Here is a 54,169-nt window from a genome sequence, read left to right as displayed (position 1 = left end):
AATACGCCCTTCCGGAGCCGAAAAAGCGGATTTATACTGACGAAGGGGACTCGGTGCACTTTCGATAACCCGAATTCAGCGGGGAATCGGACGAACACCGCGGAGCCTGACCGACAGGTGACACAAAGCCTATGTTGGAGTGTTGCGTGATTTTTTTGTACAGCTGTCTCTGCGGCTCGAACGCCTCCGCTGTGCCGCCTCACCCGCCCCGAAACCGAGGCGAGTTCGCCGATATCGGCCGCAGTCGACGACAGTCCCCGCTTGCGGCCCGGTCGGACCAACCGGCCGCCGATACGCAGTACGAACCCCCTCACTATGACACGAGCCACCTCCCAGATACGCGCAGTTTCGATCGCAGTACTCGTCGTGTTGTCGGTCGTCGCCGGCAGCGTGACGTTCGCCGGTAGCGTCGCTGCAGTCGACAACGTCACTGCGGAAGAACAGTTCGACCCGTTGGAGGTCGATGAAAACACTGAGACCACACACAGCTTCAACTACTCGTTCTCGGGTATCAACACAGCCGGAAACACCACGCTCACGTTCTCTGTCCCGGGCGAGTATCCGGCAATCGTCAGTCACGATATCGTCGTGAAGAACGCCACTGGAGCCGAACTTGGCGCGACCGTCACTGACGACCCTCGGACGCTCTCCTTCGAGGTTAACTCTACCACAGAGACGGTTTACCTCGATGGCACCGTAACGCTGGACAGCCCGTCGGTTGAGACAGACCAGAATTATACGATCAAGTTCAACGGAACCGACGAGGACGGCGATGTCGCTTCAGCTCAGGAGGAGATCACTGTCGAGAACATTCCAGACACGCTCTCGATCGGCGACGGCGGGTTCTCGCCGACTGAGGTCGACCAAGAAACCGAGAATCAACACGAGTTCAACTACTCGATCGACGGCCTGGACACGAACGAGGACTCCACGTTCGAGATCGACGTCCCGAGCGAGTTCGAGATCGGGTCACACGACGTCGTCGTCAAGAACGCTACCGGGACCGAAGTCGGATCGCTGGACGAGAGCGACAAGACGCTCACGTACACCGATCAGCTGTCGACGGAGTCGGCCTACCTCGCCGGGAGCCTGAATCTGACGAGTCCCGCCGTGCCCGAGGGAGAGGAAAATGCGACCTATGACGTCGCGGTTGACGTCAGTGACGACGGCGGGAGGTCCGAATCGAGGACCGAAGAGATCACCGTCGAGTACGTCGGCGGCCAGCCGGGAGATCCGGAGTTCCTGAGTGCGACGCAGTTCGAGCAGTCCGATGGAACGCCCGCTATCGAAGTCGCCTTCTCAGAAGACATCCAGAACTTCGATTCCAACTACGGCCTCTACGTCGACGAAGAAGAGGAGGTGACGAGCGACATCGTCACTAACGTCAACGAGGCGCAGGGTCGCGTGATCATCAAACTCAACGAGACGGATAGTCGGGATCTGACGCTCCGACTCGAAGACGGGATCGTCGACACCGACGGCAACTCACTCGCGAACCCGGACAATCCGGAATACAAGCCGATCACGTTCGCGCCGACGACAGTCGGGGCCGGTGACGATACGAACGTCTACAAAGGGTCGGTCGTCTCTATCGTGGCGGCGAACTCGGAGACGGACATCACCCTCGAAGGGACAGACGACGACACGGACAACTACTTCTTCCAGGGGTCGACCGGTGTCAACAGCCGTATCTTCCTCTTCGACACGGAAGACGAGGTCACCGGCGACTATGAGGCCAACATCGACGGCGAGGGACCCGCCTCTATCACCGTCCGAGATCTCGATCTCTCGGTTTCGATCGACGATCGAAACGTGACGACGCTCGAAACGATCGAGGGAACCGTCTCGGCACAGGTGAGCGGCCGCGAGATCCGCCTCGAACTCCTCGACGACAGCGACGAGGTCGTCGACGAGCGGTTCGTCGACCTCTCCGGACAGGGCGAGTACGACTTCAGCTACGATTTGGAATCACTGAACCTCGAAACCGGCGAGTACACCATCCGCGCGACCGACACGGCAGCCGGCGTCACCGTCGAGTCCGACACGATCGAGGTCACCGAGGCGGGCGACACCGAGGTGCTCCTGCCGAATAACGTCATCAGCGAGGCCCGCGGCGACGTCGTCGCCATTCCGCTCACGCTCGAAAACACCCGCGAGGCGACGCTGACTATCGGTGACGACGAGGCCGGCTACGAGGCGAGCGTGACCGTGCGCGATGGGGACGGTGACGACCGCGACGGCGAAGTGACCGTCTACTTCAACACCTACGCGGCCTCGTCGTTTGGAACCGACACGTTCAGCAGCGAGAACGACCTGGTCAGCGTGAGCGACGACGACGAGATCGTCGACGGGGAGGTCACGATCGGCGTCTCGAACCTGCTCGACGCCGAGGCGTACCCGCTGTCAGCGCAGACCGGGGGCCGCGAGACGGACGTCCAACTGCTCACGCTGGAGGAGCGATCGACGACGTCGATCCGGACGCTGACGGCCCCGCGGAACGAGTACAGTAGCCTCAACGACCCCGAAGAGATCCGCGAGGGGACCGGCGAGTACGTCACGGAGACCTCCGATGTCGCCGTCGGCGACACGGTCCTCTACGAGATCGAGGCATCGGGACTCGAAGGCGCCCTCGACGCCCGCGGCGAGGACACGGTCACCGCGGAGTTCTTCGACTTCGCGAACGGGAGCGAGGACAACCCCGCCGCGCAGTTCAGCCTCGTCCAGCAGGACCCCGGCCCGAACCGCGATCCGCTCGTGCTCGATCTGGATAGTTCGAACGCACGCGTGGTCGCGGATTCGGCCAACGACACCTACTACGTGGTCACGCGGACCGGCGACGACGGGCCCGACGGCGTCGAAGACGCCGACGGGGACGGCGCCATCGACCCCGACGAGACCGAACGCGGCGAGGTCGACGCCGACGACGACCTCCGCGCCACGTTCACCGTCTTCGGCGAGGACGAAAACGACCTCGACCTGACGGCCGACGGCGAGGACGAGAGCGTCGAGACGAGCCACTCGCTCACCGAACCGGAGATCGAGATCAACGATCCGTTCAACGTCACCGAGGTCAGCGGCCAAGAGGTCTTCGGCGAGGCGACCGTCGCGCCCGGCACGGAACTGAGTATTCGGGTCCGGAGCGGCGACGGCGTCCGGCCGGCATTCCTGAAGACCGCAGAGACGACCGTCGATTCGAACGGCGAGTTCCTGGTGACGCTCTCGTTCAACGACACGAGTCCGGGCGACACCTACACGATCACCGTCAGTGACATCGGCCCGGCGCCGGACGCCACCGCCGACGGCACCGTCCAGCCGGTGATCCAGACGGCGACGTCAGACACGCCCGCGGAGACGACCACCTCGGAGACGCCGACGACGACCACGACGGAGACGACGACGGAGACGACGCCCACGACGACGATGACTGAGATTCCGACGGTCCAGACGTCGACGACGACACCTGGGTTCGGGGTCATTGCAGCGCTTGTCGCCTTCGCCGGGGGCGCGCTCCTGGCGCTGCGGCGCGAATAGACCGGCGCCGTCGTCCGGGGTGCTATTCCTCGCTGCGGGCGGGTCGACCGAGAGTCTACTCCTCGCTGCGGGCGGGCCGACCGAGGTGGTCCTCCACCGCATCTACCTTTTCGCGTGCGCGCTCTTCGCTCGTCCGCTTGTCGTCGATCTTCAGCACCGTACTCACCCGATCAGCGTCGACGGCCCGGTGGGCCGCCTCCGCGGCCGCAAACAGCGTTCCAACGTCGTCGGCCTCGATGACCGTCCCCATCGGATTCGTCTCGTAGCTCACGTCGAAGTCCTCCAGGGCGTCGACGGCTTTCGCCACCTCGGCGGACATACTCCCCTCGATCACGGGCGCGACGCTCAAAAGCGCGACAACAGTCATACTGCGGGATTCGGCCCCGGGTCGCAAAAACGTTCGTCGGCGGCGGCGGCAGCGGACTGCGACGGGAGTGCTCCCGTCGCGGCCCTCACGTCGCATCGGGGTTGCGATCTCGACCGCGAGGCGACACTCACAGTCGAGGAGGTCATACTGAGTACGCTCACTTTTTCCCGCCGAGCGCCGTCGACGGGGGTGGCGCTCGGCAGGAGAGAGGAGAGTAAGCAGCGTCAGTACGCCGGTCGCTGGGCGCGGATGATCCCTGCGAGGTGCTGCTGTTCGTCCGCCAGCAGCTCCGTCAGGTCGTCAGCCGTGATGATCCCAACGAGATCGTCGCCGTCACAGATGGGGACACGGCGGATTCCCGCGTCGCTCATCAGGTCTGCCACTTCGTAGAATCCGGCATCCCGATCGATCGTCCGGACGTCCTCGGTCATCACGTCGGCGGCGACCAGCCCGCTCAGATCGACTCCTTCCGCCAGCACGCGGACGGTCAGGTCCCGATCGGTCACGATCCCGACCGGTGTGTCGCCCTCGGTGATCACGACGCTGCCGACCGACTCCTCGGCCATCTTGGCCGCGAGTTCAGCGACCGACATCTCGGGATCGGCCGTTACTACGTCGCTCCGGGCAAGGTCTTCGACTGGCATAGTCGTACCTCCAACCGAATTTCAGTCGCCTAACAGGAAATTGCTGCTGGTATTTCCTATGTTGTGAGAAGTGTGTCGGTGAGATTAGTGGCCGGGATTCACGAAGTTCACCAGCCGCCGGCGAACTCGCATTCCAAGCCCACCTTCGCCGGCAGTCAGAGACGTGGCTCAACTTGGCACCGGAATGCAGATCCGTGAATGAATATAAGCCACCCGTCAGCCTGTGCTCGCGTCCGGCCCCATATCTCACACTCTGCGGTGCAGTCGTTTCAGTTCTCACCCTGGAAAATAAACCACGTCTGCTCGTCGTAGTTCGGATCGACTAACGCGAAGGTGTCATCGGGTTCGAGCCGCCTGGTGTCGGTCGTCGCCTCAACGTCTCTTCCTTCGCTGCGGAGTTTCTGTCTGCCGTTCGGTGAGAGGAGTGCGGCCCAGTCGCCGTCCTCGTAGTAGTAGGTGCCGCCCGTGCTCTCGTCCTCCAGCAACCACGCGCCCGTCGCATCGCGGGTGATGCGGCAGTGGACGCGGGAGACGTACTCGCTCGGGACGGAGATCGTCGTCTGTGGCGGATCATCGCGGCCGATCGTGTCGCCGTCCTGGATCTCGTAGGTGTCGTCGCTCCCGACGTGGTACAGCGTCGCCGTCTGCGGTGGGGCCGGGTCCTTCCGTTCGAGCGCGTTTTTGAGCGCGGTCGCGTTGCTGTACCGCTCGGCCGGATCCCTCGCTGTTGCCCGCTCGATGATGTCGTCGAGATAACTCGGACTTACGAAGCCGAGCTCACTCGGCACGATCCCACCCGTCTCGAACGTCTGTCCCGTGAGCAGATAGAAGAGCATCTTCCCGAGGGAGAAGACGTCGCTCCACGGTCCCTGTTCGCTCCCAGTCTCCTGTGAGAGGGTCTCTGGCGCTTTGAACGGACCAGCATCCGAGAATTCGTGGTACGTACCGGCATCGTCCGAGTCCCATAACGAATCGGATATGTGGGCCTGCGTTCCCGCCGTGAAGTCGACGATCGTCGGCGTTCGTCGGCTATCGAGGAGGACGTTACAGGGCTTCAGATGGCGGTGGCGGATCTCGTGGTGATGGAGGAACGACATCGCATCGCAGAAGCTGATGCCCATCTCGCGCACTTCTCCGGTGTCGAACCCGGACCCGTCCTCGACGATCTCGTCGAGTTCGTCGCCGTCAACGGCGTCGACGACGGGAATCTCGTCCCCGTTGTAGGAGACGCTGTCGCTGAGGTTCAGCAGGTTCGGGTGGCCGCCGGCGGTCCCGATCTCTTCGAGCGCCTGCAGTTCCCGGTTGATGTACCGGTCCAGGATCGCCTCGCTGACCCTATCGTAGCGCGGAATCTTTAGCACGACCTCCTCGCCCGTCGTCCGATCCGCAGCCAGCCACAGGCGACCGAATCCGCCGACACCGATCTCGACTTCGAGCCGGTAGCCGCCGATGATCGCCCCCTGCGTCGGTTCCGTGCTCATCACTATACTCTCCCTTTCTCTGTGAGCTTTGTAACAGTACTCACTCATCTACGATAAATTGATACGCGTCCTGTATCCCGCACACGCCGAATCCGACGTATCGAGCGACACGCAGAGCGGTCGCTCTGGGGTGTAGCATTCGGAGAAGTGCGCTGGCTGGGATGTTGAACCGAACCGAGACGTTCCTGCTCGCTTCGCTGCGCGGGCTGCGACTCGTCGGGTTCAAATCCAAGGGGAGCACTCACTCGACTCGGGGTCGCGGCGCGACGAGATGTCCCGCTGGATGGTCGAGTTCGGGAGAAGTGCGCTGGCTGGGATGTTGAACCACGGTCGCTCTACTCGCTTCGCTCGCGACGCTCCCTGATTCAAATCCACAGGGGCGCATCCACTCGACTCGGGGTCGCGGCGCGACGAGACGCGCCGCTGGGAGGTAGAGTCGAGAGAAGTGCGCTGGCTGGGATTTGAACCGGAGCCGGACGTGCTCGCTCGTCCCTCGCTGCGCGCGACCGGCAGGGTTCAAATCCAGGTGCCGCACACACCGAATTCGACGTACCGAGCGACACGCAGAGCGGTCGCTCCGTGACGGAGAATTCGGAGAAGTGCGCTGGCTGGGATTTGAACCCAGGTTGTGACCATGGCAAGGTCACGTGATACCACTACACTACCAGCGCGCGTCTGTTGCCTGCACTCGAACGCAGACGGGATTGACAAATAAGACTTGCGACTCGGCGGGAAACCGGACGATGGCGTGGGGGACGCTGCCACGATTTACGGAGCGTGAAACCGCCGCATCCCGGCGTGTGACGGCCTCACAGCCCCGGGTGGCTTTCGCTACTCTTTTAGGTTCCCCTGCGGTATCGATGGTACAGTCTAGACGTGACGCAGAAGGGACCGGTATGACGCTGACCGTACTCGTGCCGTCCTCTCTCGTCCGGGAGGCCGAGGACAAACGCGAGGCAACTCGCAAACTCGGCTACGTCGCCCGCGCGGCGACGGTGTTCCGGGCGAATCGGCTCGTCGTCTTCCCCGACAGGGAAGGCGAACGACGCCTGGGAGGCGAGTTCGTCGAAACGGTGCTGCGATACGCCGCCACGCCACCGGACCTCCGAAAGGAGGTCTGGGGGCGACGCGACGAACTCGAGTACGTCGGCGTACTGCCGCCCCTCCGCGTCCCGTCTATGACCGGCTCCGAATCGAACGGTTCGGGGTCGTTAACACAGGGAATCGTGACCGAGGTCGGACCTGACGGCCGCGTTCGGGTCAATTGCGGACTGCAACACCCGGTCTCCCTCTTTGCGCCTCCGTCGATGGAGGTCGAGGAGGGGGAACGCGTCGCCATCAGGATCTCTTCGCGAGAACCGGTCCGTGCGCGGATCGTCGATCGGCCCGTTCCGGGCTTCGACGTGTCCCGCACGGACCTCGAGGAAGCGCTCGACCGCGCCGATTCGGGTGTCGCTATCGCGACGTCCCGTTTCGGCGAAGCGCTGACCACCACGCGACTGCCGGATCTCGCCGCCCGCATCGAGCGCGAGGGAGCCACAGTCGCGTTCGGGTCGCCCGGTCGTGGGCTTCCGGCCATCCTCGACATCGACGTCGAGGATGCGGTCGAACCCGCTGACGGTCCGGGGTTCGACCTCTGGCTGAATACGATTCCGCAGCAGGGAAGCGAGGTAGTGCGAACCGAAGAAGCGATGTTCGCCTCGCTCGCGCCCCTGACACTCACGGAGTGATCACATGCCACAACCAAGCAGACCACGAAAAGGTTCGATGGGCTTCAGCCCGCGCAAGCGTGCGACCACCGAGGTTCCGCGCATCCGGTCGTGGCCCGACGACGAGGGCGCACCCGGTATCCAGGGATTCGCCGGCTACAAGGCCGGGATGACCCAGGTGATGATGGTCAACGACGAGGCCAACTCCCCCCGCGAAGGGATGGAGGAGGCCGTCCCGGTGACCGTCGTGGAGACGCCGCCGATGCGCGCCGTCGCCCTTCGAGCCTACGAAGAGACGCCGTACGGAGCAAAGCCGCTGACAGAGGTGTGGACCGGCGAGTTCGCAGAGTCCCTCGATCGGACCCTCGATCTCCCCAACGAGAACACCTTCGAGGAGGACGCCGCAGACCTGCGCTCGGCCGTCGAGGCCGGCGACGTCGACGACGTTCGCCTCATCACCCACACCGTCCCGGCGGACATGAAGAACGTCCCGAAGAAGAAGCCCGACGTCATGGAGACGCGCGTCGGCGGCGGCTCCGTCGAGGAGCGCGTCGACTTCGCGCTCGACCTCGTCGAAGACGGCGGGGAGCACGAACTGTCCGACGTCTTCCGCGCCGGCGAGTATCTCGACGTCGCCGGCGTCACGAAGGGCAAAGGGACGCAGGGCCCCGTCAAGCGATGGGGCGTCCAGAAGCGGAAGGGCAAACACGCCCGCCAGGGCTGGCGGCGCCGGATCGGTAACCTCGGCCCGTGGAACCCCTCCCGCGTGCGCTCGACCGTCCCCCAGCAGGGGCAGACGGGCTACCACCAGCGCACCGAACTGAACAAACGCCTCATCGACTTCGGTGACGGCGACGAACCGACCGTCGACGGCGGCTTCGTCGGCTACGGCGAGGTCGACGGGCCGTACGCGCTGGTCAAGGGATCGCTCCCGGGGCCGGACAAACGGCTCCTGCGATTCCGCGGGGCCGTCCGCCCGGGCGATCAGCCGCGACTCGACCCCGAAGTGCGCTACGTATCGACGGAATCGAACCAGGGATAAATTATGCAGGCAACAATTCGTGACCTGAACGGCGACGACGCCGGCACGCTCGACCTGCCGGAGGTCTTCGAGACGACCTTCCGGCCGGACCTCATCGAGCGCGCCGTCGTCGCCGCGCAGGCCAACCGAAAACAGGCGTACGGTGCCGACCCCTACGCGGGGCTGCGAACTCCGGCCGAATCGTTCGGCAGCGGCCGCGGGATGGCGCACGTCCCCCGCGAGAACGGGCGCGCACGGCGCGTCCCCCAGGCCATCAAAGGCCGGAAGGCGCACCCGCCGAAGGCGGAGAAAGACCAGGGCAAAGACATCAACACCAAAGAGCGGAAACTCGCCGTCCGATCGGCCATCGCCGCCACGGCGGACGAAGAGGTCGTCCGCGAGCGCGGCCACCAGTTCGACGACGACGTCGAACTGCCGCTCGTCGTCTCCGACGACTTCGAGGACCTCGTGAAGACCCGCGAGGTCGTCGACCTGCTCGAATCGCTCGGCGTCCACGCCGACATCGAGCGCTCCGACGAGAACAAGACGATCAAGGCCGGGCGCGGCAAGACCCGCGGCCGGAAGTACACGCGTCCGAAATCGATCCTCTTCGTCACGAGCGAGGAGCCATCGAAGGCGGCGCGGAACCTCCCTGGTGCAGACGTCGTCACCGCGTCCGGCGTGGGCGCGGAAGACCTGGCCCCCGGCACACAGCCCGGGCGGCTGACGCTCTTCACCGAGAGCGCGATCGAGGAGGTGGCCGACCGATGAGTTCGATCATCGAGCATCCGCTGGTCACCGAGAAGGCGATGGACGAGATGGACTTCGACAACAAGCTCCAGTTCATCGTCGACTTAGACGCCACGAAGCCCGAGATCGCCGAGGCGATCGAATCGCGCTACGAGGTTGCCGTCGAGGACGTCAACACGCAGGTGACGCCGCAGGGCAAGAAGAAAGCGACCGTCCAGCTGGGCGAGGACGACGACGCGCAGGAAGTCGCCTCACGGATCGGGGTGTTCTGAACATGGGACGACGAATTCAAGGCCAGCGTCGTGGTCGCGGCACGTCCACGTTCCGGGCGCCGTCGCACCGCTACAAGGCCGAACTCTCGCACAAGAAGGACGAATCGAGCGACACCATCTCCGGTGAGATCGTCGACATCGAACACGACCCCGCGCGCAGCGCGCCGGTCGTGGCCGTCGAGTTCGAGGACGGCGACCGACGCCTCGTCCTCGCACCCGAGGGTGTCGCCATCGGCGACACGATCCAGGTCGGCGTCTCCGCGGAGATCAAGCCCGGCAACACGCTCCCGCTCGCGGAGATCCCGGAAGGGGTCCCCGTGTGTAACGTCGAGAGCCAGCCCGGCGACGGCGGGAAATTCGCCCGCGCCTCGGGGACGAGCGCACAGCTCGTCACCCACGACCGCCGCGTGGCGATCGTGAAGCTCCCCTCGGGAGCGGTCAAGCGGCTGAACCCGCAGTGTCGTGCCACCGTCGGCGTCGTCGCCGGCGGCGGCCGCACGGAGAAACCGTTCGTGAAGGCGGGCAAGAAGCACCACAAGATGAAAGCGCGCGGCATCAAGTGGCCGCGCGTCCGCGGGGTCGCGATGAACGCCGTCGACCACCCGTTCGGTGGCGGCGGCCGCCAGCACCCCGGACAGCCGAAATCCGTCTCCCGGGACGCCCCGCCGGGACGGAAGGTCGGCGACATCGCCTCGAAGCGCACCGGTCGCGGTGGCAAAGGAGGCAAAGACAACTAATGAGTTCCGAATACCGAACCGGCCGCGAGGGTGAGTTCACCTACCGCGGCCACACGCTCGACGAGCTGCAGGAGATGTCGCTCGAGGAGGTCGCGGAACTGCTACCCGCACGACAGCGGCGAACCATCGAACGGGGACTGTCGGTCCAGCAGGAGAAGCTGCTGGAGAAGGCCCGCGAGGCCGGTCCGCAGGAGACGGCCAACGATCCGATCCGGACCCACCTCCGGGACATGCCCGTGCTGCCCGAGTTCGTCGAGAAGACGTTCGCGGTCTACACCGGGCAGTCCTTCGAGCGCGTCCGCGTCGAACCCGAAATGATCGGCCACTACCTGGGCGAGTTCCAGCTGACGCGGACGTCGGTCGAACACGGCCAGGCCGGCATCGGCGCGACCCGGTCCTCGAAGTTCGTGCCGCTCAAATAAATTATGGGTATCAACTACAGCGTCGAGGCCGACCCGGAGACCACCGCCAAGGGGATGCTCCGCGATCGGCCCATCAGCCTGAAGCACAGTAAGGCGGTCGCCCGACAGATCAAGGGCAAGACCGTCGCGGACGCGGAGGCGTACCTCCAGGACGTCATCGACGAGAAGCGCTCCGTCCCGTTCAAACAGCACAACACCGGCGTCGGGCACCGTTCCGACATCGACGGCTGGGACGCGGGTCGGTACCCCGAGAAGGTCTCGAAGGCGTTCCTCGAACTCTTAGAGAACGTCTCGTCGAACGCCGACGAGCAGGGATTCGACGGCGAGTCGATGACGATCAAACACGTCGCCGCCCACAAGGTCGGCGAACGCCAGGGTCGCAAACCCCGGGCGTTCGGCAGTGCCGACCCCTGGAACACGACGGTCTGCGACGTCGAACTCATCATCGAGGACATCGAGGAGGTCGAAGCCTAATGGCCGACGAACACCAGTTCATCGAGGACGGACTGCAGCGCTCACAGATCGACGAGTTCTTCGCAGACGAACTCGGTCGCGCCGGCTACGGCGGGATGGACGTCGCGAAGACCCCGATGGGGACCCAGATCGTCCTGAAGGCCGAAAAGCCCGGGATGGTCATCGGCAAGGGCGGGAAGAACATCCGGAAGGTCACCCGCGAACTCGAAGAGCGGTTCGACCTCGAAGACCCCCAGATCGACGTGCAGGAGGTCGACGAACCCGACCTCAACGCCCGCATCGTCGCGGACCGGCTGGCCAACGCCCTAGAGCGTGGCTGGTACTTCCGCAAGGCGGGCCACACGACGATCGACCGCATTATGGAGTCCGGCGCCCTCGGCGCCGAGATCGTCCTGAGCGGGAAGGTCACGGGGGCGCGCTCGCGCGTCGAGAAGTTCAACCGTGGCTACATCAAGCACAACGGCGAACCCGCCCAGGAGATCGTCGACGAGGGCCAGGGCGTCGCGGTGATGAAGCTCGGCACGATCGGCGTGACCGTCAAGATCATCCCGCCGGGCGCGGAACTGCCCGACGACTTCGAGATCCACGAGGACGTCGACATCGAGCCCGTCGAACAGATCGCCGAAAGCGAAGGCGTCGAATCGCTCCTCGAGGAGGAGCCCGAGGAGATCCCGGACGTCGGCGAGGACGAGGACGTCGAAGTTCCCGACGAGACGCCCGAGGAGGTCATCGACGAGGAGGTCGTCGAGGAAGTCATCGACGAGACCGGCGAGGAACCCGTCGAGACCGGCGACGTCGACGAGGGCGAAGAGCCCGACCTCGACGAACTCGACGAGGACGTCGAGGCCGAAGCCGAGGAGCTGCTCGACGAGATGGAAGACGCAGACGAATCGGAAGACGCCGAGGAGTCCGACGACGAGGAGGGTGAGGAATAATGGCGATCCTCTACCCCGAAGAGATCCGCGATATGACGGCCGCAGAGCGCGACGCCGAACTCGAAGGGCTCGAGACGGAACTCCTGAATATGGAGGCCCAGCAGGCCGCCGGCGGCGCCCCGGAGAACCCGGGGCGCGTCGGCGAGCTGAAGCGGACGATCGCGCGGATCAAGACGATCCAGGCCGAAGAAGGCGATTTCGACGAGGACCAGGAGTAACACCGCAATGGCACTGACACCCGAGACGCTGACACGACACGAACTCAACGGCCTCCGCGTGGCCGTCGCCGACGCGCCCAACCCCGACCTCGTCGGGATCTGTGGCCGCGTCGTCGGCGAGACGATGCGGACGCTTCGCGTGGCTGTCAGCGACTGCGACGGATCGGCCCTGGACGGCCGATCCGACGGCACTCGGGTGAAGCAGGTGCCGAAGCGCGGCTCGACGCTGGAGTTCGAGCTCCCCGCCCGGGGGGGTACGCCCGGACCGAAAGCGACGAACACAGATGAAGCCGCCGACGCCGCGAAGGCGTCGGGGACCGCGTCCGAACTCCGATCGGATACTGCCGGCGGATTGGAAGCCGGTCAGTCGGGTCGGCCCGCTGCGACCGACGCAGCGGCGTCCCATTCCGGGACGTGCGAGGGCGCGGCCTACGTTACGGTGGATGGCACACGGCTGCTCTCACGACCCGCCTTGCGGACCGAGAAGGCAGGTGACACACTATGGCGATAGGACTGAACGTAGAAGAACCGGAGGAGGCCTGCTCCGACGAGAACTGTCCGTTCCACGGGACACTTTCCGTGCGCGGACAGACGCTCGAGGGCACGGTCGCCTCCACCGACATGGAGAAAACCGTCATCGTGGAGCGTGAATACGACGTTCACGTTCCCAAGTACGACCGCTTTATGAAGCGGCGTAGTCGCATCCCCGCCCACGCACCCCCGTGTGTGGAGATCGAGGAGGGCGACACGGTACGCATCGCGGAGACCCGACCGCTGTCGAAGACCAAGGCTCACGTCGTGGTCGAGACCCTCGGAGGTGAGGAGTGATGGAGGCCCTGAAAGCCGACGTCACGAAAGGCCTCGAACGAGGCTCGCTCATCACGTGCGCCGACAACACTGGCGCGCGCCAGTTGAAGGTCATCAGCGTGAAGGGCTCCGGTGGAACGAAGAACCGACACCCCAAGGCGGGCATCGGCGACCAGGTCACCGTCTCGGTGACCAAAGGGACGCCCGAGATGCGCCGCCAGGTGCTCGAAGCCGTCATCGTCCGGCAGCGGCAGTCGATCCGCCGCCCGGACGGCACGCGCGTGAAGTTCGAGGACAACGCCGGCGTCATCATCGACGAGATGGAGGAGCCGCGCGGGACCGAGATCAAAGGACCGATCGCGCGTGAGGTGGCCGAGCGCTTCGGGAGCATCGCATCGACAGCGACGATGATCGTGTGATCAGCACAGTATGACCAAACAACCACGCAAACAGCGACAACGCACGCAGAACGCGCCCTTACACCGGCGGCAGACGCAGGTCCGCGCGACGCTGTCCGAGGACCTCCGCGAGGAGTACGGACAGCGCAACGTTCGCGTCAACGCAGGCGACACCGTCGAGGTGCTCCGCGGCGACGACGCCGGCACGGAAGCCGAGGTCGTCGAGGTGGACCTCCGGGACACCGCCGTCCACGTCGAGGACGTGACGGTCGAGAAGGCCGACGGCGAGGAAGTGCCCCGGCCGCTCGACGCCTCGAACCTCCGCGTGACCGAACTGGACCTGGAAGACGACCGCCGCGAGGCGCGACTGCAGGCGACGGAGGACGAACAATGACGCGACACCAGAAGCGACTGTCGGCACCGAACGCCTGGCCGGTCGAACGGAAGACGGAGACGTTCACCGTCAAGGCCGGCGCAGGTCCGCACGGAGAGGCAGGGGTCCCCCTGCTCGTCCTGCTGCGGGACGTGCTCGGCTACGTCGACTCGAAGAAGGAGGCGCGCTTCGCGCTGAACGAGGGCACGGTCCTCGTCAACGGCGACGCCGTCTCCGACGAGCAGCGCCCGGTGGGGATGTTCGACATCCTCGCGTTCACCGAGCGCGAAGAGTACTACCGCGTCTTCCCCGAGGAAGGCGGCCGGCTCTCCCTGACGCCGATCGACATAGAGGCGGCGGGGAGTCGCCTCGGCAAGATCGTCGGAAAGCAGGACGTTCACGGCGGCGCGACGCAGCTGACGCTGCACGACGGCACGAACGTCCGCATCGACGAAGAGGGCGACGAGTACGGCACGAACGACTCCCTCGTCGTCGACAACGACAACAAGGAGATCGTCGCGCACTTCCCCTACGAGGAGGGTGCGCTCGTGACGGCCGTCGACGGCACCCACTCCGGTGACATCGGCGAGATCGACGAGATCACTGTCACCGCCGGCAGCGGCGACAACACCGTCACCGTCGAGACCGACGGCGGCAGCTTCGAGACGATCGAAGACTACGTCGTCGTGATCGACGAGAACTTCGTCGACGACGACGAGGATGCGGCCGCTGACGCGGACGCCGACGAGGCGGACGCAGAGGAAACGGACGAAGCGGCCGACGACGAGTCGGCCGACGGAGGTGACGACGAATGAGCGACGCGACGTTCCACGAGATGCGCGAACCGCAGATCGAGAAGGTCGTCGTCCACATGGGCGTCGGCGAGGGCGGTCGCGAACTCGCAAACGGGGAGGAGATCCTCGAAGAGATCACCGGGCAGGAAGCCGTCCGCACGACGGCGACCCGCGCCGCGACGCAGTTCGGCGCCCGCACCGGCGATCCGATCGGCGCGAAGGTCACCCTTCGCGGCGAGAACGCCGAAGCGTTCCTGGAGACGGCGCTGCCGCTGACCGAGCTCTCGGCGCGGCAGTTCGACGAGACCGGGAACTTCAGTTTCGGCGTCGAGGAACACACCGCCTTCCCGTCTCAGGAGTACGACCCGCAGATCGGGATCTACGGCCTGGACGTGACGGTCAACCTCGTCCGGCCCGGCTACCGGGTGAAAAAGCGCGACAAGGCGTCGCGCTCGATCCCCAACAGCCACCGGCTGACGCCGGACGACGCGACGGCCTTCGTCGAGGAGACCTTCGACGTCACCGTCGACGCGGAGGACACAGTATGAGCGAATCAGAGACAGAACAGACGGGCGAGCACGCGACCCGCCGCACGGGCCAGAGCCACGAGTGTCGACGCTGTGGCCGCAATCAGGGTCTCGTCGGTAAATACGAGATCTACCTGTGCCGGCAGTGCTTCCGCGAGGTCGCCCGCGAGATGGGATTCAAGAAGTATCGATAACGATGACAGGAAACGATCCACTGGCTAACGCGCTCGCCGGCGTCGACAACGCCGAGAGCGTCGGCCACCTGTCCCACGAGATACAGCCCGCCTCCAACGTCATCGGCTCCGTCCTCGAGGTCTTCTACGACCGCGGGTACATCGACGGCTTCGAGTTCGTCGACGACGGCAAGGCCGGACGGTTCGAGGTCGAACTGAGCGGCGCGATCAACGAATGTGGCGCCGTCAAGCCCCGCTACTCGGCGGGCGCAGACGAGTTCGAGAAGTGGGAGAAGCGATACCTCCCCGCCCGCGACTACGGGACGCTCATCGTCACGACGAGCCACGGCGTGATGAGCCACTACGACGCCCGAAACGCGGGTATCGGTGGCCAAGTAATCGCTTACGTGTACTGAGACTATGACCAGAGAAGAAATCGAAATTCCGGACGAGGTCTCCGCCGAAGTGTCGAACCTCGATCTGACGATCGAGGGGCCCAACGGCAGCGTCACCCGGACGCTGTGGTACCCCTCAGTCAGCGTCAGCGTCGAGGACGGCGCAGTCGTCATCACCGCCGAGGAGACGGACGCGAAGACGAACGCCACCGTCGGGACCTTCGAGAGCCACGTGACGAACATGATCCACGGGGTCACCGAAGGCTGGGAGTACGAGATGGAAGTCTACTACGCCCACTTCCCGATGCAGGTCGACGTCGACGGCGACGAGGTCGTCATCGAGAACTTCCTCGGTGAGCGGTCCGAGCGGCGGACACCGATCCGCGGAGACACGGAGGTACAGGTCGACGGCGAAGTGGTCACCCTGACGGGCCCCTCGAAAGAGGACGTCGGGCAGACCGCCGCCGACATCGAACAGCTCACTCGCGTGACGGACAAGGACACGCGCGTCTTCCAGGACGGCGTCTACATCACGCAGAAACCGCAGACGGGTGGTGCCTGATATGGCCGACGAAGACGAAATCGAAACACTCGAAGACATCAGCGGCGTCGGCCCCTCGAAGGCCGAGGCGCTCAGAGACGCCGGCTACGAGTCGGTCGACGACGTTAAGGCGGCGAGCCAGTCGGAACTGGCCGACGTCGACGGCGTCGGGAACGCTCTTGCGGCCCGGATCAAGGCCGACGTGGGTGGCCTCGAGGTCACCGACGAGACCGAAGCCGAGGTCGAAGAGGAGACCGACGAAGCGGAGACCGAGGAAGTCGAAACCGAACTTCGACCCCGCGGTCACGCCGACAAGACGCCGGAGCTAGACGAGGAAACCGCCCGCGCGCTCGGACAGAAGCACCGCGAGGGCAAGCCCGCGTTCCGCCGGCAGAAGTACCACGCCAAGAAGCGCGTGCCCGAATCCTGGCGGAAGCCCCGCGGCAACCTCTCGAAGCAGCGCCGGGGAATTAAGGGCAAAGGCGACTCCGTCGAGGCGGGCTTCCGCTCGCCGAAGGCCGCTCGCGGCCTGCACCCCTCGGGCTTCGAGGAGGTGCGCGTCCACAACGTCGACGACCTCGAAGGCGTCGACGGCGACACGCAGGCAGTGCGCATCGCCTCGAAGGTCGGCGGACGGAAGCGCGAGCGAATCGAAGAGGTCGCAGAGGACCGCGAGATCCGCGTCCTCAACCCGACCTACGTCGAAGTGGAGGTCGAAGAATGACGGATCTGAAAGCACAGAAACGGATGGCCGCCGACGTCCTCGACGTCGGTAAGAGCCGGGTCTGGTTCGACCCCGAACAGCAAGGCGAGATCGCGGAGGCAATCACCCGTGAGGACATCCGCGACCTGGTCGATCAGGGGACCATTCGCGCCACAGACGCGAAGGGCAACTCCAAGGGTCGCGCCCGGGAACGCGCAGCGAAGCGCGCCTACGGCCACCGCAAAGGCCCCGGCTCCCGCAAAGGGAAGGCCGGCGGCCGGAAGAACGAGAAGGACGAATGGGTCAGCCGCATCCGCGCTCAGCGTCGTCGCCTGAAGGAACTGCGCGACGACGGCCCGCTTACCCCGACGCAGTACCGCGAAGTGTACAACAAGGCGTCGGGCGGCGAGTTCGAGGACGTGGCGCGGCTCGAAGCGTACATTCGGAACAACTACGATGTGGAGATAGAATAATGGCAACAGGACCACGCTACACGGTGCCGATGCGACGTCGGCGCGAGGTCCGGACGGACTACCACCAGAGGTTGCGCCTGCTGAAATCAGGCAAGCCACGCCTGGTTGCTCGCGTGAGCAACCAGCACGTCAGGGCGCAGCTGATTACCCCCGGACCGGACGGAGACGAAACGCACGCGGCCGCATCCTCCGAGGACCTTGCGGAGTACGGCTGGGAGGCCCCAACCGGGAACCTTCCCAGCGCGTATCTCACGGGCTTTCTCGCAGGGACGCGCGCCGTCGAGGCCGGCCTCGACGAGGCTGTCCTCGATATCGGACTGAACACCGCGACACCCGGCAACAAGGTGTTCGCGATCCAGGAAGGAGCGATCGACGCTGGCCTCGAGATCCCGCACAACGAGTCGGTACTCGCAGACTGGTCTCGGAACCGCGGCGAGCACATCGCCGAGTACGCCGAGCAGCTGGAGGAGCCGCTCTACAGCGGCGATTTCGACGCCACGCAACTCCCTGAGCACTTCGACGATGTGCTCGAGCGACTACAGGAGGACGCATGAGCCAACGTAACGACAACGGCTGGACGCCGCGCACGCGGCTCGGCCAGATGGTACAGGACGGCGACGTGACCTCGATGGAGCAGGCCCTCGAAACCGGGCTGCCGCTCAAAGAGCCGGAACTCGTCGATCAGCTCCTGCCGGGGCTGGACGACGAGGTGCTGGACATCAACATGGTCCAGCGGATGACCGACTCCGGCCGCCGGGTGAAGTTCCGCTGTGTCGTCGCGATCGGTAACCGCGACGGGTTCCTCGGCTACGCCGAGGGGCGGGACGACCAGGTCGGCTCCGCGATCCAGAAGGCGATCGACGTCGCGAAGCTCAACATCATCTCGGTGGACCGCGGATCGGGCTCGTGGGAAGACTCCGCCGGCGGCCGCAACTCCCTCACCCGGAAGGCAGAGGGGAAGGCCGGCTCGGTGACAGTCGAGATTATGCCCGCGCCGCAGGGGCTCGGCCTGGCGGCCGCCCCGACCGTCCGCAACATCCTCGAACTGGCGGGCGTCCAGGACGCCTGGACCCGCTCGAACGGGAACACGCGGACGACGGTCAACCTCGCGAAGGCGACGTACAACGCGCTGAAGAACGCCTCGCAGTCGCGGACGCCCCGACGCGCCAGGGCCAAGCAGCGTGAGGGCGAGGTGAGCGAGTGATGCAGGCGATCGTTCAGATCCGCGGTGAGGTCAATATGAGCGGCGCCGTGCGGGACACGCTGAAGATGCTCAACATCCACCGCGTGAACCACTGCGCTCTCGTCCCCGAGACCGAAACCTACCGCGGGATGATCACCAAGGTCAACGACTACGTCGCCCACGGCGAACCCAGCGTCGAGACGGTCGAGACGCTGCTCGCGACGCGGGCCGAGCCCGAGGAGGGCGACGCCGAGGTCGACGAGGCGTGGCTGGCCGAGCACACCGACTACGACGACTTCGGTGCGCTCGCCGAAGCGCTGGTCGACGAGGAGACGACCCTGCGCGAGCAGGGGCTCTCACCGGTGCTTCGGCTGCACCCGCCGCGCGGCGGCCATCGCGGCCAGAAGCACCCGACGACCGAGGGCGGACAGCTCGGCAAACACGACACCGACGGGATCGACGAACTCCTGGAGGCAATGCGATGACCTCGAAGAAACGACGCCAGCGCGGCTCCCGAACGCACGGCGGCGGCACGCACAAGAACCGGCGCGGTGCCGGGCACCGTGGCGGCCGCGGCCGGGCGGGTCGCGACAAACACGAATTCCACAACTACGAACCGATCGGCAAACACGGCTTCAAGCGGCCGGAAGACGCGACGCGAACGGTCGCGGAGGTCAACGTCCGTCGGCTGGACGAGGACGCCGCGCTGCTCGTCGCTGACGGCTTGGCCGAAGAGGACGGCGACGGCTTCCACATCGACGCCCGCGACGTCGTCGAGGACGACGACGCCGACATCGTCAAGGTGCTGGGCGGTGGACAGGTCCGACAGGAGCTGTCGGTCGTCGCCGACGCCTTTACCGACGGCGCGGTCGAACTCATCGAGGGCGCCGGCGGGAGCGTCGAACTCACCGAACGCGGCGAGGAACTCGCCGCCGAGGACGACGCCGACGAAGCCGACGACACCGAGGAGTAAACTATGGGATGGAAGGAGGCCGCCGAACCGGTGCTGACGCGGATGCCGTCAGTCACGCGTCCGGAGGGACACGTCCCGTTCCGCCGGAAGCTCGCGTGGACCGCCGGGATCCTCGTGCTGTATTTCTTCCTCACGAACGTGACGATGTTCGGGCTGCAAACCGGCGGGCCTGGCGGGGACTTCTACGGGCAGTTCCGGAGTATCCTCGCCGGGTCGCAGGGGTCGATCCTGCAGCTGGGCATCGGCCCGATCGTCACGGCGAGCATCGTCCTCCAGTTGCTCGGCGGCGCCGACCTGCTGGGACTGGACACTGACGATCCCCGCGATCAGGTGCTGTATCAGGGCCTCCAGAAGCTTTTGGTGGTCGTGATGATCTGTCTGACGGGGCTGCCGATGGTGTTCGCCGGCAACTTCCTGCCGCCGAGTGAAGCGCTCGGGCAGTCGCTCGGGATCGGCACGGGCGGCGTGCGGGGAATCATCTTCGCGCAGATGTTCGTCGGCGGTGTCCTCATCCTGTTCATGGACGAGATCGTGAGCAAGTGGGGCGTCGGCTCCGGTGTCGGGCTGTTCATCATCGCCGGCGTGAGCCAACAGCTCGTCGCCGGGCTGTTCAGCTGGCAGAGCCTGGGCGGGCAGAGCGGGTTCTTCCCGACGTGGATCGGTATCATCACCGGTGCCGTCGAGATCGGCTCGCCGCTGACCCCCGGCGGACTCTCGGATCTCTTCCTCGGGCAGGGACAGATCCTCGCGTTGATCACGACGGTGCTGATCTTCGGGATCGTCGTCTACGCGGAGTCCGTCCGTATCGAGATTCCGCTCGCACACGCGAACGTGAAGGGCGCCCGGGGGCGCTTCCCGGTGAAGCTCATCTACGCCAGCGTCCTGCCGATGATCCTCGTTCGCGCGCTGCAGGCGAACCTCCAGTTCCTCGGCCAGATCCTCAACAACTGGTGGGCGGGGATGCCCGCCTGGATCGGCCAGTACAGCCAGGGCCAGGTCACCGGTGGCCTGTTCTGGTATCTCGCGCCGATCCAGACCCGACAGGACTGGATGTGGTTCCTCGGATTCACCTCCCAGGAACCCGCCGCGATCGCCGCTCGCGTAGCGATCGATCTGACCTTTATGATCATCGGCGGCGCCATCTTCGCCATCTTCTGGGTGGAGACGACGGGGATGGGCCCCGAGGCGACCGCAAAGCAGATCCAAAACTCCGGGATGCAGATCCCCGGCTTTCGGCGGAACCCGCAGGTCATAGAGAAGGTGATGGAGCGGTACATCCCGCAGGTGACCGTCATCGGCGGCGCCTTAGTCGGCCTGCTGGCCGTGCTCGCGAATATGCTGGGCACGATCGGCGGCGTCTCCGGAACGGGGCTGCTGCTGACGGTCTCGATCACGTACAAGCTGTACGAGGAGATCGCCGAAGAGCAGCTGATGGAGATGCATCCGATGATGCGCGAGATGTTCAACTAAACCCACGACGAGCGTTCCCTTTTATTTCGACTGTCGAAGATCGGTACTTCGACCGCCGGAGCCGAACGAACCACCGCACTCGCAGTCGAACTCTCGCCGAGAACCACCGTGTTTTTGCCCGCTGGTCCGGTAGAACCCACAGACCGAATGGCCCGATACCACATCGAGACGTACGGCTGTACCTCCAACCGCGGCGAGAGCCGGCAGATAGAGAGCGCGCTCCGCGATGCCGGCCACTACCCCGTCGACGGGCCGGAGGATGCCGACGTCGCCATTATGAACACCTGTACGGTGGTCGAGAAGACGGAGCGGAATATGCTCCGTCGGGCCAAAGAACTCGAATCTGAGACGGCGGATCTCATCATCACCGGCTGTATGGCCCTCGCACAGGGCGAGGAGTTCCAGGCGGAGGGGATCGACGCGCAGATCCTCCACTGGGACGACGTGCCCGCAGCGGTGACGAACGGCGAGTGTCCGACGCCCGGTCCAGGGACCGAACCCGTCTTAGACGGCGTCGTCGGGATCCTGCCGATCGCCCGCGGCTGTCTGTCGAACTGCTCGTACTGCATCACGAAGTTCGCGACCGGCCGCGTCGACTCCCCGCCGGTCGAGGAGAACATCGAGAAGGCCCGCGCGCTCGTCCACGCGGGCGCGAAGGAACTCCGAATCACCGGCCAGGACACCGGTGTGTACGGCTGGGATACGGGCGAGCGGAAGCTCCCCGAGCTGCTCGATCGGATCTGTACGGAGATTGACGGCGACTTCCGAGTCCGACTGGGGATGGCAAACCCCGGTGGCGTCCACGGGATCCGCGAGGAGTTGGCCGACGTCTTCGCCCGCCACGACGAACTGTACAACTTCATCCACCTGCCAGTCCAGTCTGGCTCGGACGAGGTGTTAGAGGAGATGCGCCGGCAGCACCGCGTCGAGAAATTCAGGGAGATCGTCGAAACGTTCGACGCGCGGCTGGACTACTGGACGCTCTCGACCGACTTCATCGTGGGTTTCCCGACGGAGACCGCCGAAGATCACGAACGGAGTATGGAGCTGTTCCGCGAAATCCGGCCGGAAAAGGTCAACGTCACGCGCTTCTCGAAGCGCCCCGGCACCGACGCCGCCGACCTGAAGGGCCTCGGCGGGACGGTGAAGAAGGAACGCTCGAAGGAGATGTCCGACCTGAAGATGGACGTCGTCGCCGAGGCCTACGAGTCGATGGTCGGCGAGACCCGCCGGGTGATGGCCGTTCGGGAGGGGACCGGCGACTCGATGAAGTGCCGCGACGGGGCCTACCGGCAGGTCATCGTCCGGAGCGCTACGGAACGCGGGATCGAACCCGGCGACTTCTTCGATGTCGAGGTGACGAGCCACCAGACGGTCTACGCGTTCGGCGAGCCGCTCGAGTCAGTCGCCTCGGCGTCGGCATCGGCTACCTCCTCGTCTGCGGCGGACGGAGAGACGGAGTCGGCCGCCGTCGAGCGCTCGTCGGCAGATTCCGACTGAGAGACGTCGCCGCGATCCCGCGCGATGGCCGTCCCGATGAGCCGATCGGCCTCCGTATCCTCCTTCCACTCGCCGAGTTCCTTCGGGTCTACGTGGACGAACACGTCGTCGATCTCCGGCATCCGCCGGATCGACTCGACGACCGCGGATTCGATGTCGTGGGCCTCGAAGAGGGTCATATCGCCCTCCACCTCGATGTGGAGGCTCACGTCGACCTCCGGCCCGACGTAGTGGGCCACGACGTCGTGGGCGCCGCGGACCTGCGGGTGTTCGAGCGCGCGTTCGAGGATCTGCGAGCGGAGCTCCTCCGGCGGCGCCGCGCCGACGAGGTAGTTCACGTTGTCGCGGACGATCTCGTAGCCCGTGTAGAAGATGCCGACGGAGACGACCCCGGCGGCGATCGGATCGAGGACGGGCGCGCCGAAGGAGGCGCCGACCACCCCGACGAGCGCCGCGCTGGCGGTGAGGATGTCGTTTCGGTTGTCTAACGCGGCGGCGACGACCGCCGGCGAGTGCTGTTCCTCGCCGACCCGGAGACAGTACCGGTAGAGGCCGTACTTCGCGACCGCCGTCCCGGCCAAGACGGCCACGCCCGCCACACCCGCCTCGACACCGTAGGTCCCGTTCAGCACCGAGGTGACGGCGTTCCAGAGGACGGCCGCGCCCGCGGCGAAGACGCCGACAGCGACGAAAAGCGAGACGAACGGTTCGATCCGCTCGTGGCCGTGGGGGTGCTCGAAGTCCGGCGGCTGAGTCGTCAGGTACAGCCCCGCGAGGATCACGAGGCTGTAGACGGAGTCGGCGAGGCTGTTGACCGCCTCCGACCCGACAGCGAGGCTCCCGGTGACCCACCAGACGCCGCCTTTCGCGAGGACGAGCGCCAGGTTGACTGCGAAGATGACCGCGCCCACGCGGCGGACGACGCGCCTCCGGCCCTCTGTCATCGTCCGAGCGTACCGCTCCCAAGGCTAAGGTGCTTCGGTCGCGAGACGGATACGATTTAGTGAGGATTGTAACTGTGGGCTCCTCCGGGTAGAAGGCCTCGGAAGCCCCCGCTCGCTCGACTCGGGGCGCGAAGCAAGCACCGCAGCGAACGGAGTGAGCGAGGAGCGCAGCGAGCGCCCCGAGTCGAGCGAGCGGCCCCTTCCATTCCCACCCGCGCGGTTCTTCGGCGGTCGTCGACTGCAAAATTGATTCTGCTCCGCAGGCCCCAGGTGATTTCGTGGCGAACAGTCAGCACCCGCGCCGGCGACGACGCCCCCTCGAAACGCCGTCGCCGTCTCCTCCCGCGCCGACGTGCCGAGCTATCGTCGCGTTTGCAAGTCTCCCCGTGATCGATCGCACAGCGGCGTGCGATCGGATCCGGTACCAGTTGCAAACGCGACGATACCGCCCCGACGCGGGGTTGTCGTCAGATCACGGGGCGTCTGGCCGCGGGTTCGTATATAAATCTCCGGCTGGCAGAAGCGAGTGTGCGAGCCGCCGGTCTATGGCGCGAAAAACGACTCAGCCGTCGAGATCGAGACTGACTGCCCGGTCCGGATCAGCGTCCTCGCCCTCCACAGTCGCCGCCGACAGACCGGCGAACGCCTCGTGGAGGCGTTCGTAGGTGTCTTCGAGCGCCTCGACGATCACCTGCGTCTCGCCGATCACGGGCATAAAGTTCGTGTCGCCGCTCCACCGCGGCACGAGGTGGGTGTGGACGTGATCGTCGATCGACCCGCCCGCGGCGTCGCCGCCGAGGTTCTCGCCCGTGTTGATGCCATCCGGCCCGAGTGCGGCGTCCAGCGCGTCGATCGTCGCGATCTTCAGGCGGGCGTGATCGAGCAGTTCGGCGTCCGAAAGCGTCCCCCACTCGCCGGTGTGCTGGCGGGGGATGACCATCACGTGGCCGGGACTGTACGGGTAGTTGTTCAAGATCACGAAGGAGTGCTCGCTGCGGGCGACGATCCGGCTCTGGCGGTCTTCGTCGCGTTCGGGCAGCACGCAGAACGGACAGCCTTCGACGTTCTGCTCTTCGGGGTCGCGTTCGACCCACTCGATCCGCCAGGGGGCGAATACCTGCTCCATCGGCTACGCGGTCAGGATCTCACAGCCGTCCTCGGTGACGACGACGGTGTGTTCCGCCTGGGCGACGAGTTCCCCGTCGTCCTCTTTCAGCACCGGATACCCGTGGAGGACGCCCTGCTGTGACAGGCGCTTGACTGCCATCTCTGCGCGCCCCGACTCCAGCCATCGGGCGGCGAAGGGCAGCGTCCGGTACTTCTCGGTCACCTGTTCGAGGACCTGGCGGGCGGCCCGGTTCCGGACCGAGCGGTCGTTTTCGAGGCTGTAGATCTCCTCCTTCGAGCCCTCGGTGACCTTCCCGCGGCCGGTCGTCGCAAAGGGTTCGATCGCGACGACGTCGCCGACTTCGAGTTCGACGCCGCGGTCGGTCCCGCGGTTCGGGATCGTCGGCCCGGTGTGGGCGTCCCACTGGGCGACGCCGTGGCCCGAGAGATTCAGAATCGGCGTGTAGCCGTAGCCGCGGATCACGTCCTCGATCGCGGCGCCGATCTCGCCGGTCTCGACGCCCGGGCCGACCGCATCGAGCGCCGCGTCCAGCGCCTCCTCGGCGGCCTCCACGAGTTCGGGGTTGCCGGAGAGGTCGACGGTCACCGCGGCGTCGGCGATGTAGCCGTCGATGTGGACGCCGCAGTCCAGACAGACCATCTCCTCGCCGAACTCCGTGTCGTCGTCGCGGCCGGGCGAGGCGTGAGAGGCCTCCTCGTCGACGCTGATGTTCGCCGGGAAGGCGGGCCCGTCGGCGAGTTCGTTGATCTGCTCCTCGGCGAACTCCGCGACTTCGAGGTGGGTGGTGCCCGGCTCGACCAGTTCGGCGGCCTCGTCGAGCACCTGCCGGAGAACCGACCCGGCCTCTCTGTACTTCTCCATCGTCTCCTCGTCGAGAGGTCCGTCGCTCATACATAGATAGTCGGTCGAACGGCTCAAAGAGGTTCCGAAGGAGCCGTTGCCGTGCGGTAACGCGGTCGAGGAGATCACCGCCTTACTCGGCGACGCTCGCGACGAGTTCGCGGAGGTACTCGATCTCTTCCGGAAAGATCCCGTGGCCGCGGCCGCTGTAGCGATCGAAGCGCACGTCGGCGCCCAGCCGCTCGAAGACGTCGACGGTCTCCTCGGCCCTCGACATCGGGATATGCGGGTCGTCGTCGCTGACGCCGACGAAAAAAGGCATTCCGTCGACGTCGCCGTCGTAGTCGAACTCGCGGCCTTCCTCGCCGATCAGTCCGCCCGAGAAGAGAACGACGCCGCCGTACCGGCGCGGATCGCGCGCGACGAAGTCCGAAACCAGACACGCGCCCTGCGAGAAGCCGACCAGGATCACCTTCTCGGCCGGGAGCCCGCCCGACTGCGCTTCTTCGACTGCGCGGCCGAGATGCGACAGCGCCGAGTCGAGATGCGGCTGGTTCGCGTCGGTCGGCGCGAGAAAGCGGTTGGGGTACCAGGTGCCGCGTTGTGCCTGCGGCGCGGCGTAGTGAATCCCCTCACGGTCGATCTCGCTTGCGAACTGGAGCATCCCGTCGGCGCGGGCGCCGCGGCCGTGGGCGAGCACGACTGCGAGGTCGGCCTCGTCCGGCGCGGCGCCTGCAGTCCGAATCGGCTGATCGCCGTGCGGGTCGTCGCCCCCGGGCGTCCGACGGCTCATCGGTTCGTCCCTCCGTTCGGCGCGGTCGTTTCGCTCGCAGCGACCGTCGGTTCACCGCCCGATGCATCCGTACCGGCGGTGGCATCGACGCCGGACTCGGGCGGGTCGAGCGACGGCAACGCGGCCTCGATCCCCTCGCGCTCCTCGGCCAGCCACTCGGGGAGTTTGAGTGCCGAGCCGAGCGCGTCGACGTCCTCGTCGACGGTGAAGCCCGGCCCGTCGGTCGCGATCTCGAAGAGGATCCCGCCGGGCTCCCGGAAGTAGATCGACTGGAAGTACTGCCGGTCTTTCTGCGGCGTCACGAACTGGCCGGCCTCCGAGAGGCGGTCGCGCCACTGCAGTTGCTCCGCCTCGTCTTCGGCGCGGAACGCGACGTGGTGGACAGTACCGACGCCGGGACGGCCCCGCGGCGGGTGCCGGTGGAGGACGTCGACGACGGTTGCGTGATCGCCGGCGGCGACGTAGCGGACTCGCTCTCCACCGTCGTCGTCCTCGCTTCCGACGCGGTCGAAGCCGAGGAGTTCGAGTACCTTCGCGGTCGCATCCGGCTCCGCGGAGTGCAGCGTGACACCGAAGAACCCGCGGATCGCCCGATCTTCGGGAACGGGACCGCCGGTCCAGGGCTCGATCGACGAGTCGGCGGGGTCGGTCTCGACCAGTTCCAGCGGCTGGCCGTCGGGATCCTCGAACGGCAGGACGGACGCGCCGAAACACGTCAGGCTGTCGCCGACGGTCGCCGGCGAGGCTGCGAGCCGCTCGCTCCAGTAATCGAGGCTGCCGTCGGGGACGGCGAACGCTGTCGCGACCGCCTGACCCCGGCCGGGGCGTCCCGGTCGTGCTCCCGCGAAGGGGAAAAAGGTGAGCGCGGTGCCCGGCGAGCCCGTCTCGTCGCCGTAGTAGAGGTGATACGTCGTCGTGTCGTCGAAGTTGACCGTCCGCTTGACGAACCGCAGGCCGAGCGTCCCGGTGTAGAAATCCAGGTTCGCCTGCGGGTCACCCGCGACGGCCGAAACGTGGTGAAGTCCGTTGGTTTGCATTGTGGTGAGAAAGCGCGATCGTAGTAACGCTCTGTTACCTACTATAGAGGCGAAACCATTTGTAGGTTCGCGGACGAAGAGGTCACCAGGTGACATCAGTGCCCCCAGAGACGTCCGACGTCGACGACGCGTGTTCAGTGATCGACTCGCTGGAACAGATCGGCTCGCAGTGGCGGCTGATCGTCCTCCACGACCTCCAGGAGGGCGAAAAGCGGTTCAACGAACTCAAACGCTCGACGGACGCCAGTTCCCGGACGCTCTCCCGCGTTCTCGACGACCTCCAGGACCTCGGCTTCGTCAACCGGCGGCTGGAGGAAGACGCGCCGGTCGCGACCTTCTACTCGCTGACGCCGAAGGGACGGTCGCTCTGTCCGGTGTTCGACGAGATCGAAGAGTGGGCCGACGAGTGGCTAGAGGCGACGCCGACGGGCGAGGATCCGGCCTCCGTCGCGACCGACGGCGGCGCTGAGGGCGATTCGGCGGGCGCGGGCGACGGCGAAAAGTGAGGACTCGGGCCGTCGAAGCGCTGTTTTCGGCCTGTTGTGCCAGCGCCGCTCAGACGCCGTCGACCAGCCGCTGTAGCTGCTCGGGCGGAACGGCGCCGCGGGCGGCGCGGCCGTCGTAGACGAACGTGGGCACGCCCGTAATCTTCGCCTCGCGGGCCTCGCGGAACTGCTCTCTCAACCTTGATCGGCGCTCGTCGTCCGCAAGTGCCTCACGGACGTCGGCCTCGTCGACGCCGACGTCGTCGGCGAGATCGACCAGCACGTCCGCATCGCCGATGTCGCGGCCCTCGTGCCAGAGGGCCTCGAAGACGGCCTCGTCGAAGTCGAGCCAGGTCTCGTGATCGTATTGCTCCCGGATCGCGACCGAGACGAGCTGTGCGGGCAGGGAGTCGACCTCGGTGGCGAGATCCAGTTCCATCTCGTCGGCGCCGTACTCCTCCTGCAGGCGCCGGACGTTCTGTTTCGCCTGTTCGTAGTACGACTCGTCTTTCCCGTCGTCGACGTCGTGGTTGATCGTGCCGTCCGGGTTTCGCTTGCCCGCACGGAGATCGTAGGGCTGCCAGTCGATCCGCAGTTCTTCCTCGCGTCCGTCCTGGTACTCCGCGAGCGATCGTCGCCCGAGATAGCAGAACGGACAGACGTAATCGGAGTAGATCGTAATCCGGTCCGTCGTGGACTCCGCGTCGTCAGTCATCGTCACAACGGAGGGGACGCGCGCACAAGAACCCCACTCGTGAGTGTTCCGGGCGGACACGACCGGCCGAGCGGGACAACTCACGGGACGCACCTCTGCCAGTCGTCGCGGCACTCGGAAAGGGCGGGGCGCGTTGATCCGGAGTGGTATCCGGTTCAAGCGAGATGGCAAGAATTGCGCGCGCTCGGAGCGATAACGGCAGTAATTTAGTGCCGGTGCGGAAAGAGCCGGATGTTTATGAGCTACGACCAGATCGAAGTCCCCGACACAGGGGAGAAGATCACGCTCGCCGACGAGGAGACCGGGGAACTCGACGTACCGGACACGCCGATCATCCCGATCATCCACGGCGACGGGATCGGAACCGACGTCGGGCCGGCCGCACAGAAGGTTCTCGACGCCGCCGCGGAGGCGACGGGTCGCTCCATCGCGTGGATGCGCCTCTATGCGGGCGGGTCCGCCCGGGAGAAGTACGGCGAAAATCTCCCCGAGGACACGGTGCAGGCGATCCGTGAGCACCGCGCCGCGATCAAGGGGCCGCTCACGACGCCGGTCGGCGCCGGCTTCCGCTCGCTGAACGTCGCGCTCCGCAAGGAGCTCGATCTCTACGCGAACGTCCGCCCGACCTACCACATCGAAGGCGTCCCGTCACCGGTCAAGGAACCCGGGGAGATGGATATGGTCACGTTCCGAGAGAACACCGAGGACGTCTACGCCGGCATCGAGTGGGAGGCCGGCACCGACGAGGTCGAGCAGGTCAAGCAGTTCGTCGAAGACGAGATGGGCGAAGACGACGTGATCCACGACGGTCCCGTCGGCATCGGCGTCAAGCCGATCACCGAGTTCGGCACGAAGCGGCTGGTCCGTGAGGCCATCGACTACGCGCTCGAGAACGACCGCGCCACCGTCACGCTGGTCCACAAGGGGAACATTATGAAGTTCACCGAGGGCGCGTTCCGCGATTGGGGCTACGAGGTCGCCGAGGAGGAGTACGGCGACGGCGTCATCACCGAGGACGAACTCTGGGAGGAGTACGACGGCGAGGCACCCGAGGGGACGCTCGTCGTCAACGACCGCATCGCGGACAATATGCTCCAGCAGCTCCTCACCCGGACGAGCGAGTACGACGTCATCGCGACGATGAACCTCAACGGCGACTATATGTCTGACGCCGCCGGCGCGCAGATCGGTGGTCTCGGCATCGCGCCGGGCGCGAACTACGGCGAGGGCCTCTGTCTGGCCGAGCCGGTCCACGGCTCCGCGCCCAAGTACGCGGGCGAGGACAAGGTGAACCCGACGGCGATGATCCTCTCGGGTCGGGAACTGTTCGAGTACCTCGGCTGGAAGGACGCCGGCCAGCTCATCCGCGACGCCGTCGAGGAGACCATCTCCTCGGGGAAGGTCACTTACGACCTCCACCGACAGATCGAGGGCGGCACGAAACTCGCGACCTCCGAGTTCGCCGAGGCGGTCGTCGAGAACATTCACGACCTGGCGTAAGCGGCTCCTACCCTCGCGTTGTCGGGCAGATCTCGGCTTTTTTCGCGCGAGCCGAAAGTTCAAACGGGAGTGCGTCGAACGGGGCTATATGTACGCCGTCGTCGGGTGTAGCGACTGTGAGCACCTGTGGCTCCTGAAGGACGCACGCGCCGCGGAGACCGCGACGTGTCCGCGGTGCGGGAAGACGCACCGGACGAAGAAACTCCGGCAGTTCGTCGAGGAAGACGACCGCGAGGCCGCTCGGCAGGCGCGAGCCGCGCTGCTCGCCAAACGCGGCGGCAACAGCGAGGCGTTCGCGGAGACGGCCCACGTCGCGGAGATGGAGCGTGAACTCGACGAGCGCGGCGTCGACGACCGGGAGTATCTCGACGGCTCCGGCCTCGATCCCGACGCCGTCGAAGCCGCCGGCGAGCGCGCGACGAGCGGACGGCCGAAATCGAAGAGCCGAAAAGAGATCGTCCGCGAGGCGGTGCGCACCCAGGAGTCACCGACGACCGAGTCGATCGTGGCCTACGCCGAGGAGCGCGGGGTCCCGGCCGAGAACGCACAGGACCTGCTGACGAAACTGACACGCCGCGGCGAGGTGTCGGAGTCGAACGGCACCTACCGACTCCTCTGATCGATGACTGGACAGCGACCCGTCCGCAATTCGGAACTCGTGGGTACGCTCACACGCGCCGTCGCCATCGGGTGCTTTGGAGCCGGTGCGATCGCGGCGGCAATCACCCAACAGCTCGTGCTCGCGGGCGCTGCGTTCCTCGCCGGTCACACCATTCTTGCGACCGTGGCGATGATCGCGGATCGACGGCGCCGCGGCGTGGGGCTCTCTTTGGCCGGCGTCGGCTGGCTCTCGCTGTCGATCGGGCTCGCTGCGCAGCGGGGGGCCGACGTGGCCATCCCGGAAACACCGGCCCTGCTCGTCGGGGGCGTGCTTGTCGCTCTCGGGACGATGCTCGTCGTCGGCGAATCGGGCGGAGGTACGGAGCGGGACGTCGACGAGCGTGTCGAATAGGGGCACGACGGCTGCTGAGGCAAATCAGCCGTCAGCGGCCCAGATCCGCGTGCGCACTGGAGAGGTGTCGCGACGCCAGCGCCGACAAAAGCGAGAGTTCGCCCGCGAGCGCACCGACGGCGATGTACTCCGCGAGGGCGTCGGCGTTCGATCCCGGCGGGTCGCCGCCGCCGCGGATGCCAAGCACGTCGAGCGCTTCGGACTGCGTCGGGAGCTTGGTCCCGCCGCCGACGGTGCCGACTTCCAGCGACGCGAGCGACACCGACAGGTAGAGGTCGCCGCCGGACGCCGCCGAGTCGGCGGACTCGGAGCCGCCATCGCGGACCTCCGCGGTCGTGATGGCGTTCGCGCCCTCGACGACCTGCGCCTCGTCCTGCCCGGTCGCGAGGAACATCGCCGCGACGACGTTGGCGACGTGAGCGTTGAAGCCGAGGCTGCCGGCCTTCGCCGACCCAACGAGGTTCTTGCGGGTGTTGAGTTCCACGATGTCCTCGGGGGTCGTGTGGAGCCGCTCTTCGACGAGTTCGCGGGGAATCGTCACGTCGGCCGTCACGGTCCGACCCCGCCCCTCGACGGCGTTGATCGCGGCGGGCTTCTTGTCGGTACAGAGGTTCCCAGACAGCGCGACCAGTTCCGCCTCCGTCTCGGCTTCGACCACGTCGCAGGCGGCCTCGGTCGCGATCGTGGCCATATTCATCCCCATCGCGTCCTTCGTGTCGTAGCGGAACCGGAGGTACACCGAGTTGCCGACGACGTACGGCGTCACGTCGAGGAGCTCACCGTGGCTCGTCGTCGACTCCGCGGCGTCGACGAGTTCGGCTTTGTGGTCGCGGACCCACGAGACGAGCGCCTCCGCCTCGACGACGTCGGCGACGCGGAACACCGGTGCGCGCGTCATTCCGGATTTGAGCACCCGCGCGCTCGCACCGCCGGCCGCCGAGAGCGTCGAACAGCCGCGGTTGACGCTCGCGAGCAGCGCTCCTTCCGTGGTCGCAAGCGGCAGGTACGTCTCGCCGCTCGCGGCGCCGCCATCGACCGTGACCGGCCCGGCGACGCCCAGCGGGACCTGGACGGTCCCGAGCATATTCTCGATGTTCGACTCGGCGCGGTCGGCCGGGAAGCCGTACTCCCCGACGGTTGCAAGCGACGTGTCCGCCTGCGATTCGACCACCAGCCGGCGGGCCGTGGCGGCGACGTCGGCGTCGGCGTGGTCGTCCAGTTCGTGGAGCCGTAGCTCCCCCTCCCGCACGCGCTCGGCGAGGGTCTCGGCGTCAGTCATACGCCCTCCTTCCGGGGGCCGGGCCTAACGGTTTCCGGTTCGGACGGGCCGCCGGAGCGTCGAGATTAGGAGGGGTCGGCTCACTCCAGATAGCCGAGCCGTTCGAGGCGCTGCCGGGTGTCCGAACCGACCTCGACCTCGTCGAGGGCCTGGCGACCGACATCCTCCCGTTCCTGCAGCAGGACGAGGAGCTGCCGGGCCGTCCGGAGTTTGAAGACGAGATCCGGATCCGCGACCTCGCCCTGGACGCTTTCGAGCAGCGTATCGATCGTCTCGTAGGTCGTCTCGCCCATATGGGGAGTAACATCCGAACCGGTATAACGGCATCTTATATCGCTACTGTCCGGTAACCACCGGATGATTCTTGACGGGGCAGCGGAGGGGCGCGTGTAGCGTCCCGATTCTTCGAGCTGATGCGATCGAGCGGATCGAAGGGAAACCTACTCGGTATCGGGCAGCGAGATTCGGGTATGTCCGACCCCTTCTTCGACCAGCTCGGGGACCGCATCGACCGGATCGACAGCGTCGTCTCCGTCGGCCTCGACGCCGACCGCTCGCGGCTTCCCGATCACCTCCGGGAGAAAGAGCTCCCGCAGTGGGCGTTCAACCGCCGGATCATCGACGCGACCCACGAACACGCCGCCTGTTACAAGCCGAACGCCGCGTTCTACGAGAGTCCCGAGGGCTGGCGGGCGCTCCGCGAGACCATCGCGTACGCGAAGGGCAAGGACGTCCCGGTCCTCCTGGACGCGAAGCGCGCTGATATCGGGAATACAACGCGCCAGTACGCGCAGTTGCTCGACGACGTCGACGCGATCACGGTCAACCCGTATATGGGCCGTGACTCGTTGCAGCCGTTTCTGGATCGGGAGGAGAAAGGCGTGTTCGTGCTCTGTCGGACCTCGAACCCCGGCGGTGCCGACCTCCAGGATCTGGAACTCGCCTCGGGCGAGGCGGTCTACGAGCGGGTCGCGGCGCTCGCAGATCTGTGGAACCAACACGGCAACGTCGGCCTCGTCGTTGGCGCGACCGCGCCGGAGGAACTGGAATCGATCCGCGAGCAGGTGCCCGACCTGCCGTTCCTCGTCCCGGGGATCGGCGCGCAGGGCGGCGACGCGGAGGCGGCGGTCGAACACGGACTCGCCGACGGTGTCGGCCTCGTCAACTCCTCCCGCGGCATCATCTTCGCCGGCGAGAACCGGGGAGAGGAGTTCGCGAAGGCCGCCGGCGCCGCCGCCCGGAAACTGCAGAAGCGACTGAACGGGTACCGGACCGAGTCGTAGTCACAACACACAGCGGTGCGTCGGCACAGCTGCCTCCCAAGTTCTCCGGCTGTCGGCGGATCCGACTCGACACGCCGGCGACGGAAGCCGACCCAGTCACCTGAACTCGGGGACATCTTCCTCGCCCTCGGCGAAGACGTCGTTCTTCCCGTCCGGATCGGCACAGTGGACGCAGAGCCCCTTGTCCTGATCGAAGTGAATCGAACAGACGGCGGCGCCGCACCGGTGACAGACGTACTCGGCTTCGCGCCGTTCGCACACCTGACAGACACCGGTCACGCTCATAGATGAGTGTACGCGACGCGCCCACTTGATTCGGTGGGGTAGATCGGCCGCGACGGGGACCAGCAGGTGCCCCCACCCCGCGGAACCCTCTTTGCTCCGGCGAGCCACCGGGGTGTATGCGCATCACGCTGTACGCGCTCGACGGCTGTCCGTACTGTGAGACCGTCCACGACGCCCTGACCGCCCACGGGATCGAATACGAGACCGTGTGGGTCGAGGCGCTGCACTCCGAGCGCGACGAGGTCAAGCGCGTGAGCGGCCAGCGGTCCGTTCCCGTGCTGATCGACGAGGGGCGCGGCGTCACGATGACGGAGAGCGAGAACATCGTCGAGTACGTCGAACGGACGCTCGCGGCGGACCAATGAAGATCTACACCGGCCGCGGCGACGAGGGGATGACGGACCTGCGCGATATGTCGCGCGTCTCGAAGACCAGTCCCCGCATCGAGGCCTACGGCACCGTCGACGAGGCGAACGCGCTGATCGGCACTGCCTGCCCGACCGGCTACGACGACGTCGACGAGACGCTGGAAACGGTCCAGAACCACCTCCACATCGTCCAGGCCGACTTCGCCAACCCCGATCCGGACGAAGACGATCCAGTCATCACCGAGTCCCACGTCGTAGAGATAGAAGCGGCGATCGACGACGCGGAGGCGGAACTCGACCCGCTGACGTCGTTCATCCTGCCCGGCGGCAGCGAGGCGGGCGCGACACTGCACCACGCGCGTGCGGTGGTCCGGCGAGCGGAGCGGCGCGCGGTCGAACTCGCCGCCGACGAGCCGGTGAACGCGGAGGCGATTCGGTATCTCAACCGACTCTCGGATGCGCTGTTCGTGTTCGGCCGGCTGGTCAACGCCCGCGACGGGGTCCCCGAGGAGTCGCCGTCGTACTGACAGCGCGGGAAGTGGATGCCGGCAGGTGGCGAAGAAGAACGCTTAAGTCCGGCGACGGGGAATCTCGCCTTGCGGGTCGGTGGTCTAGTCCGGTTATGACGGCTCCTTCACACGGAGCAGGCCGGCGGTTCGAATCCGCCCCGACCCATACGCGGTACGTATGGACTGTATTTTCGCTGTTTCTTCACTCGTTAGGGACTCTACTGGCAAATTTCTGTTTTTCGCCGGGTGATCAGAAGTCCTCAATTCTCGTGAAGGCATACGGTTAACTCACGCGGGTCGTCCCCGTCTTGGAATCCGTCTGATTGATTGCTATTTGTACATAAAAAGATGGTGCCGATATTCAATCACAGCCATACGAATCTTGTATGAATCGACTTCTGACGAATCGCTTGAACCGTCCGAACACATCTCAGGGGTGACGCAGCATATCGATCTACTGAATCACTTCCGTGCTTGGTCTCGTCGAACTGGCAGTGTTAGCTACCGAGGTGAATTTCGAGATTGTCTGCGATAGTTTCCGTAGTTTCGCTGGATACTGATCTTTATCGGGTAACCACCGCGCACCGAGCGTAAACCGCCCCTCAGTATCGACGATTGCCAAGACTGCGTACGTCCACTGGGACCGCGGATCGTGTTTCGACCGCACCGGACGGTTAATCGTCACGTCGTTATCAGCACCCATCCACTTGACGCGGAACAAATCGATAGCGATGTTGCTGATCTCTCTTGAGATCGGGTCAATCTTACGTATACTGTGACAACTCGGGTTCGCGTGTGTCCCGCAGGGAGCGACGGATTTCCTGTTGGGTCCAGCCGAGTGGGGAGAGGATACTTTCGGCAGCGCGGATGAGTTGTGTTTCGTAGTAGTCCACGTCATATGTCTCGATGTCTTCGTGTGCGAGGGCAACCCGGTCACGAGACGTTCGAGAATCGTCGACGACGACGTACTCGATGTCTTGCCCGGGGTGGACGGCGAGCCCGTGCTCACGGGCGCGTTTGAGCGCAGCGACGGTCCGCGTGTCTCGGGTGTACCCGTCGACCGGCTTGGAGACACGCTTCGTTTCGACGAGCCGCTCACCCGCAACACGACCGTCGTGGAGGTCGCTGAGTGCGTCAGCAACCACCGTGAGCACTGCCTTCGGTGACCGGGTCGCATCGAACCGGTCGAGACACGCTCGCTGCGTGTCGGCGATGAACTCCGGCGTAGATCGCTGTCGCGCTTCGATCCCCCGGATTTTGAATGCGTCTCCTCCCGTGATTTTCCCGAAGTATTTCGTTAACGCTCCGACGTTGCGGTCGCGCTGCGGGACGAACGCGACCCACTCGTAGTGGGCCTCGTGTTCGAGTCGGATCTCTACGGCGTCAGTAATCGTCGCCGCTAGTTCACTGATCGGTGTTCGGTTCGCGTCGGTGGTGTCGGGATCAGGGGTCACCCAGATCGAATCGACGATGCCGTGGACGACGCGCCACCCGCCGTCTTCGAGCTGTGCTTTCGCCGTGAGGAGGATCTCCCGGGCGAAGGCGTTGATGGCTTCGTGACACTCGATTCGCCCGAACTTCGCGTTGTTGAATCCTTGATACCCGAAGCACGCGACGAGAATCCATTTCAACGCGGCTGATCGTCCTTCGAGTGCTGCGATGCGGTCCGCGTCAGGACTGTCCTGTTCCCGTTCGGCCTGGAGTGCAGCTTTGAGCTCGTCGCGTGCATCGATGAGGGGTTGCAGCACATCGACGAGGTATCCGTGCTCGTCGCAGATCGCATAGTCGAGTTCGGGTACGTCCGCCCGGTCTTGGTGGCATTCACACCGGATGACATCGGGGGAGACGTTTCGCGTGCAGATGATGTTCGGATACAGGCTGGAAAAATCGAGTTCGTGAACGTTCTCGTGGACCCCGACCTCGGGGGCGAAAATGAAGCCGCCACGGTCCGCGTCGTGGAGTGTCCGCATCGATTTGAACTGTTCGTGCCGCCACGAGTGCCACGGCACCAATACCCCGCGGTCGTGCGCTGTACGCACCTGGATAGCGGTGAGGATATTTCCGATCGACGCCCAGGCCGCCTCCTGCAGTGGTTTGTGCGACCGGGAGACGAGGTCGACGACACCGTCAAGGTTCGTTTCGCCGTAGAAGAACGTGTTCGACTCGTCGATGATCACACGGCCCGGAACGTTGTACCGTGCCGGTGAGTGCCCGACACGACCGTAACTCGCATACGTCGACCGAGAAGCAAGCTGCTGGTACTCAACGCTTTCCCAGCGACTCAGCGAAAACGAGTCGATCTCAGCTCGGTCGGCCATCTCGTAGAGCGTCGGAATGAGCTGACTCGTCGAACAGACGAGGACATCAGGATCGACTCGGTCAACCGCTGCCTGTACCGCGGTGAGGATCGCTCTCGGTGGTCCCGTCACATCTTCGCCGTCGATGGTCAGTTCGGAATACACGTCACCGGTCGTCTCCGGCAGCGGCACCCCGAGTCGAAGCGTCGTTAGTTCGTCACTGGGTGTTGGGTCCGTCCCTGTTTCGAGACAGTACCGGAACTCACGCGAGAAATCCACGTTGAAGCACGCCAGATCACCGATCGGTGTGTCCGACATCTCCCGTGTCTGGCGGGCGAGTGGCGTGACCTGATCAACGTGAGTGACTGTGACTGCAAGGACGGCTTCGGAATCTCGTCGGAATGTCGGTCGTCGAGACACGACCTCAGTAGCAACAACGTCCGGGTGGCGATCGTACACGGCCCGCAGTGTCGTGACATCAAGATCGGCGTCTGGTGCTCGTGTCCCGACGAAGAACTGGGGCGTGTACGCGTCGCGTTCGGTGACGACCGCACCGTCCGGTGTGGATTCCCATTTGAGCACGCGTCCGTCATCGAGAAAATCGATCGTGAACGGCATCCGTCTCAACACACCACCATTCTATCGTGCGAGAGACGGTACAGTGACATAGCCACTTGCGTGTCGCTTCCGTGGACTCACACTGAGATCCGTTCCGTGAACAGAGCACCAGCACTCAGGTGGTTTCGACCCTTCCAACAGTTTCCGAAATGGCTTCCGAGAAGAGACTCGTGGGTAACGTCTTGTTCGGTACAGGTCTAGGGTGTCATAAAAGAGTTGTCACGGTGCTTATTTCACGACCTCACAGCTGAAACAGCCGTGAGAGTGTGCGTGCATATTGATCCTTGCGACAACTACCGAGAACAATTCGCACATCCAATCCCCCGGCTATTACGGTGCGATTGGACGCGAAAACAATAGGTACAGTGCCCGAACCGGGCGCCGTTACGCGGTGTCCTCACGATCTGTTTCTTCGAGTGCGGCTTCTAGTGCTGCGAGGCGGTCGTCGTGGTCGTCGAGTCGTGCTTCCTGTTCAAGATCGATGCTGATCAGCGCCGGAAGCAGTGGTTGCTGGTGGTTCAACAGGCCGCTGGCGTCGGCGTGCTCCCGAGCATACTCAAAGAGCCGGTCGAACTGGGCTTGGTCACGACGGCGGAGCGCCCGGCGGAACGTCGCCCACCGGTCTTCGATCGCTCGCAGCGCGTCACGGTACGTCGGGTTCGTTCGCCCCATCGTTACCGCCCTCCGCCAGCGTGTGACCACGCTTCACGTAACGGCGCCGCGTCAAGGGTCGTTCGGGTGCCGTCCGTCGTCACGCCCGTTCCGACGGTCGAAGTAGCGGGTTCCGTTCGGTACCCAGTCGGTTCGACGCCGCACTGTTCGGCGCGGGCGGTGAGGACGTGGCGCCAGTAGGCGAACGTCGTCTGGTAGTACGCGCCATCCCCCACGGGGTACACGAGCGTCTCGAAGTCGGCACCGACGAACCGCGGCCCGAACCGGGTCCGCTCACACGTGATGTGGCGGTCAGCGATCCGTTCGATCGGTTCAGCAAACGCATCTCGCTGCGACCGCGTCACCACTACTGGAACATCGTACCCATCGGCGTACGCTCGAAGTCGAGCAAGTGTTCGCGCCAGTAGTGTCTCGGCAGCCTCACCACGCATCGTGTCGGTCGCCCTGTACTGAGCGTCAACTGCTGGTGCGACGAGCACCGACGGGCTTGGCGAGGACGTCTGATCGCGTTCGCCTCCCGCTTCGGTCGCTGCCGCTCTGAGTGTGTGATTCACCGTCGCCGGGAGGTCACAGATAATGCCGTAATGTTGGTACGGGGTGAACCCCCGGGCGACGTGAATCCGGTCTAGCATTCGGTGGCTCGGGGCGAGACGCGCCAGCGACGTCGTCGTCGCGTACCCGTTCGCATCCACCCAGAACGCCGGGCCGTCCGTCACCAGCAGGTGATCAAGAACGAGCGACTGGATGACCGGAACGCCGCGCTCGTCGTCGATATCCAGGAGCGTGATGCCCTCGGTCAACGACGGGAACAGAGCCGCGTCCGTCACTGTTTCTGCGTCACTGGCGAGTCTTCGGTTCCGATCGGCGTCACGGACGGGCTGTCGCTCCCCGTGATTCGCTGCGTGTACACCGCGTGTCCTCGCGTCAGGCATACGTGATGGGACACTGGCTGTCTCCATAAGCCGCAGCGTGTCGGTTCCGTGGTTTCCGAAATCAACACGACAGGGCACAGCCGCCCGCTCAGTCGGTGTGTGTCACGTTCGCGTCGTTTCCGGGAACGGGTCCGCTTCGTGGACCGCTTGACCGACGTGCCGTGACTACGGTCCCGGCGTATCCGGGGACGACAGGTTCGGATCACGGACCGACGGGGTGAGTGATTTGAGATTGAATTCCGATGTCCCGCAGTACTGTTCAGCGAGCGACGCCAACGCGTTCGTTCGAAGAATATCCGCCAGATTATGCGCGACGAGCGACTCGAACGCACCCGATTCGAAGGCGGTCACGGCTTCGCTGCTCTCGTCGAACGGATCGTCGGCACCGAGGTCGCCGCCGATCAGCGTGTCGTACGCGCTCACGAGATCGTTCTGTTCGTCGCCCGCCACCGTCGTGTTGAACCGATCTTGGATGAGCGGTAGGATATCCGCGTACGGCAACCCATCGAACGGCCACGCGAGATCCTGTTGTGCGTACCGCGTCCGGAGGAACGGCAAGTCGAACCCGCCGTTGAATCGCTCCCCGTTGTACGCAACGAGCAAGAACTCCCGTGGGGCGACCGTCTCCGCAACGAACCCCGCAACCGCTGAGAGCAACGCCGATTCGTCGTCGTGAGTGGAGAGTTGAAGGTTCGTCTCGAACCGGTCACCGAGTGTCGATTCGAGTTCCGTATCGTTTACTGGTCGTCCAGTCGTATTCAGGAACACACGGCACCCGAGCGGGACTGTAAATCCGATGACGGTCACACGATCCGTGGTCTCGAACCCGGCCGTCTCGATGTCGAACGAGACGTGCGTCAGTCGCGTCCCCATCGGACCCACCTCCGGGGGACAGCGTATCTGTTACTGGCTGGTGTTCGCCTGTGCATATTCCTGTCGACACCTCGTGTTCCAATAAGCCGTTGTGTGGCACTTCCGGAGTTCCGGGATCAACGGTATATGACCGATCGGGACTGGAATCAGCGAGTTCGACGGGATATGGTAGTTCCGGAGTCGTTTCCGAGATCACTGCGCGAACGAGTGGTGCAGAGACGATGTCGGCGTGGTCCGCACAGATTTGGGACTGTGGTTCTTTTCACGCCGTTGAGCCTGAATCACCTATCAGAATGCGCTTGCGAACTGACCACCACAGTTCCTACCAGATTCTGATAGTGTTCAGATTGCCGTTCAAGATACAATGCGCGTATCTCGCACAAAACCGGGTCTATTCACCCCTAAGTGATTATGACCGGTAGTTATGTATCAACAGACGCGTCGACTGTGATATCGACGCCAGCCAGTGCCCGAGAGACCGGACAGTTGGTCTTCGCGTCTTCAGCGATGTCCTGAAACTCGGACTCGCTGATTTCGGGGACGGCAGCTTCAGTCGTGAGTTCGATGCGGGTGATCGTTGGGCCCTGGTCATCGAGCATCTCCAAGTGGCAGTCGGCGGTCGTGTGTACACGGTCGGGATCATAGCCTTCCGCTTCGAGATTGTTCGCCAGCGCGAGCGAAAAACAGCCAGCGTGCCCGGCAGCGATCAACTCTTCGGGGTTGCTCTGAGCCGGTTCGTCGTCTCGGAAGCGCGATCGAAACGAGTAGCCGCCGCGCCACGACCCACTCCCGAGAGCCATCTCACCGTCACCGTCGCGTACACCACCACGCCAAGTTGCTTCTGAGGTTCTGATTGGCATCTACAGTTCAAATACGGACGGCCCAGCTTCAAAACACTCGTGGTGATCGCTACCGCCGCAGTCCGTAGGAGAACCCGATATCCATCTCACGAGCGCGTACGCGGATCGCGTCCTCCATCTCCCGCATAAAGTCATCGACCGTATTCCCCATCAACATCACCGGATACTCCTCGTCCAGCATCTGTTCCAAGACATCGCCTGCATCTTCATCCCGGTCGTGTGTGGTCACTGGGACGTCCACGTTGGATGCAAAGACATCGGTAAATGCGCCACCAGCCCGCGCTTTCCGAATCAGATCACGGTCTGCAAGCGTATTCAAATAGCTCGCAAACGAAGCTGTCCGACTCCGCCGGTCGGCGCGTAAGTATACGAACGGGAGAATGTAATCGTCACCGGCGAGCGCACGTCGGATCGCCTCCGTACTTTCAATATCGTTGATCTCTGCACCATTGAATACCTGCCCGCCTGGCACGTCTTCCCACTCGGGTTGGATCGCGTCAAGGTATGCGTTGAGTTGTTCTTCAGGCACCGGCTCCATATCTAATGCGCGGAGGACATCGTTCGTCGCGTAAATCGTCTCCGCCCCGAGCCGCCCCCGCTGGTCGTCCGGGATCGACACTTGCGTCAGTGTCGCGCCCGCCTGTTCGATTTCCTCTTGCATATACTCGTGGAGTACCGGATGGAGTTCGCCACTCACGACGTGGGTGTCCGGTGGAATCGTCCGCGCGAAGGCCCGGGCAATATCACGCCGTGTCTTCCCGAGCGTGTCCTGGTGATCCTGTCGGATATTCGCTATCACGACCACGTGGGGCTTGACGAAGCGTTGATTGAACAACCGTGTCGTGTACTCCGTGATCCCTTGGTTCTCGAAGATTGCCACGTTCTCCGGCGAATACGAGTCGAAGATTGGAACGAACTCTCGGAGGACGTTCGTGTTTTCGTACAGCGTAGTGTACGGCCCCGGGCGGTCAATCGGAATGACATCACCGTTCCGAATCAACGTCGGTTGGTTCCCAGTGATTTTCGTGAGTACGTCGTAGCCACGCCGATTAAACACGTCGTCAAGTCGTTTGACAGTCGATGATTTGCCACGAATCCCGGAGACGACAATGCGGATGTCGGTGCCTTCGATGAACTTTCGGTGGCGTGTGCCACGCTTCAGCAGCGCCCCTAACCGGTCTCGGAGTCTGCCGCGGCCAACGTTGAATGGCTCGTAGCTTACTGATTCGTCCTTGGCACCAATCAGATAGACCGGGAGAGCCCCGACGGCAATATCTCCGAATCGCTCTGCTGCCTTGATCGCGTTTTCCCGTGTCGTATACGTGTGGCTTGGAACTGCCAGCGTCGTGTCTCCCTGTTCGAGCGTCCACTCGAAGATGTCGCTGGATTTGTCGCCGCGGATTATGATCTGCGACCGGTCGTGTTCGCTGGAATCCGCGGCAACTTCGAATTCGTCGAGATGTTCAACCTCAGCGAGAGCGTCACGTACCTGATCGACTTCCGTCCGTGCTGCCTGTGATGTCCCGTAGGGACTCGGAGACACTGCTAGTAGGAGATCACCGTCGTAGAACTCCCAGACCCAACCTGCGGATGTGTTACTAATTTCGAAGTGGCCCTGTTCGATCACGCTTCACCACCCCCAGATAGAATCGATGCTTCAAACACTGCGTTTTGATCCGGTAAATCGACCGTTCGGTATTCAACGACTGCAAGACACACGATGATACCGACGATCATAGCGGCGATAATCGGTATGCCGAACACCTGCGGAATGAGATCCGGACGGACGAGGCTGATGAGTTGGGTCGTGGCGAGCAACAGGAGAAATGCCCCTGCCTGTAGCGGGACAAAGAGGGTACGCTGCGGAGGAGCAGTGACGTGCCAACTGTAGGCGTTAACACCAGCTAAGATGGCGACAAAGTACGCCGACAGTCCCCGTGTGATTGGAAACGCAAGTGCAAGTGGAACGACAGCGACGAGTGCTGTCACCGTAGCTACCGAGATGAGTACCCGTCCATACAGTAACGTCACGTAGTGGACGGTCTTGAGCGCGAGATACGCGATGACCAACACAGTGAGATATAACACGAGCAACCAGGTGTTAGCGAGCGCGTAGATTGCGAGCAGCGCCATCGCCACGAGTCCGGTTCGAACACCGTATCGACTTCGGATACGTTCTGCGAGGGAAACGCCGATCAGAAACACAACGACCGCTATCGGTCGAGCGAGAATCGTTGGATCAAGTTCTTCAACTACGACCGCATTCTTGAAGACTGCCACATCTGCCGTGGGACTGTAGAGAACGGGCGGTGTGAACGTTCCAAGAGTTGAAACGAATTCAGGCCGAATCAGTACCCAGCCGATTAGGATGAGAACGGCCAGAAGAAGTGTCGTGGTCAGTAGATCCCACTTGCGGTACTCCGGTTTTATTTGGTGGTAATTATACGCGGCTAATCCTGGGAGGATGCTGCCGATGAAGACGACACTACGAAGCGATTCGGGAAGGAACCCCCAGATGGCAACCAGCAGGGCGAGAGGGACACCGCTCCCGATTGCCATCGCAACCAGAAGCTCATCGCGTCCGTAGATAAGTGTCCGGTGCTTGATTACGTATAGACCGACGTACGCGGTGAGCGTACTGATGAGGAAAATCGGGAGCATCAGTGCGTTTTTAAGGGTATATACGGCAAGTACTGGGATTGCTATTGTCCCGCCAGTTCGATAGCCAAACAGTTGTGTTATTATACCAACAGAAAAGACACCGAGAGCAGTTACCGTGATAGCAACTAGCATTTTAGAGGATACTATAGCGGATGGAAGTAATCGACACAAATGTTTCGGACACGAGTGCTATTGAACCCGAAGCTAAATCAAAATCAGTTCAGACAATCATCATATGAATCTCCCGTTTTCATTCGTTCTGGCGAGGCAGTCAGTTATGTACCAGCGGTGACAGCAGCGGTTCAGAGCCCACAACAACCACGAACAAATGAATCAGGCCCTTAACGAACGTCCGCTGAGGAGGTTCAAAAGAACGCAGTGCCTGCTGACTACACCCTCTATATTCAGCAGACGGTTCTTGACAGGATATGGATGGCTCCGGAGTGGGTATGATATAGCGTTCGCCTGTACTGATCGATTTGATCTTATGGTGTGGTAATCCTTCTATGACTCTCTCTTCTAGCTGCTTCTCGTGTCATCGTCGGCATAGGCGGCATCCAAGAGTTCCGCCCGCTGTTGCAGCGTCTTCCACTCGGACAGTACCTCCCAGGCCGCCTCAGTCGTGAGGTCCCGGTCCAGTTGATCGAGCGAGACGTCAGCTGGACCGTCGACATCGAATCGCTCTCGGTGCGTTTCCAGCTGCTCACGGACGTTGGTGAGTTGCTCTCGGATCTCTTCGTTCGAGTGTGTCGACCGGAGCTGTTCGACGCGTCGCCACTGGAAGTACGCGTCGTTACGCTCGTACTGCGTCGCGTGGTCCCGAGATCCCGTGACGATCCCCAGGAACTCGAACCAGTCGAGATAATCCCGGGCTGTTTCCGTGTCGCAATTTGCTCGATCAGCGATCACAGCCACCTGTGTCGGTTCCCGCAGTTGGAGGACGACATCGAAGAGGCGTGCTCGGATCGGATGATCGTTCAGTACCTCCGCAGGGCTCTCAAGTTCAGCGACATCCGGTGGCTCCGCGGACGGCGAACCGGCCCTCTCAGTAGAGTCGTCGGAATCGTCCATCCTCTGGTTCTCAGTCAGCGGGCGATGGCGACGCCTGATCAAGCACCGCGTATTCCCGGTCACGACTCGACCCGGTCGCTTCCAGCAGGTTGTACTGCGTCATCTTCGAGAGATACGACCGCACCGTTCGTTTCGTCCGCGGGTCTTCGACTTCCGCGGCGTATCGCTCGTGGATCTCACTGGGACTCAACGAGCCGTGGGTGCTGACGATGTCGTATACGATCCGCTGATGCGGCGTGAGGGATTCGAGACTCTTCTGGCGGATCTGTGCACGAGCGTCATCAGCGGCCTCCACCAGCAGTTCGTCAGTGAGTTGCTCGTCCCCGTCACGGTCGGCGGTGCTCGCCGCGGTCCGCAGGATCCCGATCGCAAGCCGGGCGTCCCCGGCGGCGGCGTCGGCAATCCGGTACAGTTGTTCGTCGGTGACGGCGCCTGGATCCAACCCCCACTTCGCACGAGCACGGAGGATGTCGAACAGCTGCTCGTTGTGGTATTTGCCCATCCGGACGTGTTCACTGGAGCGCAGCCGACTGACAAGCCGATCGTCAACACGGCTGAACAACTCCTCTTCCTTGTTCGCAATACAGATGATAGCGAACTGCGGGAGACTATGGAGATCGTAAATGAGGCTCGGGTCTTCCAGTTGATCGGCCTCGTCGAGAATCACCACCGACCGCTGGCCGTCGTGTTGTTGGAGCCGTTCGATCAGTTCGTCGTGCGGCGTTGATTGGCGGTGAATATCGATCGTCTGCCCCAGATCATCCAGGATCTGATACAGCGTCCGGAACCGCGTGTAGTTCCGCCAGCAGTTCACGTACGTGGCGTCAACGTCAAGGACTTCTTCACGAAGTCGTTCCGTGACGAACTTCGAGACACAGGTTTTCCCCGCGCCGCTCGGCCCAGTCACGACCGCCGTCTCTGCCGGTTCGCCGTGCGTGATCGGCTCAAGCACGCTAGAGAGGTGGTTGACTTCCGCGTCACGATGCTCGACCTCACGGGGCACGAACCCAGCCCGGAGCACACGAGCATCACGGATCATCTGAACTACAGGTGGATTCGACCGCGGCTCTGAAAAATGTAGGTGGGGTGTTTCCGGAAACGACTACTCACCAGTGTAATTGTATTAGAAATACGCGATTCACCAGGTAGCGGTCCTATCACTCCGTGTGTTTCCGGAAACGGATACAGACTCGCCTGTCGTACAGAGCCTTTCGATGAAATATCTAAGCAGCCACAAATTAATATAAGCGGAATCCGTAGCAGGCAGTAATGAGTGACAAAGCGCCACCAGATCTCACTCTCACCGACGAATGGGACACGGTACGGGATGACCGAACAGTAAAAGACCGAGTGTATGAGATCGCCACGACACTAACATCACCGACGCCCGTCGTAGACATCGCTGACCGAGCGGACTGTACGAAGGAAGGAGCACGCCCGCACTTGGAGTGGTTCGTTGAGCTTGGTGTCCTGGAGAAAGTCGCAGACAATCCCGCACTTTTCGTGCGGAACGAAGCGTACTTCGCGTTCCGTCGGGTGACCGAACTCACACGCAAATTCGAAACAGCGGAGGCAATCGATGAAGCAATCGACGCGTACCGTGACCGAGAACGCGACCTTGCAGCACAGTTCGACGCGCCCTCCCCGGAGACAGTCGTACTCTCAGATATCGACGCAGACAATATTGATGATGTCTACGACACGTTGAGCACGTGGCGAGCAGTGACTCGTCGGCTCCGTGAACTCCACGAAGCCAAGCTTCGTCTCGAATCAGAATCCAGTCCTGCATCTGCGTCTCCACTCCCCTGAGACGACAAATGGGAGACTCGGACGAGCTCAACGAAGAGTTGCTGCGGATCCTCGGCGAGCATCTCGCTTCACTCTCGGTGACCACAACCGTTCGGTACTTCCCTCCTGAAAAGGAAGACCGTGTCGTTGCCCAATTTGTAGAGAGCTACTACCCAGAGTATATTGCAACAGCCCGACTCGAACTTCGAGTCCGGATGAACGCCGATTTCAACGTCCAATATATCGAAGAGTGGGATACTGAGCAGTGGGCGTGTCGCTGGGACCGCCATCCAAACGCACACAACACGCGTGAACACTTCCACCCGCCACCGAAACCACGGGTAGACACAGCGATCGATGCCTCCTACCCGGCGGAACTACCGGATATTCTGCGAGTCATCTTAGCAACACTTGAGCAACGAATCAATACACTATGGACAACACCCAGCGAACCAGTATACCCTACTGAATACGAATTCACCGGCGAATATGGAGAGACATATCTCCAGTGACTACTACGATGCAGTCGCAACAGTCTGCCGTTTGAGATTTCCCAGTCGCTTTTGCCCGTGAGACTGATGGGCCGGTGTGCAGCTCCCCCGTTCAACCCTGTGTACGCTCGTGGCCGTTTTGCTTGTCGTGACTGCCGGGTGTCAGGGGCTGCCCGGGTCGTCGGCTCCGCCCAGCGATCAACAGGCTGTCGATGCGGTCACGCACGCCCAGGAGGCGTCCCGGAACGCGACGGCCTACCGCGTCTCGATCGACGGTCAGGTTCGGATCCGTGATGACAGCCGATCCGAATCCATCGAGATAACGGGCGATGGCGTCGTGAACACAAATGGACAGCGGATGAACGTGACACTCGGTGCTGAGGGCGACACGGTCGTTGGCCTGCGGGATACACGACGGGCGTACGTGGATGGGTACACGCTCACCACCGAGTGCTCAAGACTCGGATGGGCACGCTACAATCTCACGGAATCAACGCCGTGGTTCAACTACACACCGCTCGGCCAACAACTGACGCTACTTGACCGAACGAACGTCTACTGGAACGGGACCAACATCGTGAACGGGAGTGAGACTGCCGTCGTGACTGCGTACCCCACTGAAGACCAACTCCAAGCAAATCAGAACCTCCCCACGGGAAACATCGGAACGCAAGGCAGTGCAACGCTCGACAACGCGACAGTCCGTGTCTGGATCGATACGGAGACGCACCGGGTCCAGAAAGTCCAACGCGAAATCCACGTTCGGGGTGAGGGCGCAACCGGCGTTGCCACGATCACGTTCCGGTTTACCGACTACAACGAACCAACCACTATTACGCGACCATCGTTTGAGGACGCAGGGACTGAATGGAGCGGCGGCTGTCCCAACACGTGACTCTTAAATTTATGATGAACGGGTCGAAAACACGGAATAATGGTTTCTTACGAGGCGTTCGATCAGGATGTTGAAATCAACGGGCAGACGGTGCTTACGATTGTCAACGAAGGGATGGGAAAATTTTCGGAGGCCTATCAAGAACGGGCATTAAACGCGTTAGCAGACGAAGGGATTACTGATCCAGCGCCTGACGAATGGTATCCACAACAGGCGTGGCTGAACGCGTTTGAGGCGATTGCTGCGGAGTTACAACCGCACGTGCTAGACCGACTCGGTGAACAAATTCCGGATGTCGCCGAGTGGCCGAATGATTTTGACACAGTGCCTGAAGGGTTACAATCGATCGACGAGGCGTATCAACGGAACCACCGAGGTGGAGAGATCGGGTGGTATCGATTTGAGCAAACGGACGACCGGGCCGGAACAGTCACGTGTTATAACCCGTACCCGTGTCCGTTCGATCGTGGCCTAATCAGAGGCGTTGCCAAACAATACGCGTCGATGGATTCGTTCGTGTTCATTGAGGAAACCGGATCTACCTGTCGACGGAACGGGGACGATCGCTGTACCTACACTGTGTATTGGTGAGCAGACCGGGGGCTTACTTCTCGTACGTTTCGAGTGCTTCACGGAGTTCTGCGGCAGATAGAGCCGATGCAAGTCGGGTAATTTCTTCGAGATCTTCGTAGGATGCTCGAAGGTCACGGATCCGTTCGGCTTCACTAGTATTCGTGTCCGAAAGTTGCTCTTCAGCTCTCTGGATCGTTCGCAGCGTCGTCTGGATCTCGCGTTGGATGTATTGCTGGAATACGTCCTGCAGGATAAACCAGATTTCGCGTTCTGCTGTGAACTGCACTCGCCGTCCGCCGCCTTCCGAGGAGCGACGATGGATTAACCCGATGCGTGTGAGTGTTCGCGTGACGTTACTCACGGTTGATTTGGCGTACCCGGTTTCTTCGACGAGTTCTGGAATCGAGAGCGGATCGGTGGCAAAATACAACACTCCGTAGATGCGTCCAGCGCTGCGGCTTAGTCCATACACCTCGGCTGATTGTTCCAGCGATTCGATGACGCGTTCACGTGCGAGGTCACGATCTCCTTCACTCATACGAAGCCCCTCGTAGTCCGGCGTGATGAGTCCCCTCGTGAGTCATATCTACCACAAAGACTCCGTAAGTGTTAAATCGTTTGATTCGTTTGTTCGGAGCGAGCCGAACAAACAAAACGAACCATCCCAAAATTAATGTCCAGTGCACTCCCTCACCAGCCGTCAGTCGAATACGCCCCGGAGAAACAGACCGACGTCGTCGTCGGCGGAGAGAACCACTCCGACATCCTCCAGGTGCTGTCGTCGGAGACAGCACAGGAGATCCTGACCACGCTCAAGCGAGAGCCGGGGACGGCGTCCGACGTTGCGACCGCTATCGGGCAGTCGATCCAGAACGTGACGTATCATTTGGATCGGCTTCGTGACGTCGATCTCGTCACGCCGGTTGGAACGTGGTACTCGGAAAAAGGAAAGGAAATGACCGTGTATGCCGTCACAACTGAAGAATTGGTCGTCCAGTTTGCCGATTCGACTCATCAGGAACCGGACCGCTCGCCAGACCGTCGGTGAAGCGACGCGCGCTATCCTTGATCAAAACTATCGGTTGACGATGCCGTGGCTGTGCTAAGATATAAACAGGTGGACATGTCCGACGCAATAGCGGAGTCGTCCTATCGCCTTTCTAAACATATGAGTACTGACGCCAGGAGTACAACAGATGCACGGGGCGTCCCAGTCACCGTGGATCAGGTCTCGCACTCGGGTGAACCGATGATAGCTGGTACTACGGTGGGGACATCTGATCGTCACCACATCGGTTTGGGGACACACCGCCGACGGGAGGCTACGCGTTGATATGTCGGTACAACAGTGGGTCCGTCGGGTTACACACGGTGTATCACCTGACCGTGTCAGAGCAACGTGGCGCGGAATACTACCGTGGGCAGTTGGGTTCGGCGTCCAACTCCCAACGCTGGCTATTATAGGATTCGCTATCAGGAGCCAGTTCGACCTTTCTGAACTCGGAGGCGGAACGATCGTGATATTAGATATTGGGTTGCTGGGAATCGCCTCAGGGATCGGACTGCTCGTGGCAATCACATTCGGAACGTGGCTCGATAAGCGATCGCTTGCAGCGTACGGGATCAGCGTCTCTCCGAGTGAGTTGAGAGATTGGGTGGCTGGCATCGTAATCGGAAGTCTCACATACGCTGTTCCTACCGCTGTGTTCCTCCAACTTGGGAGAGCAGATGTAACCGCGGCGTACAGTAGCCAGATTGATGACCTTATGGTTATAGCAATCGTTGCTGCAGTAGCTATCGTCTCCTTCGGATTGCAAACTGCGTTCGAAGAGTTCGTTTTCCGTGGTGTGATGCTGAAGAATTTTGCCGAAGGACTCGTTTCAAGAGGCAGTTCTCCCACCCGATCTGCTATTGTGGCGTTACTGGCTAGCTCTTTGGTATTCGGCGCGAGTCATATCATAACGCAAACTGGAGGCGGTGCCGAGGGACGGAGTATCCAGTTGGTCGTCTCAAGCACACTACTGGGATTGTTGTGGGGTGGAACGTACGTCCTGACAGGCCAGTTTGCGGTCCCATTCGGCCTCCACCTCGGGCACAATCTCTGGGCAGCGATGGTGTTACAGCCAACCGAAGTCGCCGTGAGAGTACCGGCACTCGGCCAAGTTGCGTACTCGGTGAGTAGATACGACTTGGTCGTTGGGCAAGTGATCGTCGGAGCTAGCTGTGTACTTATGTGGCTGTACCTGACGCGTGACGAAGTCATAATCGAAGACCGAAGCGCCCGCCAAACAGAGCACCAGTAATCATATGTGTCTCAGCTCCTGTTAGCGCAATTTGCCATATCGTATTCTACGCGAAAGACAAGCAGAGTGCCTCAGGGGTCGTCCCTGAGGCGGCTCACGTACTTGCTCACGGCAGATACGTTGCCAGGAAATTAATGACCCGATCAAGTGTTTCGTTGATTTCTCTCGCCTCGCTGCCCGAATCAGTCTCGTCTTTCGGAGGTAGTTGGCTCATATCTGGTTCATTAAGTTACGGCGGTCTGTAGCTTCGCCCGAAATGGCGTGAATATGCGGACTACGCTGAACTTCCGAGGGTCCCCCTGTCAGCCTGGTTCCCCTAAGCACCGAGCCTTTTTGCGAAGGCTGAACTGACTCTGTATCGCTGCTATTCCCTATTCCCGTTCAAACTCTGGCGGATACAAGGTCAACCTGCGCTAGTTCCGTGTCGAGTGTGCCGGGGATCTGATTGCTTGGGGTTATGTCCCTACGGTTCTGGCAATTCGCCGAACGGCTGGCCTGTCGAGCGGTTCTTAATCGTCAGCGCGGCGTTTTGTGTTCGTCCACACGGCAAGGATAATATAGGCAATCCCGATGAGCCTGATGCGGTTGGTGAACTGGTCGTTCCATTCGACTTCATCAGGATGAGTATAGAGGAGAGAGGTGGCAAAGTCTCGGTAGGCTTCAGGGAACAGGAGTACCACAGCACCGAAGACGCCTGTGAGGTTCATCAACCACGCGTACGCTTGCCGACCGATGAGACTAGCAACAGTTACTACGATTCCTTCTGATCGTATTGCAGAGTCGGTCCACGGTTTTCGCGTATATTCGTCGGGGTTTTCGATAGCGACGGTTTCGAAGATAGCGATGATTCGGTTCGGGAAGACTGCGGTGAGCACGCCGAGGACACCGATGAACGCCCGTATCATATGTCGTTATACGGCTGCTACAGAGTTAATTCTTTTTTGAATGGGTCTGTGTTGTTCTGTAGGTGATGACGATGGCAAGTCCTGATAGAAGCCGTCTCACGCTGTTTGTCAGTATTCTGATTGTCTTCGCCGTCGCGCTCTATGTCGTCTCCGGAATTACCACGATGAGTCCGATCGCGCTTGCGCCAGCATATATGTTCTCCCCGATGATCGCAGGTCTCGTCGTTTGTGTCCGTCGGGGGATTCCGTTGTCGGCAGTTGGTCTCCGAATTGGCCGGGTTCGGTGGCTTGCTGTAGCTGCCGTGGTTGCCCTCCCCCTTGTGGGGTTGACACTGCTGATTGCGGTTGCTGTTCCTGGTGTCGGTTTTGATCCGACGATTGACCCGACGCCGGGGCTCGAATTGCCCTCGGGAGTGCTCGGTGTGGTGGCGGCATTCGGACTCGTGCTTGGACTCGGAACGACAGTGAACGCGGTGTTTGCTTTCGGCGAAGAGTTCGGCTGGCGCGGGTATCTCCTGTGGGAGCTAGCTCCGTGGGGTTTCTGGAAAGCATCGTTTACTATCGGTGCACTCTGGGGTGTCTGGCACGCACCGGTCATCGTTGCGGGCTACAACTACCCCTCGTTTCCGGCGATCGGAGTCGTTGCGATGACGATTGCCTGTATCTCCTTTTCTCCAGTCTACACGTACCTCGTTGTTCGCTCGGAGTCCATACTCGCAGCGGCGTTACTCCACGGTGTGTTCAACGGATCTGCCGGTCTCGTTATTGCCTATGCCGTCGCAGGCGATGCTGTACTCAGTGAGTTAGTTGCCAGTCCGGTCGGGGCTGCCGGTATCGTCGCGTTCGGGCTCGTTGGTGTCGGCATCGCGCTGTCAGACCCCCCCTCGTTAACGCGTGAGTTCGCCCACGACACGGCTCCGTCCGCATAGATCCACGACGAGAACCCCCTAGTAACTCGATACGCGTACGCAGTTCGTTGCGAGTGGGAGACCGTCACTACGACGCGAAGAAAACGCAGGCCTCGTGAGCCTTCTGGATGGTTAACGACGCTCTTCACTTCTGTGTATGGATGGGCCAGCACTATCTGACTTGATATAGGATCTCCCATAGAGTTATCATTTCAGTCGGTGATGCGAGTGTATGGCGTATAGTCGTATTCCGTGGGTAGATGATCATCCAGTGGTGGCGTTTTTCGTGGGTGCCTACGCCTACACGTGGATTATTTCCGCCCCGGCTGCGTTTATGCAAGAGAGTTGGACTCCGTGGATTCTCATCTACATCGGTAGTTTTGGCCCGCCGGTAAGCGCGGCTGTGGTGACGTGGCTGCGTGGTGATGATGTTCGGGCGTGGGCTCGTCAAATTGTTCGCTGGCGGGTCGGCTGGCCGTGGTGGGTTGCCGCCTTCGGGATCCCAATCGCCATCATCGGCGTCACGGCAGTCGTGCTTGCGGCGATCGGGGGCCCGGTTGATCTTGGGCAATCCACGCAATCGCCGGTGCTGATCGCTATTGTGTTCATTTTCGGGCTGACGGTCAGCGGAGGGTTGAACGAAGAACCGGGCTGGCGAGGATTCGCCCAGCCGTATCTAAACGATCGGTACAGTGCGCTGAAAGCGAGTCTCATCATCGGCGTCGTCTGGGCTGGCTGGCATCTCCCGTACTTTTTCATCCCGATTACGCCACATTCGGGATTCACGCTCGTTAACCAGATCGGATGGTTCATCGGTATCATCCTCTTGTCAGTCATTCTCGCGTGGGCGTACAACGGTACCGGCAGCGTGCTGATTGTGATGGTGCTGCACGCGATGGCGAACACCGCGGATATACTGCTGCCACTTGCTCCGGAGCTGATCGTCGTTGATGGCGTGATTGACGAAGCTGCAGTCGGGACGGTCGTGATGGTCCAGTTGGCGGTACAGTTACTCGTTGTAGTTGCTCTCGTGGGGTACTACGGCTTCGATTCACTCGCTCGTGGGGAGATTCCAGGCGCGGATGAGATCCGGAGTAAGTGACCTAGAACCAGTCAATCACTTTTTGCTGCTCTATTCCTGCGCGACGATACTTCCGATAGTGGCTGATGTGGTCTTTGTCGGACTGTATGTCTAGTTTCAAGAGTGTAGGGATCCAAGTACTCGGGTATGGCCTCCGAGCAAACGGCGGCCGATATGTTCGCTTTGCTCTC

General features: G+C 62.9%; 64 protein-coding genes, 2 tRNA genes and 1 pseudogene. 43 read left to right on the top strand and 24 right to left on the bottom strand.

The annotated features are described in order from the left end of the window. The first annotated feature begins 315 nt into the window (after window positions 1-315). The gene (locus RJT48_RS11230) at window positions 316-3,531 is read left to right on the top strand and encodes a DUF7827 domain-containing protein (protein ID WP_311172375.1); all 3,216 of its coding nucleotides are present in this window, start codon (window positions 316-318) and stop codon (window positions 3,529-3,531) included. A 55-nt stretch (window positions 3,532-3,586) separates the two neighbouring features. Here RJT48_RS11230 and RJT48_RS11225 read toward each other — a convergent pair whose 3' ends face one another. The 4 genes from RJT48_RS11225 to RJT48_RS11210 all read right to left on the bottom strand — a co-directional run bounded on the left by RJT48_RS11225 (window position 3,587) and on the right by RJT48_RS11210 (window position 6,694). Then, window positions 3,587-3,898, bottom strand: a complete 312-nt coding sequence (locus tag RJT48_RS11225) for an MTH1187 family thiamine-binding protein (RefSeq protein WP_311172374.1) — start codon at window positions 3,896-3,898, stop codon at window positions 3,587-3,589. 224 nt (window positions 3,899-4,122) lie between these two features. Next, on the bottom strand, window positions 4,123-4,542 hold the full coding sequence (locus RJT48_RS11220; RefSeq protein WP_311172373.1) for a CBS domain-containing protein: 420 nt from the start codon (window positions 4,540-4,542) through the stop codon (window positions 4,123-4,125). A 269-nt stretch (window positions 4,543-4,811) separates the two neighbouring features. Next, the gene (locus tag RJT48_RS11215; RefSeq protein ID WP_311172372.1) at window positions 4,812-6,023 is read right to left on the bottom strand and encodes a protein kinase domain-containing protein; all 1,212 of its coding nucleotides are present in this window, start codon (window positions 6,021-6,023) and stop codon (window positions 4,812-4,814) included. 600 nt (window positions 6,024-6,623) lie between these two features. Next, window positions 6,624-6,694: transfer RNA gene (locus tag RJT48_RS11210), tRNA-Gly, on the bottom strand. A 225-nt stretch (window positions 6,695-6,919) separates the two neighbouring features. Between RJT48_RS11210 and RJT48_RS11205 the strand changes: the two genes are divergently transcribed. The 26 genes from RJT48_RS11205 (at window position 6,920) to RJT48_RS11080 (ending at window position 22,871) form a co-directional block, all read left to right on the top strand. Continuing rightward, a complete protein-coding gene (locus RJT48_RS11205) occupies window positions 6,920-7,753 on the top strand; it encodes a putative RNA uridine N3 methyltransferase (protein ID WP_311172371.1) in 834 nt (277 codons plus the stop codon). A 4-nt stretch (window positions 7,754-7,757) separates the two neighbouring features. Continuing rightward, window positions 7,758-8,774, top strand: a complete 1,017-nt coding sequence (locus RJT48_RS11200; protein ID WP_311172370.1) for a 50S ribosomal protein L3 — start codon at window positions 7,758-7,760, stop codon at window positions 8,772-8,774. A gap of 3 nt (window positions 8,775-8,777) precedes the next feature. Then, the gene (gene rpl4p, locus RJT48_RS11195; protein WP_311172369.1) at window positions 8,778-9,524 is read left to right on the top strand and encodes a 50S ribosomal protein L4; all 747 of its coding nucleotides are present in this window, start codon (window positions 8,778-8,780) and stop codon (window positions 9,522-9,524) included. Continuing rightward, window positions 9,521-9,775 carry a 50S ribosomal protein L23 gene (locus RJT48_RS11190; protein WP_311172368.1) on the top strand — a complete coding sequence of 85 codons (255 nt, stop codon included), beginning with the start codon at window positions 9,521-9,523 and terminating at the stop codon, window positions 9,773-9,775. The genes rpl4p and RJT48_RS11190 overlap by 4 nt, the downstream gene beginning before the upstream one ends. A 2-nt stretch (window positions 9,776-9,777) precedes the next feature. After that, window positions 9,778-10,512: a 50S ribosomal protein L2 gene (locus RJT48_RS11185; protein WP_311172367.1), complete on the top strand. Its 735-nt coding sequence runs from the start codon at window positions 9,778-9,780 to the stop codon at window positions 10,510-10,512. Then, window positions 10,512-10,934 (top strand): 30S ribosomal protein S19, encoded by a 423-nt coding sequence (locus RJT48_RS11180; RefSeq protein WP_311172366.1) that lies wholly within the window; start codon window positions 10,512-10,514, stop codon window positions 10,932-10,934. Before RJT48_RS11185 ends, RJT48_RS11180 begins: the two co-directional genes overlap by 1 nt. Before the next feature lie 3 nt (window positions 10,935-10,937). Continuing rightward, window positions 10,938-11,408: a 50S ribosomal protein L22 gene (locus tag RJT48_RS11175; RefSeq protein WP_311172365.1), complete on the top strand. Its 471-nt coding sequence runs from the start codon at window positions 10,938-10,940 to the stop codon at window positions 11,406-11,408. Next, window positions 11,408-12,343, top strand: a complete 936-nt coding sequence (locus tag RJT48_RS11170) for a 30S ribosomal protein S3 (protein ID WP_311172364.1) — start codon at window positions 11,408-11,410, stop codon at window positions 12,341-12,343. The genes RJT48_RS11175 and RJT48_RS11170 overlap by 1 nt, the downstream gene beginning before the upstream one ends. Beyond that, window positions 12,343-12,561 carry a 50S ribosomal protein L29 gene (gene rpmC, locus RJT48_RS11165; protein ID WP_311172363.1) on the top strand — a complete coding sequence of 73 codons (219 nt, stop codon included), beginning with the start codon at window positions 12,343-12,345 and terminating at the stop codon, window positions 12,559-12,561. Before RJT48_RS11170 ends, rpmC begins: the two co-directional genes overlap by 1 nt. Window positions 12,562-12,568: 7 nt before the next feature. Further along, on the top strand, window positions 12,569-13,072 hold the full coding sequence (locus tag RJT48_RS11160) for a ribonuclease P protein component 1 (RefSeq protein ID WP_311172362.1): 504 nt from the start codon (window positions 12,569-12,571) through the stop codon (window positions 13,070-13,072). Next, window positions 13,063-13,389, top strand: a complete 327-nt coding sequence (locus RJT48_RS11155; RefSeq protein ID WP_311172361.1) for a 30S ribosomal protein S17 — start codon at window positions 13,063-13,065, stop codon at window positions 13,387-13,389. Before RJT48_RS11160 ends, RJT48_RS11155 begins: the two co-directional genes overlap by 10 nt. Beyond that, window positions 13,389-13,787 carry a 50S ribosomal protein L14 gene (locus tag RJT48_RS11150; RefSeq protein WP_311172360.1) on the top strand — a complete coding sequence of 133 codons (399 nt, stop codon included), beginning with the start codon at window positions 13,389-13,391 and terminating at the stop codon, window positions 13,785-13,787. The genes RJT48_RS11155 and RJT48_RS11150 overlap by 1 nt, the downstream gene beginning before the upstream one ends. A gap of 10 nt (window positions 13,788-13,797) precedes the next feature. Then, a complete protein-coding gene (gene rplX / locus RJT48_RS11145; protein WP_311172359.1) occupies window positions 13,798-14,160 on the top strand; it encodes a 50S ribosomal protein L24 in 363 nt (120 codons plus the stop codon). After that, complete coding sequence (locus tag RJT48_RS11140; protein ID WP_311172358.1) at window positions 14,157-14,954, top strand: 30S ribosomal protein S4e; 798 nt, start codon at window positions 14,157-14,159, stop codon at window positions 14,952-14,954. The genes rplX and RJT48_RS11140 overlap by 4 nt, the downstream gene beginning before the upstream one ends. Continuing rightward, the gene (locus RJT48_RS11135; RefSeq protein WP_311172357.1) at window positions 14,951-15,481 is read left to right on the top strand and encodes a 50S ribosomal protein L5; all 531 of its coding nucleotides are present in this window, start codon (window positions 14,951-14,953) and stop codon (window positions 15,479-15,481) included. The genes RJT48_RS11140 and RJT48_RS11135 overlap by 4 nt, the downstream gene beginning before the upstream one ends. After that, window positions 15,478-15,654 (top strand): 30S ribosomal protein S14, encoded by a 177-nt coding sequence (locus RJT48_RS11130; protein WP_311172356.1) that lies wholly within the window; start codon window positions 15,478-15,480, stop codon window positions 15,652-15,654. The genes RJT48_RS11135 and RJT48_RS11130 overlap by 4 nt, the downstream gene beginning before the upstream one ends. 2 nt (window positions 15,655-15,656) lie before the next feature. Then, a complete protein-coding gene (locus RJT48_RS11125) occupies window positions 15,657-16,049 on the top strand; it encodes a 30S ribosomal protein S8 (RefSeq protein ID WP_311172355.1) in 393 nt (130 codons plus the stop codon). A gap of 4 nt (window positions 16,050-16,053) precedes the next feature. Continuing rightward, window positions 16,054-16,590: a 50S ribosomal protein L6 gene (locus RJT48_RS11120; protein ID WP_311172354.1), complete on the top strand. Its 537-nt coding sequence runs from the start codon at window positions 16,054-16,056 to the stop codon at window positions 16,588-16,590. 1 nt (window position 16,591) lies between these two features. Beyond that, the gene (locus RJT48_RS11115; protein ID WP_311172353.1) at window positions 16,592-17,293 is read left to right on the top strand and encodes a 50S ribosomal protein L32e; all 702 of its coding nucleotides are present in this window, start codon (window positions 16,592-16,594) and stop codon (window positions 17,291-17,293) included. Further along, on the top strand, window positions 17,290-17,745 hold the full coding sequence (locus tag RJT48_RS11110; protein ID WP_311172352.1) for a 50S ribosomal protein L19e: 456 nt from the start codon (window positions 17,290-17,292) through the stop codon (window positions 17,743-17,745). Before RJT48_RS11115 ends, RJT48_RS11110 begins: the two co-directional genes overlap by 4 nt. Beyond that, a complete protein-coding gene (locus tag RJT48_RS11105; protein WP_311172351.1) occupies window positions 17,745-18,299 on the top strand; it encodes a 50S ribosomal protein L18 in 555 nt (184 codons plus the stop codon). Before RJT48_RS11110 ends, RJT48_RS11105 begins: the two co-directional genes overlap by 1 nt. Beyond that, entirely contained in the window at window positions 18,296-18,949 is a 654-nt protein-coding gene (locus tag RJT48_RS11100; RefSeq protein WP_311172350.1) for a 30S ribosomal protein S5, read from the top strand. The genes RJT48_RS11105 and RJT48_RS11100 overlap by 4 nt, the downstream gene beginning before the upstream one ends. Beyond that, complete coding sequence (locus RJT48_RS11095; protein ID WP_311172349.1) at window positions 18,949-19,413, top strand: 50S ribosomal protein L30; 465 nt, start codon at window positions 18,949-18,951, stop codon at window positions 19,411-19,413. The genes RJT48_RS11100 and RJT48_RS11095 overlap by 1 nt, the downstream gene beginning before the upstream one ends. Continuing rightward, a complete protein-coding gene (locus RJT48_RS11090) occupies window positions 19,410-19,901 on the top strand; it encodes an uL15m family ribosomal protein (protein ID WP_311172348.1) in 492 nt (163 codons plus the stop codon). The genes RJT48_RS11095 and RJT48_RS11090 overlap by 4 nt, the downstream gene beginning before the upstream one ends. Window positions 19,902-19,904: 3 nt before the next feature. Then, entirely contained in the window at window positions 19,905-21,371 is a 1,467-nt protein-coding gene (secY, locus tag RJT48_RS11085; protein WP_311172347.1) for a preprotein translocase subunit SecY, read from the top strand. A gap of 147 nt (window positions 21,372-21,518) precedes the next feature. Continuing rightward, window positions 21,519-22,871: a tRNA (N(6)-L-threonylcarbamoyladenosine(37)-C(2))-methylthiotransferase gene (locus RJT48_RS11080; RefSeq protein ID WP_311172346.1), complete on the top strand. Its 1,353-nt coding sequence runs from the start codon at window positions 21,519-21,521 to the stop codon at window positions 22,869-22,871. A gap of 5 nt (window positions 22,872-22,876) precedes the next feature. Here RJT48_RS11080 and RJT48_RS11075 read toward each other — a convergent pair. The 5 genes and pseudogenes from RJT48_RS11075 to RJT48_RS11055 form a co-directional block, all read right to left on the bottom strand. Continuing rightward, window positions 22,877-23,815, bottom strand: a pseudogene (locus RJT48_RS11075) (cation diffusion facilitator family transporter); the annotation flags it as partial. A gap of 562 nt (window positions 23,816-24,377) precedes the next feature. Next, on the bottom strand, window positions 24,378-24,941 hold the full coding sequence (locus RJT48_RS11070; protein ID WP_311172345.1) for an HIT family protein: 564 nt from the start codon (window positions 24,939-24,941) through the stop codon (window positions 24,378-24,380). A gap of 3 nt (window positions 24,942-24,944) precedes the next feature. After that, entirely contained in the window at window positions 24,945-25,835 is an 891-nt protein-coding gene (gene map / locus RJT48_RS11065; RefSeq protein ID WP_311172344.1) for a type II methionyl aminopeptidase, read from the bottom strand. 82 nt (window positions 25,836-25,917) lie between these two features. Next, window positions 25,918-26,577: an alpha/beta hydrolase gene (locus RJT48_RS11060; protein ID WP_311172343.1), complete on the bottom strand. Its 660-nt coding sequence runs from the start codon at window positions 26,575-26,577 to the stop codon at window positions 25,918-25,920. Further along, window positions 26,574-27,614, bottom strand: coding sequence for a ring-cleaving dioxygenase (locus RJT48_RS11055; protein ID WP_311172342.1), 1,041 nt, complete (start codon window positions 27,612-27,614; stop codon window positions 26,574-26,576). Before RJT48_RS11055 ends, RJT48_RS11060 begins: the two co-directional genes overlap by 4 nt. A gap of 98 nt (window positions 27,615-27,712) precedes the next feature. On the opposite strand from RJT48_RS11055, the gene RJT48_RS11050 reads away from it, so the two are divergent. Next, on the top strand, window positions 27,713-28,120 hold the full coding sequence (locus tag RJT48_RS11050; protein WP_311172643.1) for a winged helix-turn-helix transcriptional regulator: 408 nt from the start codon (window positions 27,713-27,715) through the stop codon (window positions 28,118-28,120). 49 nt (window positions 28,121-28,169) lie between these two features. Here RJT48_RS11050 and RJT48_RS11045 read toward each other — a convergent pair whose 3' ends face one another. Continuing rightward, window positions 28,170-28,814, bottom strand: coding sequence for a DsbA family oxidoreductase (locus RJT48_RS11045; RefSeq protein ID WP_311172341.1), 645 nt, complete (start codon window positions 28,812-28,814; stop codon window positions 28,170-28,172). A 237-nt stretch (window positions 28,815-29,051) separates the two neighbouring features. Between RJT48_RS11045 and icd the strand changes: the two genes are divergently transcribed. From icd to RJT48_RS11030, 3 genes are all read left to right on the top strand, one after another. Beyond that, window positions 29,052-30,314 carry an isocitrate dehydrogenase (NADP(+)) gene (icd, locus tag RJT48_RS11040; protein ID WP_311172340.1) on the top strand — a complete coding sequence of 421 codons (1,263 nt, stop codon included), beginning with the start codon at window positions 29,052-29,054 and terminating at the stop codon, window positions 30,312-30,314. An 88-nt stretch (window positions 30,315-30,402) separates the two neighbouring features. Then, on the top strand, window positions 30,403-30,933 hold the full coding sequence (locus RJT48_RS11035; RefSeq protein ID WP_311172339.1) for a DUF5817 domain-containing protein: 531 nt from the start codon (window positions 30,403-30,405) through the stop codon (window positions 30,931-30,933). 3 nt (window positions 30,934-30,936) lie between these two features. Next, window positions 30,937-31,326, top strand: a complete 390-nt coding sequence (locus tag RJT48_RS11030; RefSeq protein ID WP_311172338.1) for a hypothetical protein — start codon at window positions 30,937-30,939, stop codon at window positions 31,324-31,326. A 31-nt stretch (window positions 31,327-31,357) separates the two neighbouring features. On the opposite strand, the gene hmgA is transcribed toward RJT48_RS11030, so the two are convergent. Both hmgA and RJT48_RS11020 read right to left on the bottom strand, forming a co-directional pair. Continuing rightward, entirely contained in the window at window positions 31,358-32,605 is a 1,248-nt protein-coding gene (gene hmgA / locus RJT48_RS11025; RefSeq protein ID WP_311172337.1) for a hydroxymethylglutaryl-CoA reductase (NADPH), read from the bottom strand. 80 nt (window positions 32,606-32,685) lie between these two features. After that, window positions 32,686-32,898, bottom strand: coding sequence for a hypothetical protein (locus tag RJT48_RS11020; protein ID WP_311172336.1), 213 nt, complete (start codon window positions 32,896-32,898; stop codon window positions 32,686-32,688). Window positions 32,899-33,075: 177 nt separating this feature from the next. Between RJT48_RS11020 and pyrF the strand changes: the two genes are divergently transcribed. Next, a complete protein-coding gene (gene pyrF, locus RJT48_RS11015) occupies window positions 33,076-33,888 on the top strand; it encodes an orotidine-5'-phosphate decarboxylase (RefSeq protein ID WP_311172335.1) in 813 nt (270 codons plus the stop codon). Window positions 33,889-33,984: 96 nt separating this feature from the next. Here pyrF and RJT48_RS11010 read toward each other — a convergent pair whose 3' ends face one another. Continuing rightward, window positions 33,985-34,173 carry a zinc finger HIT domain-containing protein gene (locus RJT48_RS11010; RefSeq protein ID WP_311172334.1) on the bottom strand — a complete coding sequence of 63 codons (189 nt, stop codon included), beginning with the start codon at window positions 34,171-34,173 and terminating at the stop codon, window positions 33,985-33,987. 116 nt (window positions 34,174-34,289) lie between these two features. On the opposite strand from RJT48_RS11010, the gene RJT48_RS11005 reads away from it, so the two are divergent. From RJT48_RS11005 to RJT48_RS10995, 3 genes are all read left to right on the top strand, one after another. Beyond that, window positions 34,290-34,538 carry a glutaredoxin family protein gene (locus RJT48_RS11005; protein WP_311172333.1) on the top strand — a complete coding sequence of 83 codons (249 nt, stop codon included), beginning with the start codon at window positions 34,290-34,292 and terminating at the stop codon, window positions 34,536-34,538. After that, a complete protein-coding gene (locus RJT48_RS11000) occupies window positions 34,535-35,068 on the top strand; it encodes a cob(I)yrinic acid a,c-diamide adenosyltransferase (protein ID WP_311172332.1) in 534 nt (177 codons plus the stop codon). The genes RJT48_RS11005 and RJT48_RS11000 overlap by 4 nt, the downstream gene beginning before the upstream one ends. A gap of 73 nt (window positions 35,069-35,141) precedes the next feature. After that, window positions 35,142-35,216, top strand: a tRNA-Val gene (locus RJT48_RS10995). A 598-nt stretch (window positions 35,217-35,814) separates the two neighbouring features. Here the strand turns inward: RJT48_RS10995 and RJT48_RS10990 are convergent. The 9 genes from RJT48_RS10990 to RJT48_RS10950 form a co-directional block, all read right to left on the bottom strand. Then, window positions 35,815-37,965 carry a type B DNA-directed DNA polymerase gene (locus tag RJT48_RS10990; protein WP_311172331.1) on the bottom strand — a complete coding sequence of 717 codons (2,151 nt, stop codon included), beginning with the start codon at window positions 37,963-37,965 and terminating at the stop codon, window positions 35,815-35,817. Between the two features lie 384 nt (window positions 37,966-38,349). Next, window positions 38,350-38,637: a DUF8156 family protein gene (locus RJT48_RS10985; RefSeq protein ID WP_311172330.1), complete on the bottom strand. Its 288-nt coding sequence runs from the start codon at window positions 38,635-38,637 to the stop codon at window positions 38,350-38,352. Between the two features lie 2 nt (window positions 38,638-38,639). Then, on the bottom strand, window positions 38,640-39,569 hold the full coding sequence (locus RJT48_RS10980) for a P-loop NTPase family protein (RefSeq protein WP_311172329.1): 930 nt from the start codon (window positions 39,567-39,569) through the stop codon (window positions 38,640-38,642). 165 nt (window positions 39,570-39,734) lie between these two features. Next, window positions 39,735-40,442 (bottom strand): hypothetical protein, encoded by a 708-nt coding sequence (locus tag RJT48_RS10975; protein WP_311172328.1) that lies wholly within the window; start codon window positions 40,440-40,442, stop codon window positions 39,735-39,737. A 422-nt stretch (window positions 40,443-40,864) separates the two neighbouring features. Continuing rightward, window positions 40,865-41,302: an OsmC family peroxiredoxin gene (locus RJT48_RS10970; RefSeq protein ID WP_311172327.1), complete on the bottom strand. Its 438-nt coding sequence runs from the start codon at window positions 41,300-41,302 to the stop codon at window positions 40,865-40,867. 49 nt (window positions 41,303-41,351) lie between these two features. Beyond that, window positions 41,352-42,929, bottom strand: a complete 1,578-nt coding sequence (locus RJT48_RS10965; protein WP_311172326.1) for a Mur ligase — start codon at window positions 42,927-42,929, stop codon at window positions 41,352-41,354. Continuing rightward, a complete protein-coding gene (locus tag RJT48_RS10960) occupies window positions 42,926-44,095 on the bottom strand; it encodes a poly-gamma-glutamate biosynthesis protein PgsC/CapC (protein ID WP_311172325.1) in 1,170 nt (389 codons plus the stop codon). Before RJT48_RS10960 ends, RJT48_RS10965 begins: the two co-directional genes overlap by 4 nt. Before the next feature lie 387 nt (window positions 44,096-44,482). Beyond that, window positions 44,483-45,034 carry a DUF7342 family protein gene (locus RJT48_RS10955; RefSeq protein ID WP_311172324.1) on the bottom strand — a complete coding sequence of 184 codons (552 nt, stop codon included), beginning with the start codon at window positions 45,032-45,034 and terminating at the stop codon, window positions 44,483-44,485. Window positions 45,035-45,044: 10 nt separating this feature from the next. Beyond that, window positions 45,045-46,073: a Cdc6/Cdc18 family protein gene (locus RJT48_RS10950; RefSeq protein WP_311172323.1), complete on the bottom strand. Its 1,029-nt coding sequence runs from the start codon at window positions 46,071-46,073 to the stop codon at window positions 45,045-45,047. A gap of 230 nt (window positions 46,074-46,303) precedes the next feature. Between RJT48_RS10950 and RJT48_RS10945 the strand changes: the two genes are divergently transcribed. The 4 genes from RJT48_RS10945 (at window position 46,304) to RJT48_RS10930 (ending at window position 48,799) form a co-directional block, all read left to right on the top strand. Continuing rightward, on the top strand, window positions 46,304-46,843 hold the full coding sequence (locus RJT48_RS10945; RefSeq protein ID WP_311172322.1) for a DUF7342 family protein: 540 nt from the start codon (window positions 46,304-46,306) through the stop codon (window positions 46,841-46,843). Window positions 46,844-46,851: 8 nt separating this feature from the next. Further along, the gene (locus tag RJT48_RS10940; RefSeq protein WP_311172321.1) at window positions 46,852-47,334 is read left to right on the top strand and encodes a toxin-antitoxin system TumE family protein; all 483 of its coding nucleotides are present in this window, start codon (window positions 46,852-46,854) and stop codon (window positions 47,332-47,334) included. 76 nt (window positions 47,335-47,410) lie between these two features. Further along, window positions 47,411-48,208 carry a hypothetical protein gene (locus RJT48_RS10935; RefSeq protein ID WP_311172320.1) on the top strand — a complete coding sequence of 266 codons (798 nt, stop codon included), beginning with the start codon at window positions 47,411-47,413 and terminating at the stop codon, window positions 48,206-48,208. A 39-nt stretch (window positions 48,209-48,247) separates the two neighbouring features. Then, window positions 48,248-48,799: a hypothetical protein gene (locus RJT48_RS10930; protein WP_311172319.1), complete on the top strand. Its 552-nt coding sequence runs from the start codon at window positions 48,248-48,250 to the stop codon at window positions 48,797-48,799. A gap of 13 nt (window positions 48,800-48,812) precedes the next feature. On the opposite strand, the gene RJT48_RS10925 is transcribed toward RJT48_RS10930, so the two are convergent. Next, on the bottom strand, window positions 48,813-49,319 hold the full coding sequence (locus tag RJT48_RS10925; protein ID WP_311172318.1) for a GbsR/MarR family transcriptional regulator: 507 nt from the start codon (window positions 49,317-49,319) through the stop codon (window positions 48,813-48,815). 135 nt (window positions 49,320-49,454) lie between these two features. Between RJT48_RS10925 and RJT48_RS10920 the strand changes: the two genes are divergently transcribed. After that, on the top strand, window positions 49,455-49,829 hold the full coding sequence (locus RJT48_RS10920) for an ArsR/SmtB family transcription factor (protein WP_311172317.1): 375 nt from the start codon (window positions 49,455-49,457) through the stop codon (window positions 49,827-49,829). 286 nt (window positions 49,830-50,115) lie between these two features. Beyond that, on the top strand, window positions 50,116-51,084 hold the full coding sequence (locus RJT48_RS10915; RefSeq protein WP_311172316.1) for a CPBP family intramembrane glutamic endopeptidase: 969 nt from the start codon (window positions 50,116-50,118) through the stop codon (window positions 51,082-51,084). A gap of 509 nt (window positions 51,085-51,593) precedes the next feature. On the opposite strand, the gene RJT48_RS10910 is transcribed toward RJT48_RS10915, so the two are convergent. Then, window positions 51,594-51,989, bottom strand: coding sequence for a hypothetical protein (locus RJT48_RS10910; RefSeq protein ID WP_311172315.1), 396 nt, complete (start codon window positions 51,987-51,989; stop codon window positions 51,594-51,596). Between the two features lie 422 nt (window positions 51,990-52,411). Here RJT48_RS10910 and RJT48_RS10905 point away from each other — a divergent pair, with 422 nt between their 5' ends. Both RJT48_RS10905 and RJT48_RS10900 read left to right on the top strand, forming a co-directional pair. Beyond that, window positions 52,412-52,918, top strand: a complete 507-nt coding sequence (locus RJT48_RS10905) for a CPBP family intramembrane glutamic endopeptidase (RefSeq protein ID WP_311172314.1) — start codon at window positions 52,412-52,414, stop codon at window positions 52,916-52,918. 211 nt (window positions 52,919-53,129) lie between these two features. After that, the gene (locus tag RJT48_RS10900) at window positions 53,130-53,999 is read left to right on the top strand and encodes a CPBP family intramembrane glutamic endopeptidase (RefSeq protein ID WP_311172313.1); all 870 of its coding nucleotides are present in this window, start codon (window positions 53,130-53,132) and stop codon (window positions 53,997-53,999) included. Window positions 54,000-54,169 lie beyond the last annotated feature (170 nt).

It is taken from the genome of Halobellus ordinarius, from assembly GCF_031823395.1.
GTDB lineage: Archaea > Halobacteriota > Halobacteria > Halobacteriales > Haloferacaceae > Haloquadratum > Haloquadratum ordinarius.
The sequence above is the reverse complement of the archived record's forward strand: the minus strand, read 5'-3'. Positions and strand labels throughout refer to the sequence as shown.

Coding starts and splice junctions, on each gene's coding strand:
- RJT48_RS11230 (WP_311172375.1), top strand. CDS start 316: ATGACACGAGCCACCTCCCAGATACGCGCAGTTTCGATCGCAGTACTC.
- RJT48_RS11225 (WP_311172374.1), bottom strand. CDS start 3,898: ATGACTGTTGTCGCGCTTTTGAGCGTCGCGCCCGTGATCGAGGGGAGT.
- RJT48_RS11220 (WP_311172373.1), bottom strand. CDS start 4,542: ATGCCAGTCGAAGACCTTGCCCGGAGCGACGTAGTAACGGCCGATCCC.
- RJT48_RS11215 (WP_311172372.1), bottom strand. CDS start 6,023: ATGAGCACGGAACCGACGCAGGGGGCGATCATCGGCGGCTACCGGCTC.
- RJT48_RS11205 (WP_311172371.1), top strand. CDS start 6,920: ATGACGCTGACCGTACTCGTGCCGTCCTCTCTCGTCCGGGAGGCCGAG.
- RJT48_RS11200 (WP_311172370.1), top strand. CDS start 7,758: ATGCCACAACCAAGCAGACCACGAAAAGGTTCGATGGGCTTCAGCCCG.
- rpl4p (WP_311172369.1), top strand. CDS start 8,778: ATGCAGGCAACAATTCGTGACCTGAACGGCGACGACGCCGGCACGCTC.
- RJT48_RS11190 (WP_311172368.1), top strand. CDS start 9,521: ATGAGTTCGATCATCGAGCATCCGCTGGTCACCGAGAAGGCGATGGAC.
- RJT48_RS11185 (WP_311172367.1), top strand. CDS start 9,778: ATGGGACGACGAATTCAAGGCCAGCGTCGTGGTCGCGGCACGTCCACG.
- RJT48_RS11180 (WP_311172366.1), top strand. CDS start 10,512: ATGAGTTCCGAATACCGAACCGGCCGCGAGGGTGAGTTCACCTACCGC.
- RJT48_RS11175 (WP_311172365.1), top strand. CDS start 10,938: ATGGGTATCAACTACAGCGTCGAGGCCGACCCGGAGACCACCGCCAAG.
- RJT48_RS11170 (WP_311172364.1), top strand. CDS start 11,408: ATGGCCGACGAACACCAGTTCATCGAGGACGGACTGCAGCGCTCACAG.
- rpmC (WP_311172363.1), top strand. CDS start 12,343: ATGGCGATCCTCTACCCCGAAGAGATCCGCGATATGACGGCCGCAGAG.
- RJT48_RS11160 (WP_311172362.1), top strand. CDS start 12,569: ATGGCACTGACACCCGAGACGCTGACACGACACGAACTCAACGGCCTC.
- RJT48_RS11155 (WP_311172361.1), top strand. CDS start 13,063: ATGGCGATAGGACTGAACGTAGAAGAACCGGAGGAGGCCTGCTCCGAC.
- RJT48_RS11150 (WP_311172360.1), top strand. CDS start 13,389: ATGGAGGCCCTGAAAGCCGACGTCACGAAAGGCCTCGAACGAGGCTCG.
- rplX (WP_311172359.1), top strand. CDS start 13,798: ATGACCAAACAACCACGCAAACAGCGACAACGCACGCAGAACGCGCCC.
- RJT48_RS11140 (WP_311172358.1), top strand. CDS start 14,157: ATGACGCGACACCAGAAGCGACTGTCGGCACCGAACGCCTGGCCGGTC.
- RJT48_RS11135 (WP_311172357.1), top strand. CDS start 14,951: ATGAGCGACGCGACGTTCCACGAGATGCGCGAACCGCAGATCGAGAAG.
- RJT48_RS11130 (WP_311172356.1), top strand. CDS start 15,478: ATGAGCGAATCAGAGACAGAACAGACGGGCGAGCACGCGACCCGCCGC.
- RJT48_RS11125 (WP_311172355.1), top strand. CDS start 15,657: ATGACAGGAAACGATCCACTGGCTAACGCGCTCGCCGGCGTCGACAAC.
- RJT48_RS11120 (WP_311172354.1), top strand. CDS start 16,054: ATGACCAGAGAAGAAATCGAAATTCCGGACGAGGTCTCCGCCGAAGTG.
- RJT48_RS11115 (WP_311172353.1), top strand. CDS start 16,592: ATGGCCGACGAAGACGAAATCGAAACACTCGAAGACATCAGCGGCGTC.
- RJT48_RS11110 (WP_311172352.1), top strand. CDS start 17,290: ATGACGGATCTGAAAGCACAGAAACGGATGGCCGCCGACGTCCTCGAC.
- RJT48_RS11105 (WP_311172351.1), top strand. CDS start 17,745: ATGGCAACAGGACCACGCTACACGGTGCCGATGCGACGTCGGCGCGAG.
- RJT48_RS11100 (WP_311172350.1), top strand. CDS start 18,296: ATGAGCCAACGTAACGACAACGGCTGGACGCCGCGCACGCGGCTCGGC.
- RJT48_RS11095 (WP_311172349.1), top strand. CDS start 18,949: ATGCAGGCGATCGTTCAGATCCGCGGTGAGGTCAATATGAGCGGCGCC.
- RJT48_RS11090 (WP_311172348.1), top strand. CDS start 19,410: ATGACCTCGAAGAAACGACGCCAGCGCGGCTCCCGAACGCACGGCGGC.
- secY (WP_311172347.1), top strand. CDS start 19,905: ATGGGATGGAAGGAGGCCGCCGAACCGGTGCTGACGCGGATGCCGTCA.
- RJT48_RS11080 (WP_311172346.1), top strand. CDS start 21,519: ATGGCCCGATACCACATCGAGACGTACGGCTGTACCTCCAACCGCGGC.
- RJT48_RS11070 (WP_311172345.1), bottom strand. CDS start 24,941: ATGGAGCAGGTATTCGCCCCCTGGCGGATCGAGTGGGTCGAACGCGAC.
- map (WP_311172344.1), bottom strand. CDS start 25,835: ATGAGCGACGGACCTCTCGACGAGGAGACGATGGAGAAGTACAGAGAG.
- RJT48_RS11060 (WP_311172343.1), bottom strand. CDS start 26,577: ATGAGCCGTCGGACGCCCGGGGGCGACGACCCGCACGGCGATCAGCCG.
- RJT48_RS11055 (WP_311172342.1), bottom strand. CDS start 27,614: ATGCAAACCAACGGACTTCACCACGTTTCGGCCGTCGCGGGTGACCCG.
- RJT48_RS11045 (WP_311172341.1), bottom strand. CDS start 28,814: ATGACTGACGACGCGGAGTCCACGACGGACCGGATTACGATCTACTCC.
- icd (WP_311172340.1), top strand. CDS start 29,052: ATGAGCTACGACCAGATCGAAGTCCCCGACACAGGGGAGAAGATCACG.
- RJT48_RS11035 (WP_311172339.1), top strand. CDS start 30,403: ATGTACGCCGTCGTCGGGTGTAGCGACTGTGAGCACCTGTGGCTCCTG.
- RJT48_RS11030 (WP_311172338.1), top strand. CDS start 30,937: ATGACTGGACAGCGACCCGTCCGCAATTCGGAACTCGTGGGTACGCTC.
- hmgA (WP_311172337.1), bottom strand. CDS start 32,605: ATGACTGACGCCGAGACCCTCGCCGAGCGCGTGCGGGAGGGGGAGCTA.
- RJT48_RS11020 (WP_311172336.1), bottom strand. CDS start 32,898: ATGGGCGAGACGACCTACGAGACGATCGATACGCTGCTCGAAAGCGTC.
- pyrF (WP_311172335.1), top strand. CDS start 33,076: ATGTCCGACCCCTTCTTCGACCAGCTCGGGGACCGCATCGACCGGATC.
- RJT48_RS11010 (WP_311172334.1), bottom strand. CDS start 34,173: ATGAGCGTGACCGGTGTCTGTCAGGTGTGCGAACGGCGCGAAGCCGAG.
- RJT48_RS11005 (WP_311172333.1), top strand. CDS start 34,290: ATGCGCATCACGCTGTACGCGCTCGACGGCTGTCCGTACTGTGAGACC.
- RJT48_RS11000 (WP_311172332.1), top strand. CDS start 34,535: ATGAAGATCTACACCGGCCGCGGCGACGAGGGGATGACGGACCTGCGC.
- RJT48_RS10990 (WP_311172331.1), bottom strand. CDS start 37,965: ATGCCGTTCACGATCGATTTTCTCGATGACGGACGCGTGCTCAAATGG.
- RJT48_RS10985 (WP_311172330.1), bottom strand. CDS start 38,637: ATGGGGCGAACGAACCCGACGTACCGTGACGCGCTGCGAGCGATCGAA.
- RJT48_RS10980 (WP_311172329.1), bottom strand. CDS start 39,569: ATGCCTGACGCGAGGACACGCGGTGTACACGCAGCGAATCACGGGGAG.
- RJT48_RS10975 (WP_311172328.1), bottom strand. CDS start 40,442: ATGGGGACGCGACTGACGCACGTCTCGTTCGACATCGAGACGGCCGGG.
- RJT48_RS10970 (WP_311172327.1), bottom strand. CDS start 41,302: ATGCCAATCAGAACCTCAGAAGCAACTTGGCGTGGTGGTGTACGCGAC.
- RJT48_RS10960 (WP_311172325.1), bottom strand. CDS start 44,095: ATGCTAGTTGCTATCACGGTAACTGCTCTCGGTGTCTTTTCTGTTGGT.
- RJT48_RS10955 (WP_311172324.1), bottom strand. CDS start 45,034: ATGGACGATTCCGACGACTCTACTGAGAGGGCCGGTTCGCCGTCCGCG.
- RJT48_RS10950 (WP_311172323.1), bottom strand. CDS start 46,073: ATGATCCGTGATGCTCGTGTGCTCCGGGCTGGGTTCGTGCCCCGTGAG.
- RJT48_RS10945 (WP_311172322.1), top strand. CDS start 46,304: ATGAGTGACAAAGCGCCACCAGATCTCACTCTCACCGACGAATGGGAC.
- RJT48_RS10940 (WP_311172321.1), top strand. CDS start 46,852: ATGGGAGACTCGGACGAGCTCAACGAAGAGTTGCTGCGGATCCTCGGC.
- RJT48_RS10930 (WP_311172319.1), top strand. CDS start 48,248: ATGGTTTCTTACGAGGCGTTCGATCAGGATGTTGAAATCAACGGGCAG.
- RJT48_RS10925 (WP_311172318.1), bottom strand. CDS start 49,319: ATGAGTGAAGGAGATCGTGACCTCGCACGTGAACGCGTCATCGAATCG.
- RJT48_RS10920 (WP_311172317.1), top strand. CDS start 49,455: ATGTCCAGTGCACTCCCTCACCAGCCGTCAGTCGAATACGCCCCGGAG.
- RJT48_RS10915 (WP_311172316.1), top strand. CDS start 50,116: ATGTCGGTACAACAGTGGGTCCGTCGGGTTACACACGGTGTATCACCT.
- RJT48_RS10910 (WP_311172315.1), bottom strand. CDS start 51,989: ATGATACGGGCGTTCATCGGTGTCCTCGGCGTGCTCACCGCAGTCTTC.
- RJT48_RS10900 (WP_311172313.1), top strand. CDS start 53,130: ATGGCGTATAGTCGTATTCCGTGGGTAGATGATCATCCAGTGGTGGCG.